The sequence below is a fragment of the Mycolicibacterium sichuanense genome, from assembly GCF_033741125.1.
Lineage (GTDB): Bacteria > Actinomycetota > Actinomycetes > Mycobacteriales > Mycobacteriaceae > Mycobacterium.
On sequence record NZ_JAWQPU010000004.1, the window covers coordinates 510,972 to 551,897 of the forward strand.

The 40,926-nt window shown below is 69.1% G+C and carries 42 protein-coding genes (1 of these 42 cut by a window edge); 28 read left to right on the forward strand and 14 right to left on the reverse strand.

Features of this window, described 5'->3' with window-relative positions:
- A protein-coding gene (gene dnaE / locus SBI80_RS15735; protein WP_318975704.1) for a DNA polymerase III subunit alpha crosses the window boundary here: on the forward strand, positions 1–205 show its 3' portion. It extends 3,338 nt beyond the left edge of the window; only the last 205 of its 3,543 coding nucleotides appear in the window; its start codon lies beyond the left edge, outside the window; it ends in the stop codon at positions 203–205.
- Position 206: 1 nt separating this feature from the next.
- Here dnaE and SBI80_RS15740 read toward each other — a convergent pair whose 3' ends face one another.
- Entirely contained in the window at positions 207–947 is a 741-nt protein-coding gene (locus tag SBI80_RS15740) for a hypothetical protein (RefSeq protein ID WP_318975705.1), read from the reverse strand.
- 29 nt (positions 948–976) lie between these two features.
- Here SBI80_RS15740 and SBI80_RS15745 point away from each other — a divergent pair, with 29 nt between their 5' ends.
- Positions 977–1,357 (forward strand): SRPBCC family protein, encoded by a 381-nt coding sequence (locus tag SBI80_RS15745; protein ID WP_318975706.1) that lies wholly within the window; start codon positions 977–979, stop codon positions 1,355–1,357.
- Here the strand turns inward: SBI80_RS15745 and SBI80_RS15750 are convergent.
- Positions 1,316–1,555, reverse strand: a complete 240-nt coding sequence (locus tag SBI80_RS15750) for a hypothetical protein (RefSeq protein ID WP_318975707.1) — start codon at positions 1,553–1,555, stop codon at positions 1,316–1,318. The genes SBI80_RS15745 and SBI80_RS15750 overlap by 42 nt on opposite strands.
- A 132-nt stretch (positions 1,556–1,687) precedes the next feature.
- Here SBI80_RS15750 and ilvA point away from each other — a divergent pair, with 132 nt between their 5' ends.
- On the forward strand, positions 1,688–2,983 hold the full coding sequence (gene ilvA, locus SBI80_RS15755) for a threonine ammonia-lyase IlvA (RefSeq protein WP_318975708.1): 1,296 nt from the start codon (positions 1,688–1,690) through the stop codon (positions 2,981–2,983).
- Here ilvA and treZ read toward each other — a convergent pair whose 3' ends face one another.
- Genes treZ through SBI80_RS15775 form a run of 4 tightly spaced genes read right to left on the reverse strand, consistent with a single transcriptional unit; the run spans position 2,984 to position 11,321 of the window.
- Positions 2,984–4,717: a malto-oligosyltrehalose trehalohydrolase gene (treZ, locus tag SBI80_RS15760; protein ID WP_318975709.1), complete on the reverse strand. Its 1,734-nt coding sequence runs from the start codon at positions 4,715–4,717 to the stop codon at positions 2,984–2,986. It lies immediately after the preceding gene.
- Positions 4,710–6,980 (reverse strand): malto-oligosyltrehalose synthase, encoded by a 2,271-nt coding sequence (gene treY / locus SBI80_RS15765; RefSeq protein WP_318975710.1) that lies wholly within the window; start codon positions 6,978–6,980, stop codon positions 4,710–4,712. Before treY ends, treZ begins: the two co-directional genes overlap by 8 nt.
- Before the next feature lie 5 nt (positions 6,981–6,985).
- Positions 6,986–9,115 carry a glycogen debranching protein GlgX gene (glgX, locus tag SBI80_RS15770; protein ID WP_318975711.1) on the reverse strand — a complete coding sequence of 710 codons (2,130 nt, stop codon included), beginning with the start codon at positions 9,113–9,115 and terminating at the stop codon, positions 6,986–6,988.
- 28 nt (positions 9,116–9,143) lie between these two features.
- Positions 9,144–11,321: an acetyltransferase SucT gene (locus SBI80_RS15775; RefSeq protein WP_413232728.1), complete on the reverse strand. Its 2,178-nt coding sequence runs from the start codon at positions 11,319–11,321 to the stop codon at positions 9,144–9,146.
- A 79-nt stretch (positions 11,322–11,400) separates the two neighbouring features.
- On the opposite strand from SBI80_RS15775, the gene SBI80_RS15780 reads away from it, so the two are divergent.
- From SBI80_RS15780 to SBI80_RS15795, 4 genes are read left to right on the forward strand one after another with little or no spacing between them, the layout of a single operon-like run.
- Positions 11,401–12,693, forward strand: coding sequence for an adenosylmethionine--8-amino-7-oxononanoate transaminase (locus SBI80_RS15780; protein ID WP_318975712.1), 1,293 nt, complete (start codon positions 11,401–11,403; stop codon positions 12,691–12,693).
- Between the two features lie 33 nt (positions 12,694–12,726).
- Positions 12,727–13,887, forward strand: a complete 1,161-nt coding sequence (locus SBI80_RS15785; protein WP_318975713.1) for an 8-amino-7-oxononanoate synthase — start codon at positions 12,727–12,729, stop codon at positions 13,885–13,887.
- Entirely contained in the window at positions 13,884–14,564 is a 681-nt protein-coding gene (gene bioD / locus SBI80_RS15790; protein ID WP_318975714.1) for a dethiobiotin synthase, read from the forward strand. Before SBI80_RS15785 ends, bioD begins: the two co-directional genes overlap by 4 nt.
- Entirely contained in the window at positions 14,561–15,079 is a 519-nt protein-coding gene (locus SBI80_RS15795) for a 2'-5' RNA ligase family protein (protein ID WP_318975715.1), read from the forward strand. The genes bioD and SBI80_RS15795 overlap by 4 nt, the downstream gene beginning before the upstream one ends.
- Here the strand turns inward: SBI80_RS15795 and SBI80_RS15800 are convergent.
- Complete coding sequence (locus tag SBI80_RS15800; protein ID WP_318975716.1) at positions 15,032–15,667, reverse strand: TetR family transcriptional regulator; 636 nt, start codon at positions 15,665–15,667, stop codon at positions 15,032–15,034. The genes SBI80_RS15795 and SBI80_RS15800 overlap by 48 nt on opposite strands.
- 71 nt (positions 15,668–15,738) lie before the next feature.
- Here SBI80_RS15800 and bioB point away from each other — a divergent pair, with 71 nt between their 5' ends.
- From bioB to SBI80_RS15815, 3 genes are read left to right on the forward strand one after another with little or no spacing between them, the layout of a single operon-like run.
- On the forward strand, positions 15,739–16,737 hold the full coding sequence (gene bioB / locus SBI80_RS15805; RefSeq protein WP_318975784.1) for a biotin synthase BioB: 999 nt from the start codon (positions 15,739–15,741) through the stop codon (positions 16,735–16,737).
- Between the two features lie 2 nt (positions 16,738–16,739).
- Positions 16,740–16,949: a biotin synthase auxiliary protein BsaP gene (bsaP, locus tag SBI80_RS15810; protein ID WP_318975717.1), complete on the forward strand. Its 210-nt coding sequence runs from the start codon at positions 16,740–16,742 to the stop codon at positions 16,947–16,949.
- Between the two features lie 28 nt (positions 16,950–16,977).
- Positions 16,978–17,643 carry a DUF2567 domain-containing protein gene (locus SBI80_RS15815; protein WP_318975718.1) on the forward strand — a complete coding sequence of 222 codons (666 nt, stop codon included), beginning with the start codon at positions 16,978–16,980 and terminating at the stop codon, positions 17,641–17,643.
- On the opposite strand, the gene SBI80_RS15820 is transcribed toward SBI80_RS15815, so the two are convergent.
- The gene (locus SBI80_RS15820) at positions 17,579–18,931 is read right to left on the reverse strand and encodes a lipase family protein (protein WP_318975719.1); all 1,353 of its coding nucleotides are present in this window, start codon (positions 18,929–18,931) and stop codon (positions 17,579–17,581) included. The two genes, SBI80_RS15815 and SBI80_RS15820, sit on opposite strands and share 65 nt — an antisense overlap.
- Positions 18,932–18,991: 60 nt before the next feature.
- Positions 18,992–19,684, reverse strand: coding sequence for an NUDIX hydrolase (locus SBI80_RS15825; RefSeq protein ID WP_318975720.1), 693 nt, complete (start codon positions 19,682–19,684; stop codon positions 18,992–18,994).
- Positions 19,685–19,732: 48 nt separating this feature from the next.
- Between SBI80_RS15825 and nadA the strand changes: the two genes are divergently transcribed.
- The 4 genes from nadA to SBI80_RS15845 are packed head-to-tail and all read left to right on the forward strand — an operon-like array spanning position 19,733 to position 23,801.
- A complete protein-coding gene (gene nadA, locus SBI80_RS15830; protein WP_318975721.1) occupies positions 19,733–20,782 on the forward strand; it encodes a quinolinate synthase NadA in 1,050 nt (349 codons plus the stop codon).
- Positions 20,779–22,374 carry an L-aspartate oxidase gene (locus SBI80_RS15835; protein ID WP_318975722.1) on the forward strand — a complete coding sequence of 532 codons (1,596 nt, stop codon included), beginning with the start codon at positions 20,779–20,781 and terminating at the stop codon, positions 22,372–22,374. The genes nadA and SBI80_RS15835 overlap by 4 nt, the downstream gene beginning before the upstream one ends.
- Entirely contained in the window at positions 22,374–23,240 is an 867-nt protein-coding gene (gene nadC / locus SBI80_RS15840; protein WP_318975723.1) for a carboxylating nicotinate-nucleotide diphosphorylase, read from the forward strand. The genes SBI80_RS15835 and nadC overlap by 1 nt, the downstream gene beginning before the upstream one ends.
- A gap of 39 nt (positions 23,241–23,279) precedes the next feature.
- Complete coding sequence (locus SBI80_RS15845; RefSeq protein WP_318975724.1) at positions 23,280–23,801, forward strand: hypothetical protein; 522 nt, start codon at positions 23,280–23,282, stop codon at positions 23,799–23,801.
- A 3-nt stretch (positions 23,802–23,804) separates the two neighbouring features.
- On the opposite strand, the gene SBI80_RS15850 is transcribed toward SBI80_RS15845, so the two are convergent.
- Both SBI80_RS15850 and SBI80_RS15855 read right to left on the reverse strand, forming a co-directional pair.
- Positions 23,805–24,983, reverse strand: coding sequence for a hypothetical protein (locus SBI80_RS15850; protein WP_318975725.1), 1,179 nt, complete (start codon positions 24,981–24,983; stop codon positions 23,805–23,807).
- Positions 24,984–25,213: 230 nt separating this feature from the next.
- On the reverse strand, positions 25,214–25,636 hold the full coding sequence (locus SBI80_RS15855; protein ID WP_318975726.1) for a nitroreductase family deazaflavin-dependent oxidoreductase: 423 nt from the start codon (positions 25,634–25,636) through the stop codon (positions 25,214–25,216).
- 68 nt (positions 25,637–25,704) lie between these two features.
- Here SBI80_RS15855 and hisD point away from each other — a divergent pair, with 68 nt between their 5' ends.
- Genes hisD through hisI form a run of 8 tightly spaced genes read left to right on the forward strand, consistent with a single transcriptional unit; the run spans position 25,705 to position 32,069 of the window.
- Positions 25,705–27,018 carry a histidinol dehydrogenase gene (gene hisD, locus SBI80_RS15860; protein ID WP_318975785.1) on the forward strand — a complete coding sequence of 438 codons (1,314 nt, stop codon included), beginning with the start codon at positions 25,705–25,707 and terminating at the stop codon, positions 27,016–27,018.
- Positions 27,015–28,151, forward strand: coding sequence for a histidinol-phosphate transaminase (locus SBI80_RS15865; protein WP_318975727.1), 1,137 nt, complete (start codon positions 27,015–27,017; stop codon positions 28,149–28,151). Before hisD ends, SBI80_RS15865 begins: the two co-directional genes overlap by 4 nt.
- A complete protein-coding gene (gene hisB / locus SBI80_RS15870) occupies positions 28,148–28,768 on the forward strand; it encodes an imidazoleglycerol-phosphate dehydratase HisB (RefSeq protein ID WP_318975728.1) in 621 nt (206 codons plus the stop codon). The genes SBI80_RS15865 and hisB overlap by 4 nt, the downstream gene beginning before the upstream one ends.
- Positions 28,765–29,385: an imidazole glycerol phosphate synthase subunit HisH gene (gene hisH, locus SBI80_RS15875; RefSeq protein ID WP_318975729.1), complete on the forward strand. Its 621-nt coding sequence runs from the start codon at positions 28,765–28,767 to the stop codon at positions 29,383–29,385. The genes hisB and hisH overlap by 4 nt, the downstream gene beginning before the upstream one ends.
- A 14-nt stretch (positions 29,386–29,399) precedes the next feature.
- Positions 29,400–30,128: a bifunctional 1-(5-phosphoribosyl)-5-((5-phosphoribosylamino)methylideneamino)imidazole-4-carboxamide isomerase/phosphoribosylanthranilate isomerase PriA gene (priA, locus tag SBI80_RS15880; RefSeq protein ID WP_318975786.1), complete on the forward strand. Its 729-nt coding sequence runs from the start codon at positions 29,400–29,402 to the stop codon at positions 30,126–30,128.
- Positions 30,129–30,134: 6 nt separating this feature from the next.
- Positions 30,135–30,950 carry an inositol monophosphatase family protein gene (locus SBI80_RS15885; protein ID WP_318975730.1) on the forward strand — a complete coding sequence of 272 codons (816 nt, stop codon included), beginning with the start codon at positions 30,135–30,137 and terminating at the stop codon, positions 30,948–30,950.
- A 1-nt stretch (position 30,951) separates the two neighbouring features.
- Complete coding sequence (gene hisF, locus SBI80_RS15890) at positions 30,952–31,725, forward strand: imidazole glycerol phosphate synthase subunit HisF (RefSeq protein ID WP_318975731.1); 774 nt, start codon at positions 30,952–30,954, stop codon at positions 31,723–31,725.
- The gene (gene hisI, locus SBI80_RS15895) at positions 31,722–32,069 is read left to right on the forward strand and encodes a phosphoribosyl-AMP cyclohydrolase (protein ID WP_318975732.1); all 348 of its coding nucleotides are present in this window, start codon (positions 31,722–31,724) and stop codon (positions 32,067–32,069) included. Before hisF ends, hisI begins: the two co-directional genes overlap by 4 nt.
- Here the strand turns inward: hisI and SBI80_RS15900 are convergent.
- The 3 genes from SBI80_RS15900 to SBI80_RS15910 are packed head-to-tail and all read right to left on the reverse strand — an operon-like array spanning position 32,066 to position 33,950.
- Positions 32,066–32,740, reverse strand: coding sequence for a flavin reductase family protein (locus SBI80_RS15900; RefSeq protein ID WP_413232729.1), 675 nt, complete (start codon positions 32,738–32,740; stop codon positions 32,066–32,068). The genes hisI and SBI80_RS15900 overlap by 4 nt on opposite strands.
- Positions 32,701–33,498, reverse strand: coding sequence for an ABC transporter ATP-binding protein (locus SBI80_RS15905; protein ID WP_318975733.1), 798 nt, complete (start codon positions 33,496–33,498; stop codon positions 32,701–32,703). The genes SBI80_RS15900 and SBI80_RS15905 overlap by 40 nt, the downstream gene beginning before the upstream one ends.
- A complete protein-coding gene (locus SBI80_RS15910) occupies positions 33,495–33,950 on the reverse strand; it encodes a peroxiredoxin (RefSeq protein ID WP_318975734.1) in 456 nt (151 codons plus the stop codon). The genes SBI80_RS15905 and SBI80_RS15910 overlap by 4 nt, the downstream gene beginning before the upstream one ends.
- A 62-nt stretch (positions 33,951–34,012) precedes the next feature.
- Between SBI80_RS15910 and SBI80_RS15915 the strand changes: the two genes are divergently transcribed.
- The 6 genes from SBI80_RS15915 to lgt form a co-directional block, all read left to right on the forward strand.
- Positions 34,013–35,572: an anthranilate synthase component I gene (locus SBI80_RS15915; protein WP_318975735.1), complete on the forward strand. Its 1,560-nt coding sequence runs from the start codon at positions 34,013–34,015 to the stop codon at positions 35,570–35,572.
- Positions 35,569–36,171, forward strand: coding sequence for a TIGR02234 family membrane protein (locus tag SBI80_RS15920; protein WP_318975736.1), 603 nt, complete (start codon positions 35,569–35,571; stop codon positions 36,169–36,171). Before SBI80_RS15915 ends, SBI80_RS15920 begins: the two co-directional genes overlap by 4 nt.
- A gap of 83 nt (positions 36,172–36,254) precedes the next feature.
- Positions 36,255–37,073 (forward strand): indole-3-glycerol phosphate synthase TrpC, encoded by an 819-nt coding sequence (trpC, locus tag SBI80_RS15925; RefSeq protein WP_318975737.1) that lies wholly within the window; start codon positions 36,255–36,257, stop codon positions 37,071–37,073.
- 4 nt (positions 37,074–37,077) lie between these two features.
- Positions 37,078–38,346, forward strand: coding sequence for a tryptophan synthase subunit beta (gene trpB / locus SBI80_RS15930; RefSeq protein ID WP_318975738.1), 1,269 nt, complete (start codon positions 37,078–37,080; stop codon positions 38,344–38,346).
- Positions 38,343–39,137 carry a tryptophan synthase subunit alpha gene (gene trpA / locus SBI80_RS15935; protein WP_318975739.1) on the forward strand — a complete coding sequence of 265 codons (795 nt, stop codon included), beginning with the start codon at positions 38,343–38,345 and terminating at the stop codon, positions 39,135–39,137. The genes trpB and trpA overlap by 4 nt, the downstream gene beginning before the upstream one ends.
- The coding region (lgt, locus tag SBI80_RS15940) for a prolipoprotein diacylglyceryl transferase (protein WP_318975740.1) at positions 39,134–40,926 on the forward strand (1,793 nt) is incomplete at its 3' end. The genes trpA and lgt, both read left to right, overlap by 4 nt.

Below are 40,926 nucleotides of genomic sequence, written 5' to 3' on the forward strand. Positions count from 1 at the left end.
GACGCGGCAGTGCACCGTGGAGAAGGTGGGCGCGCTCAAACAGGTGCTGGCCAATCATCCCGGCACGTCGCAGGTGCGATTGCGGTTGATCAGCGGCGACCGGATCACGACCCTCGAGCTCGACCAGGCGCTGCGGGTGACCCCGTCCTCGGCGTTGATGGGCGATCTGAAGGCCTTGCTCGGCCCGGGCTGTCTCGGCGGCTAGCTCAGCCCAGCACGTTGACCGCTCTGGCGATGACGAGCGCGATCGTCGTCGTCGACACCAGGGACTGGACGGTCATCATCGCCTTGGCCCAGTGGGCCAGCGGCATCGTGTCGGTGGGGGAGAACGCCACCACGTTGGTGAAGCTGACGTAGAGGTAGTCGACGAACGTGGGTCGCCAGTCGGGTTTCGCCTTGTCCGGAGCGGTCATCTGAGGAAACAGGAAGTCCGGGTAGGGCTGTCGTCCCTCCCGGCGAGCGAACGGGCCGCCGCGGTCCAACTCCCAGTACCAGATGCCGAATGCGATCACATTGGTGACGAAGATGGCAGCCCCGCCGCCGAGCAGGACCGCGGCGTCGTTGCTCACCTCTCCGGAGAGGATGCGTTTGGCGAGCACCACGGCCGATGCCGTGTTGTCGATGGTGATCGCCGCGGTCAGCCCCAGGCTGGCCCAGCGTCCGAAGGTGGTCTGACGTGACAGCCGGACCGGGTTGATCATCAACAGCACCACCAGCAGCAGGAGCTCCATGATGATCAGCGGCCACCGCGGCAGCACGGTGTACTGCAGGGGAATCGCGCGCTGGATGACGACGACCGCCAAGATCGCGATAAGCACGGGCCACCGGTTCTCGGGATCGCCCGGCTTCAGCCAGGAGGGCACGCGGTGACCGGCGCCGGAGGCCAGGTGTTCGGCCCGCTGCACGAAGGCCGCGACCTCCTTCGGGGGTTCGGGACTCTCGCTCATGGACCCAGTGTGTCGGGCACCATGAGGGAATGAACGACGACACGACCGGCAGATCCCGACACGTCAGTCGATGGGTCGACGCGGACGCCACGACGGTGTACGCGTTCGCGAGCGATCCCGCCAATCTGTCACGCTGGGCGGCGGGCCTGGCCGACCCGGCACTGGGCGCCGTCGGGGTCGAATTCGCCCCAGCCAACGCCTTCGGCGTGCTGGACCACGTGGTTCAGCTACCGTCCGGGGAGCGGGTCTACAACCCCATGCGCGTGACGGCGGCCGGGATGGACGAGCCCGGCTGCGAGGTGGTGTTCACCCTGCGGCGACAGCCGGGCGTGACGGACGAGGCATTTCAGGCCGACGTCGCGGCGGTATCAGCCGACCTGGATGCGCTGCGACGACTGATCGAGGGCTGACGTGCCCTCGGCCGAGGCGAAGGTACCGAGCGCGAGCCAAATGAGGGCCGCGGTGGCGCTGGCACTGAGGACTGCGGTCGCCGCGCTGGCCGTGGCGACGCCGACGACCACCAGGACGAGCGCGCCGATCGCCAGGGCGACCAGCTTGTACGTCGGCCAGGGAACGCCGGCAATGTGAACTTCCGTCGACGTGGTCATGTCTTGACGATAGCGCGTAAACAATGTTTCGGCTATCCGAAACTCCGTTTCAGGGGCAACGTCTCCGGCGCTCCTGGCACGGGTGTGCAATCTCGTTTTCGCAGCCGGAGGGGTGAGTGGCACCATTGACCGGTGTCCGCCGAACTGAGTCAGACTTCTCGCCGTCCCGCGCCCCTGGGCGCCTCGGACATCGACGAGGCCGCTCAGCGAATTTCGAAGGTGGTCTCCCTCACCCCGCTCCAGTTCAGTGACCGGCTCTCGGCGATCACGGGCCTGCAGGTGTTCCTCAAGCGCGAGGATCTGCAGCCGGTACGCAGCTACAAGCTGCGTGGTGCCTACAACCTCCTCATGCAGCTGACGCCCGCCGAGCTGGCCGCCGGAGTCGTCTGCTCATCGGCAGGCAATCACGCTCAGGGGTTCGCGCTGGCCTGCCGCTCGATGGGGGTGCACGGCCGGGTCTACGTACCGGCGAAGACGCCGAAGCAGAAGCGAGACCGAATCCGCTACCACGGCGGCGAGTTCATCGAGCTGATCGTCGGTGGCGCCACCTACGACATCGCCGCGGCCGCCGCGCTCGCCGACGTCGCCAGGACCGGTGCCACCCTGGTGCCGCCTTACGACGATCTGCGCACCATGGCGGGTCAGGGCACCATCGCGGTCGAGATCCTCCAGCAGCTCGAGGCGGAGCCCGATCTCGTCATCGTCCCGGTCGGCGGTGGCGGGTGCATCAGCGGCATCACCACCTACCTCGCCGAGCGCACCACCAAGACCTCGGTGCTCGGGGTCGAGCCGTCCGGTGCCGCGGCCATGGTCGCCGCCCTGGCGACCGGCGAGCCCGTCACCCTCGAGCACGTCGACCAGTTCGTCGACGGTGCGGCCGTTGCCCGCGCCGGCGCGCTGCCCTATGCGGTGCTGTCGGCCGCCGGCGACATGGTCGCGATCACCGCGGTCGACGAAGGCGCCGTCTGCACCGCGATGCTGGACCTCTATCAGAACGAGGGCATCATCGCCGAGCCCGCCGGAGCGCTGTCGGTGGCCGGTCTGCTGGAGGCGGTCTCCGAGGGGACGGTCGAACCCGGTGCGACGGTGGTCTGCCTGATCTCCGGCGGCAACAACGACGTCTCGCGCTACAACGAGGTGCTCGAGCGTTCGCTGGTACACCTCGGCCTCAAGCACTACTTCCTGGTGGACTTCCCCCAGGAGCCGGGTGCGTTGCGACGGTTCCTCGACGAAGTTCTCGGGCCCGGTGACGACGTCACGCTGTTCGAGTACGTCAAGCGCAACAACCGCGAGACCGGTGAGGCCCTGGTCGGCATCGAGCTGGGCTCGGCCAAGGACTACGACGGCCTGATGGAGCGCATGCGCGCCTCCGACATGCACGTCGAGGCCCTCGAACCCGGCTCGCCGGCCTACCGCTACCTCACCTGATCAGCGTTCGGCGGTCCGCAGGATCGCAAACGAATGGCCTTGCAGGGTGGTCGATTCGGCGACCGTCGGCTCGTCGGAGGCCAAGACCACCGCGCCGCTGACCGGTACCGTGGCCGCGCCCTCGCCGAGGTTGCACACGATGGCGAACGCACCGCGGTGCATGACGATCCAGCGCTGGCCCTCGTCGTACTCGACGTGCAGGTGGTCCAGCCACGGATCCCGGAGGTCGGGTTCGTCGTGACGCAGCTTGATCAGGCCCTGGTAGAGCCTGCGAAGCCGGTCGTGGTCGTCGGTGCCGACCTCGTCCCACTTCAGCTTGGACCGTTGGAAGGTCGCCGGGTCCTGCGGATCGGGGATCTCGTCGGCGTCCCATCCGTGCTGGGCGAACTCGGCCTTGCGCCCCTCGGCGGTGGCCCTCGCCAGTTCGGGTTCGGGATGGGAGCTGAAGAACTGGAACGGGCTCGACGAGCCCCATTCCTCACCCATGAACAGCATTGCCGTGTAGGGAGATCCGAGCGCCAGCGCCGCCTTGATCGCCTGCTGGCCGAAGTCGAGGTTCTGCGAGGGCCGGTCGCCGACGGCCCGATTGCCGACTTGGTCGTGGGTCACGGTGTAGGCCAGCAACCGGGTGGCCGGGATGGTGGCGGTGTCGAGCGGACGGCCGTGCCTGCGGTGCCGGAACGACGAGTACGTGCCGGCGTGGAAGTAACCGTGCTTCAGCGTCGTGGCCAGCGTCTCCATGGTGCCGAAATCGCCGTAGTAGCCGGCGCTCTCACCCGACACGGCCGTGTGAATGGCGTGGTGGATGTCGTCGTCCCACTGAGCTGTCAGTCCGTAACCACCGCGATCGCGCGGGGTGATCAGCCTTGGGTCGTTGAGATCGCTCTCGGCGATCAGCGACAGGGGACGGCCCAATCGGTCTGCCAGAGCGTCGGTCTCGGCCGACATCTCCTCCAGGATGTGCACTGCCGTGGTGTCGAACAGCGCGTGCACGGCGTCCAGTCGCAGTCCGTCGGCGTGGAAGTCCCGCATCCATCGCAGTGCGCACTCGATGATGTACCGGCGCACCTCGTCGGAGTCGGCATCGGCGATGTTGATCGACTCGCCCCACGGGGTGCTGCCCTTGGACATGTACGGCCCGAAGCGGGGCAGGTAGTTGCCCGACGGCCCGAGGTGGTTGAACACCGCGTCGATCAACACGCCCAGGTTGCGCTGGTGGCACGCGTCGACGAATCGGGTCAGAGCGTCCGGGCCGCCGTAGGGCTCGTGCACGGCGTACCAGAGCACTCCGTCGTAACCCCAGCCGTAGGTGCCGCCGAAGGCGTTGACGGGCATCAGTTCGACGAAGTCCACGCCCAGATCGACGAGATAGTCCAATTTATCGATGGCGGAGTCCAGCGTGCCCGTCGGGGTGAACGTGCCGGTGTGCAGCTCGTAGATCACCGCGCCCTCGATGGAGCGCCCCTGCCAGCCGGCATCGGACCACGTGACCGCCGCCGGATCCCATAGTTGCGAACGGTCGTGCACGCCGCCGGGTTGCCGCGGCGAGCGAGGGTCGGGCAGCACGGTCGGGTCTTCGTCGAGCACGAAGCCGTAGCGACTGTCGGCCTCGGCGTCGACGGTCGCCCGCCACCACCCATCGTCACTTCGCGTCATGGGGTGCAGCGTGCCGTCGAGGTCGAGGCGCACCACCTCGGGCTTCGGGGCCCAGACGGCGAATTCGTGATCAGTCAAGGGTGCGCTCCAACAGTGTCGCGGGAAGGTCGGTGAACAGTTCGGCGGCCGAACTCCGGCCACTGAACGTACGGCCGCTTAGACGGTCCACCCAGACACCGTCCGGCAGGGGAAGAATCGTGTCACCCCAACCGGTTTCGTCGAGGCCGACGGTCCAGCGCCGGACGGCGACGAGGACGTCGTCTCCGCGGCGGAAGGAGATCAGGTGACGCGCGGCGTCCCCCTCGGCGAGTACCGGAGTGTACCCACCGCGCAGGTACGACCCGGGCCGATCCGCCCTGGCGTGCAGCGCAGCGGTGACCAGGCGCATCTTGGCGTCGCTTCCGGAGGCCAGTGCATCGCGGCGCACCTGATAGTCGACCGGCCGGCGGTTGTCGGGATCGACGAGGCTGTCATCCCACAGCTCGGTACCCTGGTAGACGTCCGGAATCCCCGGCACGGTCAGCGACAGCAGCTTCTGAACGCAGGAGTCGTTGGTCGCATGTGTGTTCAATTGCTGGACGAGGCTGGACATCTCGACGCCGATGGGTCCGTCGATCACGGCGTCGAGCCAGGTGTGCACCGCGGTCTCGAACCCCTCGTCGGGGTCGTTCCAGCTGGTGTGCAGTGCGGCCTCCCTGATCGCCTTCTCCGCGTATGCGTGCAATCGCGACCGCAGCTCGTCGGTGACTCGCCCGTCGACCGGCCACACGCCGAACGCGTTCTGCCACAGGAACAGTCCGGTCGCCGAGTCGGGGGGAGGGGTGAGCAGGGTCCACTTGCCCACCAACTCGGTCCACAACGCGCCGACCTGGGACAGCACGCCGATCCGGGCGCGGACGTCCTCGCTGCGCTTGGTGTCGTGCGTGGACAGCGTCACCATCGCCGACGGCCAGTAGCGGGCCCGCAGTGCCGCGCCGTGGTGGAACTCGGCGATCGAAACGCCGTAGCGGTCGGGTTCACCGCCCACCTCGTTGAGTGACACCAGACGCGCCTCGCGGTAGAACAGGCAGTCCTCGACCGACTTGGCGGTCACCGCGCCGCACAGCTGCTGGATCCGGGTTGCAGGCTCCACGTGGTTCAACGCAGCGCTGACCAGAACCAGCGCGTCACTCAATTCGGGATGCGCACTTGCCGTTTCGGCCAGTGCGGTCGGCATCACCGCGGCCAGCCCGCGGTAATCCGACCGGTACACCCCGAGATGCGACAGCAGGGCGGCGACCGCCTCCGGTAGCTGGGGATGGTCGGCTCCGACCGCAGCCACGATGGTCCGGCGGACCCGGGCCAGCTCGCTGGCGAGGGTCTCGGTGGCGGTGATGACCTTCAACTCGGCGGTGGCGGCGTGCAGCGACGGGCGGTCGGCCGCTCCGGCCGGGTCGACCAGCAGGCCGCCGATCTCGCGGAGGGCGTCGTATCCGGTCGTGCCCGCGACGGGCAGCGTCGGCTCGAGAGCTTCGTCCGGGGCCAGGATCTTCTCGATGACGATCCAGGCGTCCGGACCCGTCAGTTCGCGCAGCCATTCGAGATAGCCTGCGGGATCGGACAACCCATCCGGATGGTCGATTCGAAGACCGTCGACCAGGCCCTCGGCGAACCAGCGCTTCACCTCGACGTGCGTCGCATCGAAGACGGCGCGATCCTCCTGCCGCAGGGCTGCCAGGGAGGTGATCGAGAAGAACCGACGGTAGCCGCACACGTTGTGGCGCCAGCCGATCAGCTTGTAGTGCTGGCGGTCGTAAACCTCGGCGGCCGTACCGCTGCCGGTGCCGGGCGCGATCGGCCACGTCCGGTCGCCTAGGCGGAGCAGGTCGCCGTCGACCTCTAGATCAGCCAGATCGGCGTCGTCCCCGAGGACCGGCAGGACGACCTTCTGCTCGGGATCCAGCGACCAGTCGATGTCGAAGAACGACGCGTACCGGGAGTCGCGGCCGTGCGTGAGCATGTCCCACCACCACGGGTTCTTCCGTGGGTCGTCGACGCCGACGTGGTTGGGCACGATGTCGACGATCAGCCCCATGCCCCTGGCATGCACTGCCTCCGACAGCTGGGCCAGGCCCTGCGGGCCACCGAGCTCGTCGGAGACGGTGGTGGGGTCGGTGACGTCGTAACCGTGCGTCGACCCCTCGCTGGCGGTGAGGATGGGGGACAGGTAGACGTGCGAGACGCCCAGATCGTGAAGGTAGTCAAGCTGATTCAGCGCGTCGGCGAAGGTGAAGGCCTGGCCGCTGGCCGGTCCGCGCATCTGCAGGCGGTAGGTCGAGGTGAGTGCTCTCGTCGTGGTCATGAATGTCACGCCGTCTTCCGCAGGATCAGGATGGACCGACCCTGCACCTGGAACGTCTCGCCGCTCTTGACCTTCAGATCGCTGTCGCCCGTCGAGGTGGCCGAATCCAGCTCGGCCGTCCATTCGACGGCGAAGTCATCGTCGGGAGCGACGACGTCGACCGGCTTGCTGTGAGCGTTGAAGCACAGCAGGAAGGTGTCGTCGACGACCCGCTCGCCGCGGGCGTTCGGCGCGGGAATCGCCTCACCATTGAGGAATACCGCGAGAGACTTGAAGCCCGAGTTCCAGTCCTCCGGCGTCATGGGCACGCCAGCCTTGGTCAGCCAGGCGATGTCGCGGATCTCTTCGTCCCCGCTGCGAATCAGCCTGCCATCGAAGAATCGTCGACGCCGAAACACCGGGTGCGCCTTGCGCAGTGCGGTCGCCTTGCGCGCGAACGTCATGAGGTCGGCGTTGGTCTCGCACAACGACCAATCCATCCACGCGATCTCGGAGTCCTGGCAGTAGGCGTTGTTGTTGCCCCGCTGGGTGCGGCCGATCTCGTCACCGTGGCTGATCATCGGTGTGCCCTGGCTCACCATCAACGTCGCGAGGATGTTGCGCATCTGCTTGGCGCGCAGCGCGAGGATCTCCGGATCGTCGGTGGGCCCCTCCACGCCACAGTTCCACGAACGGTTGTGGTTCTCCCCGTCGCGGTTGTCCTCGCCGTTGGCCTCGTTGTGCTTCTCGTTGTAGGACACCAGGTCCGCGAGGGTGAAGCCGTCGTGCGCAGTCACGAAGTTGATGCTGGCGCTGGGTCTGCGACCCGTCGCCTCGTAGAGATCGGAGGAACCGGTCAGTCGCGAGGCGAACTCGCTCAGTGTTGCGGGCTCGCCCCGCCAGAAGTCACGCACAGTATCGCGATATTGCCCATTCCATTCCGTCCACAAACCAGGGAAGTTCCCGACTTGGTAGCCACCCTCGCCGATGTCCCACGGTTCGGCGATCAGCTTGACCTGACTGATCACCGGATCCTGTTGGACCAGGTCGAAGAATGCCGACAGCCGGTCTACGTCGTAGAACTCGCGAGCCAGCGTCGAAGCCAGGTCGAAGCGGAAGCCGTCGACGTGCATGTCGATCACCCAGTACCGCAGCGAGTCCATGATCAGCTGCAACGAGTGCGGATGCCGCACGTTGAGGCTGTTCCCCGTTCCGGTGAAGTCCTTGTAGAGCCTGAGGTCCCCGTCGAGCAGCCGGTAGTAGCCGGCGTTGTCGATGCCGCGGAAGTTGATGGTCGGACCGAGATGGTTGCCTTCGGCGGTGTGGTTGTAGACCACGTCGAGGATGACCTCGATGCCGGCCGCGTGGAAGGACCGGACCATGTTCTTGAATTCGGCGACCGCGCCCCCGGCGGTTTGATTGGCCGCGTACTGGTAGTGCGGGGCGAGGAAGCCGAAGGTGTTGTACCCCCAGTAGTTTCGCAGTCCCAGGTCGAGTAGGCGGTGGTCGTGCATGAACTGGTGCACCGGCATCAGCTCGATCGCCGTGACGTTGAGCGACTTGAGGTGCTCGATGATGACCGGATGGCACAACCCGGCGTAGGTACCGCGCTGATCCTCGGGGATGCCGGGGTGCGTCTGGGTCATGCCCTTGACGTGGGCCTCGTAGATCACCGTCTCGTGGTACGGGATGTTGGGGGCGCGGTCCGAGCCCCAGTTGAAGAACGGGTTGATCACGACGCTGGTCATCGTGTGGCCCAACGAGTCGACCATCGGCGGCGTCCCGCCGGAGGCGAGGTCCTCGGCGGTCAGGTCATAGGAGAACAGTGCCTGGGTGAAATCGAAGTCCCCGTGAAAGGACTTGCCGTACGGGTCGAGCAGCAGCTTGGATGGATCGCACCGGTGCCCGGCTTCGGGTGCCCACGGCCCGTGCACGCGGAAGCCGTAGCGCTGCCCGGGTGTGACGGTCGGCAGGTATGCGTGCCACACGTACCCGTCGACCTCGTCGAGGTTGACCCGCTCCTCGCTGCCGTCCTTGCCGATCAGACAGAGTTCGACCTTGTTGGCCACCTCGGAGAACAGTGAGAAGTTGGTGCCCGCACCGTCATACGTGGCACCGAGGGGGTACGCGCTGCCAGGCCAAATCGCCGACACCATTGCCAATTGCTCCTCATGTCGGTGAAGGTCACCACCAGCCGGTAGCGGCGGCGATCTGACGTCCGAGTTCGTTGGTCATGGTCCGCATGTAGGTGGCGGAGATGTGATGAGAGTCGTGATACACCAACACGTTCCCCTCCACTGCGCGGCAACGGTCCTGACGGCACACCGCATCACTCATGTCGAGCGGCTTCAACAGCGGAAAGCGCGCCACGAAATCCAGAGTCGGGTTGTGGTCGGACAGTACCTTGGACCGATCGATGCCGCACGAGATGGCGTCGCCGCCATCGGCGAGGCAGTCGGCCGGGAAGAAGGGTTCGCCGTCGCGCACCAGCCAGGGAGTGTCGCGCATTGCCAGGACGGGTATGTGCGCGTCGGCGAATTCCTGCCAGATGCCGATGTAGAAGCTCGGCATGACGTCGCCGTCCCTGATGTTCCACGGGCGGGTCGAGGTGGTGAAGACGTAGTCGGGGTGGTCGGCGATCAGCCGGGGCATCACCTTCTGGTTCCACTCGTGACAGTTGGGATAGGGCCGGTTGTCGCCCATCACGAGGGGGTTCTCCTCGGTGGTCAGCGGGCAGCCCATCTTCAGATAGGTGACCACCTTGAAGTGGTGCATGCGGCCCAGCAGATCCAGCGCGGTCACCCAGTGCTCGGCGTGCGAACCGCCGGCCAGCGCGATGGTGCGGGTAGCCGTGGAGTCACCGTAGGTGCAGTTGATGACGTCGACGCCGCCGAAGTCGCTGATGCAGCCCTGCGTCGTCGATATCGGCAGGTCGTCCTTGGCTTCGAGCACCGTCGGACGCATCGGCAGCTTGGGCACCCGCACGTGGTTGACCAGGGCGCGGGCCCCCGGGTAGTCGCGCGCGCTGAGCCCGGCCAGTTCCTTGCCGTTGGCGCGCTGGATCGTCATGTGTTCACGCCAGGTGAACGACGTCGCCGTCAGCGCCACCCCAAGCAGCGTCACGATCGAGCCGAGCACGATCGTGGGCCGGCGCAGCCGGGTGCGCCACGGGATCACCACGGCCGGTGGCTGCGCCGCGGACTTGCGCAGGCGCAGCGGTTCCTCGACGTACTTCGTCGTCAGCCACGCCAGCAGACCCGAAACCAGCAGCACCCCGGCGCCCTCGAGGACGTTTGCGCGGGTATGTCCCGAATAGGCCAGCCAGAAGATCAGCAGGGGCCAGTGCCAGAGATACAGCGAGTACGCCATCGACCCGAGCGAGACGAACGGCTTGGTCGCCAGCAGCCGGTTGGCCGCGGGCAGCCGACCATCCGCGCCGGACAGGTGCGGGTCGGCCATCCGGTTGGCACCGCTGAGGATGAACAGGATGGTCGCCCCGACCGGGACCAGCGCCAGCGGACCGGGGAACTCCTTGACTCCGTCGATGAAGGCGCCGCAGGACATGATGGCCGCCAGTGCGATCACGGCGATCGTCGAGCGCAGCCACATGGGCCACCTCACGTAGGGGACCACCGCACCGACGAGCGCGCCGAGGAGCAGCTCCCACGCCCTGGCGAAGCTGTCGTAGTACGCCATCGACGGATCGGCCCGGTGCGCGAAGATCGCGTAGACGAACGAGGCCACCGTCAAGATGGCGAGAAGCACGATCAGCGCGGCGCGGGTGTGCGAGCGCAGCCGGTTGCGCACCAGGTAGGCGAATCCGAACACCAGCGCGAGGAAGGCGATGTAGAACTGCCCCTGCACGGACATCGACCAGATGTGCTGCAGCGGGCTGACCGATTCGCCTGCGCGCAAGTAGTTCGACGCCGTCTCGGCCAGCTCCCAGTTCTGGTAGTAGCCGAGGCTGGCCAGACTCTGGTCGGCGAACGTCTCCCACCGGGTCTCGGGCTGAATCAGGATCGTCAGCACCGCCGACGCCGCCAGCACCACGACCAACGCGGGCAACAGCCGCCGGATCAGTCGTTTGACCTCGGGCACCGGCGAAAGCGACGAACCGGGGGTCAGCGCGGTGCGCAGAAGTCGACCGCCGAAGAAGAAGCCCGACAGTGCGAGGAACACGTCGACGCCGCCGGAGACCCTGCCGAACCAGACGTGGAACATGGCGACGAGCACGATCGCGATGCCGCGCAGCCCGTCGAGGTCGTGCCGGTAGAACCCAGACGTCCTGGTGCCCATGACGGCGCGCTGGGTGGCGCCGGATCGGTCCTCGGGGACCGTCTGGGCGGGAGTCAGGGTCAACATGGTCGTCGGACAATCTACCCAACCCGGGGCGATACGGTCGTTTCGTGATCAGCGACCGTCCCAGGAGGCCGTGGTTCCCGTGCCGCCCCTGACGCCCGACCAGATAGCCGCCATCGACGCAGCCCACGTGTGGCACCCGTACAGCCGGATCGGTTCGGACGCGCTGCCGCCCGTCGTCGCGGTCGCCGCGCACGGCACGTCGTTGACGGTGATCGACGACGGCCGACCCGTCGACGTGATCGATGCGATGAGTTCGTGGTGGACGGCCATCCACGGCCACGGCCATCCCGTGCTCGATGCCGCCGTCACGCGCCAGCTGGCAACCATGAACCACGTGATGTTCGGTGGCCTCACCCACGAACCCGCTGCGCGCCTAGCCCAGCTGCTCGTGGAGGTCACCCCCGATGGCCTCGACACCGTCTTCTTCAGCGACTCGGGGTCGGTCGCGGTCGAGGTGGCGGCCAAGATGGCGCTGCAGTACCACCACAGTCGCGGCAACCCGGCCAAGCACCGCCTGATGACCTGGCGGGGCGGTTACCACGGGGACACGTTCACGCCCATGAGCGTGTGCGATCCGGAGGGGGGCATGCACTCGCTCTGGACGGACGTCCTCACGGCCCAGGTGTTCGCCCCGCAGGTGCCGCGCGAGTACGACCCGGCCTACGGCGTCGCATTCGAGGAACAGCTCGCCGCGCACGCCCACGAGGTGGCGGCCGTCATCGTCGAACCCGTCGTCCAGGGCGCCGGCGGCATGCGGTTTCACGACCCGCGGTATCTGACGGACCTGCGGGCGGCCTGCACGCGGCACGACGTGCTGCTGATCTTCGACGAGATCGCCACGGGATTCGGCAGGACCGGCGAGCTATTCGCGGCCGACCACGCCGGTGTCGTTCCGGACGTCATGTGCGTGGGCAAGGCGCTGACCGGCGGCTACCTCACGCTGGCGGCGACACTGTGCACGTCGGAGGTGGCCACCACCATCAGCACCGGAAGCCCGGGCGCGCTGATGCACGGCCCGACCTTCATGGCGAACGCGCTGGCGTGCGCGGTGTCGGTGGCATCGGTGGAGTTGCTCCTCGATCAGGACTGGCGGGGACGGGTGCGCGCCATCGAGAGCGGGCTGGCGACGGCGCTGGCCCCGGCCGCGGAGCTGCCCGGTGTCGCCGACGTGCGGGTGCTCGGCGCGATCGGCGTGGTCGAGATGCATCAGCCGGTCGACATGGCGGTGGCCACCGAGACGGCGCTGCGGCACGGAGTCTGGCTGCGCCCCTTCCGCAATCTGGTCTACGCGATGCCGCCCTACGTCTGCACCGCCGACGAGGTGGACCGGATCGGCTCGGCGATGGTGGGCGTGGCGCGTGCGCTAACCTGAACGGCGTTCAAGTCGGGCGTCGGAAGGCAGTCAGTGACACGCGCAATGGTCTCCCCGCTGGCCTGGCTCGAGGAGATCGAGCAACAGCGGCGGGCCGCCGGTCTGCGGCGAACCCTGCGCGTGCGCCGTCCCGACGCCGGCCAGGACGCCGACTTGGACCTTGCCTCCAACGACTACCTCGGGCTGTCCCTTCATTCGCACGTCGTCGACGGTGGCGTGCGGGCGCTGCGCGCCTGGGGTGCGGGATCGACGGGTTCGCGCCTGGTCAGCGGCAACACGGCGCTGCACGAATCACTCGAGACCGCGCTGGCCGACTTCGTCGGCGCCGAGTCGGCGCTGGTGTTCTCCTCGGGGTACACCGCCAATCTCGGCGCGGTGGTGGCCCTGTCGGGACCTGGGACGCTGCTGGTGTCCGACGCCCTGACACACGCCTCGCTGGTCGACGCGTGCCGCTTGTCACGGGCGCGGGTGCTCGTCACGCCGCACCGTGACGTCGCTGCGGTCGAGGCCGCGCTCGCCGGCCGCAGCGAGGCTCGCGCGGTCGTCGTCACCGACTCCGTGTTCAGCGCGGACGGGGTGCTGGCGCCGTTGCGCGAGCTGCACGACGCGTGCCGACGGCACGGCGCGCTCCTGGTCGTCGACGAGGCCCACGGGCTCGGCGTCCGCGGTGACGGCGGCCGCGGTCTGGTCGCCGAGGTCGGCCTTGCCGGCGCGCCCGACGTCGTGGTGACGACCACGCTGTCGAAGGCGCTGGGCAGCCAGGGCGGTGTCGTCCTCGGTCCCGCCGCGGTCCGCGCGCACCTCGTCGACGCCGCCCGGCCGTTCATCTTCGACACCGGGCTCGCGCCCGCGGCCGTCGGATCGGCGTTGGCCGCGCTCGAGGTGCTGATCGACGAACCGTGGCGGCCCGCAGCCGTGCGGCGAATCGCCGCCGCTCTGGCCGAGACGTGTGGCGTGCCGGAGGTACCCGAGTCGGCCGTCGTGTCGGTGATCCTCGGTGAGCCGGAGGCAGCTCTCGCGGCGGCCACCGCGTGCCTGGACCGCGGCCTGCGGGTGGGGTGCTTCCGACCGCCGTCGGTCCCGGCGGGGACCTCGCGGCTGCGGTTGACGGCGCGCGCGTCGCTGACCGACGACGAGCTCGACCGGGCACGGGCCGTGCTCGCCGACGTCGTCGCCACGGCGCGCATCGCATGAGCGTCGTCTTCGTCACCGGCACCGACACCGGCGTCGGCAAGACCATCGCGACCGCGGCGCTGGCCTGCCACGCCCGGCTGGCCGGTATCGACGTCGCGGTGTGCAAGCCCGTGCAGACCGGAGCTGCCGACGGTGACGACGACCTCGGCGAAGTGGGCCGGCTGTCCGGCGTCGGGACGCTGTCCCCGGGATGGCGCTACCCCGAGCCGCTGGCTCCCGAGGCGGCCGCCGAACGTGCCGGCATGGCGCTGCCGACCTCCGACGAACTACTCGGGCTGATCACCGCGCTCGATCGCCCCGACCGGCTGGTCCTGGTCGAGGGGGCCGGCGGACTGCTGGTCCGCCTCGGCGCCGGCGGTGTGACGCTGCGCGACCTGGCGGTGGAGCTGGGTGGCGCGGTGCTCGTCGTCGCCAGGGCCGGCCTGGGCACCCTCAACCACGCCGAGCTGACGGTGGAGGCCATCGCAGCCCGCGCCCTGTCGTGCGCCGGGCTCGTCGTGGGGGCCTGGCCGGCACAGCCGGGGGTCGCCGAGACGACGAACCTCGAAGCGCTCGGCCGCATCGCCGAGGTCCGCGCGACGCTGCCAGACGGTGCCGGCACCTCGTCGGCAGAGGCCTTCGCCGAGCTCAGCGCGCCGGCCTTCGACACCGACTGGGTTCGTAGTCTGTACCGGTGACCCACTCCGTCGAGTTGCTGTTCGACCAGGACTCGGACGCGGCCATCCGCCGGGAGTGGAACGCCCTGGCCGATGTGGGGCTGCCGAGCCAGGCCAGGCACCGCTCGCCGAGCAACCGTCCGCACGTCACCCTTCTCGCGGCGGGCCGGGTCGACCCGGCCGCCGACGCGGCCCTCTGGGAACCGGCCCGGCAGTTGCCGCTGGAGTGCGTCGTCGGCGCGCCGCTGGTGTTCGGACGGTCCGCACTGACGCTGGTACGGCTGATCGTGCCCGCGGCCGGCTTGCTGACGCTGCACGAGTCGGTCGGTTCCCTCTGTGCGCCGTACGTGTCCGACGGCCCCTTCCCGCATCTGCGCCCGGGACATTGGACACCGCACGTCACCCTGTGCCGCAGGCTCGCCCCCGCCGACTTGCCCGCGGCGCTGGCTCTGCTTGGCGCCGACGACCTGCCTGCGACGTTCGCGGCGCTACGCCGGTGGGATGGCGATGCCAAGGTCGACACCGTGATCGCGTGACGATCCGGTGCGCGGTGAGGCGATCCCGTCGACCAGGAGGCGGACGCCGAAGGTGAACCGGGCGTTGGGGTTCGTCGTCATCACCGACTGGTCGTCGGACAGGGCGCCGGCGGCGTCCCACTGCAGCCGGGACTGCTCGTCGGCGGTGAAGCCCAGCACGTAGTACAGGACGGTCCTGGCGGCGAGGTCGGCATTGGGCGAGTCGATGCCCGCGTCGCCGGCTGCGATCACCAGTCGCTCCAGGATGTCGGCCATCCGCTCCGACTTTCCCGCCGCGAAGCTGGCCGAGACCAGCTCGGCACCGTCGGTGGCCGACAGCAGCGCGTTGCGCAGCCCGGCGCAGATGGCATGTATGCGAACCGCCCAGCCGGCGGGCGGAACGTCGGCCAGCGCGGGTTCGAGGATGCGGTCCGCGACCGCGCCGAGGAGCGCCTGCTTGTCGGCGAAGTGCCAGTAGAGCGCGCCTGGGGTGACGCCCAGCTCGCGCGCGAGCCGGCGCATGGTGAGGTCGGCGATTCCGTAGTCGTCGAGGAGCTGGGTGGCCTTGTCGACCACATCGGACCGGGCGTGGCGTCGACCCTGTTGCACCCCTGTAGCCTAAACACCGTTCAAGTTCTGATGTGCAGAAGGAGTGCGTAGTGACGCAGGCGGCTTCGGAGATCGGCGCAGACGTGTTGGGTCTGGCCAGGGAGCAGGTGCTCGAGCGGGGCGAGGGCCTGACGCAGGCCCAGATCCTGGAAGTGCTGCAGCTGCCCGACGACCGTCTCGAGGAACTCCTCGCGCTGGCCCACGACGTCCGCATGAAGTGGTGCGGACCCGAGGTCGAGGTCGAGGGCATCATCAGCCTCAAGACCGGCGGCTGCCCCGAGGACTGCCACTTCTGCTCGCAGTCCGGGCTCTTCGCGTCGCCGGTGCGCAGCGCCTGGCTCGACGTACCGAGCCTGGTGGAGGCCGCCAAGCAGACCGCCAAGTCGGGGGCGACCGAGTTCTGCATCGTCGCAGCCGTCCGCGGGCCCGACGAGCGACTGCTGGCCCAGGTGGCCGCGGGCATCGAGGCGATCCGCAACGAGGTCGACATCCAGATCGCGTGCTCGCTGGGGATGCTGACCCAGGAGCAGGTGGACCGGCTCGCCGCGATGGGCGTGCACCGCTACAACCACAACCTCGAGACCGCGCGTTCGTTCTTCACCAACGTCGTCACCACCCACACGTGGGAGGAGCGCTGGGCCACCCTCGAGATGGTGCGCGAGGCGGGCATGGAGGTCTGCTGCGGCGGCATCCTCGGTATGGGTGAATCCCTCGAGCAGCGCGCGGAGTTCGCGGCCAACCTCGCCGCGCTGAACCCGCACGAGGTCCCGCTGAACTTCCTCAACCCGCGTCCCGGCACGCCATTCGGCGACCTGGAGGTGCTGCCCGCGTCCGAGGCGTTGAAGGCGGTCGCGGCCTTCCGGCTGGCGCTGCCCCGCACGATGCTGCGCTTCGCCGGTGGTCGTGAGATCACCCTCGGTGACCTGGGCGCCAAAAAGGGCATCCTCGGCGGCATCAACGCCGTCATCGTCGGCAACTACCTGACGACCCTCGGCCGGCCCGCGGAGTCCGATCTGGAACTGCTCGACGACCTGCAGATGCCCATCAAGGCGCTGAACGCCAGCATCTAGCCATGACGCCGAAGTACAACGTCTACACCGGCATCGAGATCGGCGGGGCCGACGGAGCGGCGATTCCCACGGCCGCTCAGCTGGGGCTCGAGCCGCCGCGGTTCTGCTCCGACTGCGGGCGGAGGATGATCGTGCAGGTGCGTCCGGACGGCTGGACGGCCAAGTGCTCCCGCCACGGCGAGCAGGACTCCAAGGATCTCGACAGGCGCTGAGCGTCTGCGTGACGAGCAGAAGGTATCGATGACGCTTCCCGACGTTTCGGTGGCGCCGGCCCAGCCGGTCGCGCCGCCCCGCTTCACGCACCGACAGGCGGCGGTCCGCGTCGTCGGCACCCTGGTCGTCCTCGGCGTCGTGGTCGGCGCGGTGTGGGCCTGGCTGGCACCCCCGATCCAGATCGTCATCGCACTGACCAAGAGCGGCGACCGGGTCCGCGGCTACCTCGGTGACGAGTCGGACTTCGTTTTCCTCGGTGCGTTTCTGATGACGGGGTTGCTCGTCGTGCTCGCGGTGACGACGGCGGTCGCGGCTTGGCAGTGGCGGCCGCACCGCGGACCGGTCATGGTCGCCGCGGTCTCTATTGGCACGTTGGCCGCCGCGGGTGTCGCCGCCGGCGTCGGTGCGGCGTTGGCGCGGTGGCGCTGGGGTGCGATCGACGTGGCGTCGGCACCCGTCTCACCGGAACATCGGGTGTTCTACACCCACGAGGCACCCGCGGTGTTCTACGGACACACCCCGTGGCAGATCGCCGCGTCGGTGATCGTGCCGGCGGGGATCGTCGCCCTTATCTACGCGATCTGTGCGCTCTCCACCAAGCGCGATGACCTGGGCGCGTGGCCGCCGATCAGCGATCCAGCTCCGACAGCGGTAGTCGATCGACCCGTCGACCCGTCATCACCTTCGCCGTGATCACGCCAAGCCGCAGCATGCCGCGGTAGGTCGAGGGGTTCAGCAGCGTCGGCCACTTGGTGCGGGCCCGATTGCTCGATACCGGCTGTCCGGCGAACCGCTCGCGCAGCCACCGCAGCGTCATCGGCGCGGACATGGGGTGCAGCAGCATGTGCTCGCTGAGCATGTCGCGGTGGTAGGTGACGTTCGTGCCGCCGCGGGCGTACGTATGGGTCAGCACGTCGATGTCCTCGACGGAGACGATGCGGTCGTGCACGGCCTGGACGACGAGCACCGGGACGCTCGGCGCGGCGGTCCCCAGCTTGATGCTGTCGAACACGTGCTGGACCTCGGGCGTACGCAGGATGTTCTCCAGCGGCTCGTCGACCATGTTGCCCATGTCCTTGCGGATCAGCTTGAGCACGGCTTCGGCGGTCGTCATGCGCTGGATGTCGGTCAGCATCGTCTTGCCCTCGGGGGTGACGTGCTCGTTGATCACGCGGTCCAGGTCCGGGTAGACGTGCGACAGCGCGGCCACGACCATCGCGGGCAGGCCCGAGAAGAAGCTTCCATTGAGCCGGCGGAACGTGTGGCCCAGGTCGCCGACCGGCGACCCGAGCACCGCGCCGACCAGGTTGAGCTCTGGGGCGTAGTCCGCGTACACCTCGGTGGCCCAGGCAGTGGCCAGGCCGCCACCGGAGTACCCCCACAGCCCCATCGGGGCTTCCGCCGACAGGTTCAGCGACTCGGTGTTCAGTGCGGCACGCAGACCGTCCAGCACGTGGTAGCCAGGCTCGTGGGGAGCCCCCCAGATGCCTTGGGTCCCCTCGTGGTCGGGGATGGACACCGCCCATCCCTCGGCCAGTGCCGCCGAGATCAGCAGGAACTCGAGCTGTGCCAGCGCGCCCACGGCCTTCGCCCCGCGCCGCAGCGCGTAGGAGGGAAAGCAGCTCGAGGCGACGGCGTCGATCGCGCACTGGTAGGACAGGATCGGGCCCTTGCTGCCGGCGGGCCGGTCGGCAGGCACCACGATCGTCGTCACGGCGGCCTGCGGGAGATCGTTGAGGTCGGTGGAGCGGTACAGCAGCTGGGTCGCGGTCAGCTTCTGGGGCACCAGGCCGAGGAAGGCGAGCTCGACGTCACGCGATCGCAGCACCGCGCCGGGCCTGGCATGTTCGAAGCCAGCCGGGGGGACGTAGAACGGATCGAGGTCGGGCAGCTCGGGGTGCACCCCGCGGCCCAGCTCCTCGTGAGGCGGCCGTCCGATCCATTCCGCACCGGTCGAGAGGGCTGCGCTGCCAGAGTCCATCCGGACATTGTCTCTTACCGATTCCTTAAAACCAATCGCGGGCCGCCATCGGTGTCGGTTTCACGTCGGGGGACGCAGCGCCGCGAACTCGTCGGTCACCCGATATTGGGCCTCGGTGAACCGGTAGAGGGCGGCGGGTCGGCCACCGCTGCGGCCCGACTTCGCAGTGGTTCCCGTCGGGGTGATGACGCCGCGACGGGTGAGCACACGCTGCAGGTTGGTGGCGTCGACCTGGTAGCCGAGTGCCGCGTCGTAGACGTCCTTGAGGGTGGAGACGGCGAATTCCCTTGGCGCCAAGGCGAATCCGATGTTGGTGTACGAAAGCTTGGCGACCAGCCTGGCATGGGCGTTGGTGATCATCGGCCGATGGTCGAAGGCCATCGGCGGTAGCGCGTTCACTGGATGCCAGCGGGTGTCGGGTGGCAGCTCGGGGGTTGCGGGGGAGGGCACCAGGCCGAGGAACGTCGAGGCGATGGTGCGCGGGCCCGGTACCCGGTTGGGGTCGGAGAACACGGCGAGCTGCTCCAGGTGGGTCAATTCGCGAAGGTCGACCTTCTCGGCTAGTTGACGTCGAACCGAACTCGTCATGTCCTCGTCGTGACGGAGCCGGCCACCGGGGAGTGACCACGCACCGCGCTGCGGATCCATGGCCCGCTCCCATAGCAGCACGCTGAGCTGCGGGTTTCGTGTCGAGAGTTGGCGAACCTGAAACACGACGGCGAGCACCTCGTGCGCAGTGCTAGTATCAGGCATGTTTTCGATCATAAGTCGAAAACCCCGTCTGGACCAAAGGAGACGACCATGACGGTAGCGGATCTCACCACCGAGACCCGTGGCGGCTGGGCCGCCCAGATCACCAACGGTCCCGAGGGTTACGCCGGCGTGATCGCCGACGAGGAGTGGGCCGCGGAGGTGCGGCGCCTCGCCGACCTGCGCAACGCCACATTGTTGGCGCACAACTATCAGCTGCCGGCCATTCAGGACGTCGCCGATCACGTGGGTGATTCGCTGGCGCTGTCGCGTATCGCCGCCGAGGCCGCAGAGGACACCATCGTGTTTTGCGGGGTGCACTTCATGGCCGAGACCGCCAAGATCCTCAGCCCCGAGAAGACGGTCCTCATCCCGGACCAGCGCGCTGGTTGCTCGCTGGCCGACTCCATCACCGCCGACGAGTTGCGCGCGTGGAAGGACGAGTACCCCGACGCCGTCGTGGTGTCCTACGTCAACACCACCGCCGCCGTGAAGGCGCTCACCGACGTCTGCTGCACGTCGTCGAATGCCGTCGAGGTGGTCGCCTCCATTCCCGCGGACCGCGAGGTGTTGTTCTGCCCCGATCAGTTCCTCGGCGCGCACGTCCGCCGCGTCACCGGACGCGAGAACCTCCACGTCTGGGCCGGCGAATGCCACGTCCACGCCGGCATCAACGGTGACGAGCTGGCCGCCCAGGCCAGGTCGCATCCCGACGCCGAACTGTTCGTGCACCCCGAATGCGGGTGCGCCACCTCGGCGCTGTACCTCGCCGGCGAGGGCGCGTTCCCCGACGACCGCGTCAAGATCCTCTCCACCGGCGGCATGCTCGACGCGGCGCGGACCACCGGGGCCCGCCAGGTCCTGGTCGCCACCGAGATCGGGATGCTGCACCAGTTGCGCCGGGCCGCGCCGGAAGTCGACTTCCGCGCCGTCAACGACCGGGCGTCCTGCCGATACATGAAGATGATCACGCCGGCCGCGCTGCTGCGTTGCCTCGTCGAGGGCGCCGACGAGGTGCACGTCGACCACGAGACCGCCCGCCTGGCGCGGGCCAGCGTCCAGCGCATGATCGAGATCGGGCAACCCGGCGGCGGGGAATGACGGCCTGCGGCGGCGCGGGTCCGCTGGCCGGCCACTGGCAGCAGCGGGCCGACGTCGTCGTCGTCGGTACCGGGGTCGCCGGATTGGCCGCCGCACTGGCCGCACATCGTCGCGGTCGCCGGGTGGTGGTGCTGAGCAAGTCCTCGCGGACCGAGGGGTCCACGGCGACGTTCTACGCCCAGGGCGGCATCGCGGTCGTGGTGCCACGCACCGAGGACACCATCGAGGCCCACGTCGCCGACACCGTGGCCGCCGGCGGCGGGCTGTGTGACGTCGACGCGGTGACCTCGATCGTGGCCGACGGTTTCTCCGCCGTCGCCGAGCTGGTCGACTTCGGTGCGCGCTTCGACGAGGCCGCACCGGGGCAGTGGTCCCTGACCCGCGAGGGCGGGCACTCACGCCGTCGCATCGTGCACGCGGGCGGTGACGCCACCGGCGCCGAGGTACAGCGCGCACTCGACCACACCGCGGCGATCCTGGACATCAGGCGCGATCACGTTGCGCTGCAGGTGCTCCGCGACGCCGACGGGGTCACCGGTGTCCTCGTCCGCAACCAGGATGGACCGGGCGTCATCCACACCCCGTCGGTGATCCTGGCCACCGGCGGCCTCGGCCATCTGTACTCCGCGACCACGAATCCGACGGGTTCGACGGGCGACGGCATCGCGCTGGCGCTGTGGGCGGGGTTAGCGGTCGGCGACGTCGAGTTCGTCCAGTTCCATCCCACGATGCTGTTCGACGGCAACGCAGGCGGGCGCCGTCCGTTGATCACCGAGGCGCTGCGTGGCGAGGGCGCGATCCTCGTCGACGCTCGCGGCGACTCGGTGACCGCCGGTGTCCATCCGATGGGCGACCTGGCTCCGCGCGACGTCGTCGCCGCCGCCATCGACGCCCGGCTGACGCAGACCGGCGACGCGTGCGTCTACCTCGACGCCCGCGGAGTCGAGGACTTCGCGGCGCGCTTCCCGACCGTGAACGCCGCCTGCCTGGCGGCCGGTGTCGACGCCACCCGCGCGCTGATCCCGGTGGTCCCCGGTGCCCACTACAGCTGCGGCGGGGTGCTCACGGACGTGTCCGGACGTACCGAACTTCCCGGCCTGTTCGCGGCGGGCGAGGTCGCCCGCACCGGGATGCACGGCGCGAACCGGCTGGCGTCCAACAGCCTGCTCGAAGGTCTGGTCGTCGGGCGACGCGCCGGTGCCGCCGCCGCCGACCACGCCGCGAGCGCGCCAGCACCCCGGGCGGCCGTGGAGCTCGTCCGCCGGGCGACCCTCGTCAAGGACACCCTGCAACGCGCCATGACAAGGCATGCGTCGGTGGTGCGTGACGGCGCCGGGCTGACCGACGTGGCAGAGCTGATCGGCACGGCCCGCGCGCGCAACCTCACCGGACGGGCCGACTTCGAGGCCGCCGCATTGACCACCACCGCGGCGGCCGTCGTGGCGGCGGCGCTGGCACGGGCGGAGTCGCGGGGTTGTCACCACCGAGCCGACCATCCCGACACTGATCCCACCCAGTCGGCCAGTTCGAGCGTCCGCCTCGACGCCGCGGGCACGGCGGCTGTGGTCCACGAGACGAAGGTGTGCTGCTGATGGCGCTCGGTGAAGACGAACGCAACGAGGCCCTGGCGACGATCGCACGCGGTCTCGCCGAGGATCTGCGCTACGGGCCAGACGTCACCTCGCTGGCGACGGTCCCCGCCGACGCCGTCACCAAGGCGGCCATGGTCAGTCGGCAATCAGGGGTCGCCGCAGGCGTCGACATCGCGCTGCTCGTCCTCGACGAGGTCGTGGGTGCGGGGGAGTACGGCGTCCTCGACCGGGTGCAGGACGGCACCCCGCTCGAACCAGGTGACCCGCTGCTGGTGCTCGAGGCCCCCACCCGCAGCTTGCTGACCGCCGAACGCACCATGCTCAACCTGGTCTGTCATCTGTCGGGCATCGCCAGCACCACCGCGGCCTGGGTGCGCGCGGTCGAAGGGACGAACGCCCAGATTCGCGACACCCGCAAGACGCTGCCGGGGCTGCGCGTACTGCAGAAGTACGCGGTCAGGGTGGGCGGCGGAGTCAACCACCGAATGGGCCTTGGCGACGCGGCGCTGATCAAGGACAACCACGTGGCCGCGGCGGGATCGGTGGTCGCCGCACTGCACGCCGTTCGGGAGATGGCTCCAGACGTGCCCGTCGAGGTCGAGGTCGACTCGCTGGAACAGCTCGATGCGATCCTCGACGAGGACCTCGGCAGCACGCCGCTGATCCTGCTGGACAACTTCCCCATCTGGATGACGCAGATGGCCGTGCAACGCCGGGCGGCCCGCGCGCCGCAGGTGAAGCTGGAGGCGTCGGGCAATCTGTCGCTGGCCAACGCGGCGGCCTACGCGGGGACGGGTGTCGACTACCTCGCGGTGGGCGCACTCACCCATTCGGTCCGGGTCCTCGACGTCGGCCTCGATCTGTAACCGGCCGGTCGCGGTAGGAGTAGCGGCTACGATCACGGCGTGTCCTCCAGCCAAGCGCCCTTGCCGCCCCATTCCGCGCCGCCGACTCGGCAGCGCGGTCAGACGCTGCCGGTGGTCGCGGTCGTGCTCGCCCTCGTAGCACTGGGACTCTCGGCGTGGGCCGCGTTCCGGCCCACGTCCACGTCGTCCACACCGACGTACTCCGCAACCGAACAGGCCGATGCGAAGAAGAAGATCTGTGGCGCAGCCGATTTGGTGCGCAAGGGGGTCTCGCTCAACACCAATCTGCAGCCCCCCGGCGGCCCCGAGGACGTCACCGGCTCGCTAGCGGTGGCCGCCAACGCGCGGCTGTCGCTCTCCGACGGCGGGCAGTACCTGGTCTCGCGCCTGGACCCCGCCACGCCGGCCGACGTCAGCGACGCCGTCCGCAAGTTCGCCGGGACCCTGATGGACATCGGCGCCGCCGCCACCGCCGGCATGCAGAACACCGAGCCGGATCAAGCCGCCCGACTCCGTGACGCCGACGCGCAGAACGCCAGGGTCACCGAGGTGTGCAAGTAGCGGTCAGCTGTCGCCGCCGCCCGTCGAACCCTTGTCGGACGCCGTGTCCTTCTTCTCGGTCTTGGCACTGGTGTCGCTGGTCCCGGCCTTGACCTGCGCCGTCGTCACGGCCTTCTTGCTGCTGGTGGCAGAACCGTCGGCGCCGGGCTTGCCCGTGGTGCCGCCCGTTCCCGGCTGACCACCCGAACCGCCCTTGGCATCGGTCGTTCCGGTTGCCGAGCCACCGTCACCGCCGTCGCCTCCGGTGCCGTTCGGGCCAGCCGAACCGCCCGTGCCTCCAGCGCCACCGGTAGCGACGCCGCTGGTCGTCACGGCGTCGCCGCCATCACCGCCCTTGCCGCCGTCGCCCGAGAGCATCCCGCCCTTGCCGCCGGTGCCGCCTGCGCCACCGTTGGCCGCGCCGCCCTGGTTGTAGGCCTCGCCACCGGCGCCGCCGGCGCCGCCGTTGCCCGCCAGCATGCCGCCGTTGCCGCCCTTGCCGCCGTTGCCACCGGTCGCGGTGCCGAAGCCGACCACGCTGGGCGACCCGGTTCCACCGTTGCCGCCGTTGCCGAACAGCCCGGCGTTGCCACCGTCACCGCCGTATCCGCCGCGGGCACCACCGTTGCTCGCCCCGTTGCCGCCGTTGCCCAACAGCAGGCCGCCGTTGCCGCCGGCCTGGCCGGGCAGGAATCCGTCCCCACCATTGCCAATCAACAGACCGGCGTTCTCACCGGGACCGCCGTCGTGGATGAAGACGTAGACGAAGGACCCGATCAGGCTTCCGAGATCGGGAGACGTGGTCGGTATTGCGGCGAGCGTGGCGCGCGCAGTCGGCGCCGCACCGCCGCCGATCGTGGGGGACGGCGAGATCGCGACGAGCGTGGGCGCGAAGAAGTTCGGCGCGGCCGGGCCGGCCGACTGGCGCGCACTGGTCGCCGGCACGGCGAAGAGCGGCGCCGTGGCGGGATCGGTGGACGCCGGGTCGGATGTCTGAGGTGTGTCGACGCTGCCGGCGCTCACCGGTGACGCCGTCGCCTCCAAGGGCGTCCACGTGGTGATGGCGGCGAGCGACAGGGCGTCTGCCTTCGCCGCGGCCGACGGCTCCTCCTGCTGCGACCCGGGCGCCGTGCTCCCGGCCGCGGCCAGGACTCCCACTGCGAGGGCAGCCGTCAACACGGTCTTTCGCTGAACAGTCGTCATCGGTGAGCATCCCCCAAAGTGGTCAGCAAGTTGGCTAGACATCCATACCTCGGTGAGAAGATACAGCAATGAGCTGGCCAATGACACCGCGATTGCATTTGCCAGAATTTCACCTCGACGTCGCGCAGCTCGCGCGATGAGGGCAGCGTCAGGTCGACTCAGTGCGATGTAACTGCGGCGACGCCAGGGCCGACGTCACGAACGAGCCCGCGACGGGGCTCAACCAGACGTCACCCGACGTCGGCGACGAACGTGCCCTGGCGCTTGGCCAGCATCCGGGGAATCCGCGGCAGGGCCGGGTCGCTGGTGCCGGCGGGCAGGACGCGCGGGTTCACCAGATGCAGGTCCTGGTGCCCGACGTGGATCTCGGCCTCACCCGCGGCGAGGACGTTCTTCACCCAGTTGGTCTTGCCATGCATCAATCCGATCGCCACCAGGTCGTCCTTGCGGTAGGCAGTCACGATCGTCTCGTACTGCTTGCGCGAGGTGCGTCCGCGGTGCTTGATCACCGCGAAGGCCGGCATGCGCTTGGACAGCGGCCGCAGCAGCGGGTTGACGTACTTGATCTGGAATCGCTCGAGCCACACCGGCATGAGCATCGGCACGCCAGGGGCGTTGTTGGGATGGTCTTGCCTCGACGTGGACGGTGACATGGCGGCTCCCGGATTCTGATTTGTGCTGCTCTGGGACAATAGACGGCGTGACTGACTCGTCCGTGCTGATGTCCCGCATCGACCTGCGGGGTGAACGGCTGTCCGCGGCTCGGCTACGCGCCGTGCTGCCGCGCGGCGGAGTGGACGTCGACTCCGTGGTGCCCAAGGTCCGACCGATCGTCGACGCCGTGATCGAGCGAGGCGCCGAGGCAGCCCTCGAATACGGCCAGGCCTTCGACGGCGTCCGCCCCGCGACGGTTCGGGTGCCCCGGGCCAGGCTCGAGGAGGCGCTCGCCGAACTCGACGCCGACGTTCGCGCGGCCCTCGAGGTGGCGATCGAGCGGACGCGTGCCGTACATGCAGACCAAAGGCGCACCGACCGCAAGACGACGCTGGCGCCCGGTGCGACGGTGACCGAACGCTGGGTGCCGGTGGAACGGGTGGGCCTGTACGTTCCGGGCGGCAACGCCGTGTACCCGTCCAGCGTCGTGATGAACGTGGTTCCCGCGCAGACCGCCCTGGTGGAGGGCCTGGTGATCGCCAGCCCGCCGCAGGCCGAATTCGGTGGTCTGCCACATCCGACGATCCTGGCCGCGGCGTGCATGCTCGGCGTCGACGAGGTGTGGGCCGTCGGCGGCGCGCAGGCCGTCGCCCTGCTCGCGCACGGTGGCACCGACACCGACGGCGCCGAGCTGGCGCCCGTCGACATGATCACCGGTCCCGGCAACATCTGGGTCACCGCCGCCAAGCGCATCTGCCGCTCTCAGGTGGGCATCGACGCGGAGGCCGGACCGACCGAGATCGCCATCCTCGCAGACCACTCGGCCGATCCCGTGCACATCGCCGCCGATCTCATCAGCCAGGCCGAGCACGACGAGATGGCCGCCTCGGTTCTGGTCACCACCAGCCCCGAGCTCGCGGACGCCACCGACGCCGAGGTCGCGGCTCAGTTGCGGACCACCGTGCACCGGGAGCGGGTCACCGCGGCGTTGACCGGCCGCCAGTCGGCCATCGTGCTGGTCGACGACATCGAAGCGGGCCTGCGCACGGTCAATGCCTATGCCGCCGAACACCTCGAGATCCAGACCGTCGATGCGTCGGCGGTGGCCAACGAAGTGCGTTCTGCCGGAGCGGTATTCGTCGGTCCGTGGTCGCCGGTCAGCCTCGGCGACTACTGCGCCGGCTCCAACCACGTGCTGCCCACCGCGGGGTGCGCGCGGCATTCCAGTGGACTGTCGGTGCAAACGTTCCTGCGCGGCATCCACGTCGTCGACTACTCGGAGGCGGCCCTGAAGGACGTGTCCGGCTACGTGATCACGCTGGCGCAGGCCGAGAACCTGCCGGCCCACGGCGAGGCCGTCCGACGAAGGTTCGAGAAATGAGCAGGATTTCCCTGGACGACCTTCCGCTGCGTGACAGCTTGCGGGGCAAGTCCCCCTACGGCGCTCCCCAGCTGTCGGTTCCGGTGCGGCTCAACACCAACGAGAATCCGCACCCGCCCACCGCGGCGCTCATCGACGACCTCGTCGCCACCGTGCGCGACGCGGCATCCGAGCTGCACCGCTACCCGGACCGGGATGCGACCGCGCTGCGGACGGACCTCGCGGTCTACCTCAGCGGGCAGACGGGCGTCGAGCTGACCGCCGCGAACCTGTGGGCGGCCAACGGCTCCAACGAGATCCTGCAGCAGCTGTTGCAGGCGTTCGGCGGGCCGGGCCGCACCGCCATGGGCTTCGTCCCGTCGTATTCGATGCACCCGATCATCTCCGACGGCACCCAGACCGAGTGGCTGGAGGCCGCTCGATCCGAGGACTTCGGGTTGGACGTGGACGTCGCCGTCGCCGCGATCACCGACCGGCGGCCCGACGTGGTCTTCCTCGCCAGCCCCAACAACCCGTCGGGCCAGAGCATCTCGCTCGACGATTTGCGTCGCCTGCTCGACGTCGCACCCGGCATCGTGATCGTCGACGAGGCGTACGGCGAATTCTCCTCGGAGCCAAGCGCCGTGCGACTGCTGGCCGACTACCCGGCCACGCTGATCGTCACCCGCACCATGAGCAAGGCGTTCGCGTTCGCCGGCGGCCGGCTGGGTTACTTGGCGGCCGACCCCGCGGTGGTCGACGCCCTGCTGCTGGTCCGGCTGCCGTATCACCTGTCCGCGCTGACCCAGGCCGCGGCCCGGGCGGCTTTGCGCCATGCCGACGACACCCTCGGCAGCGTCGCGCGCCTCATCGCCGAGCGTAATCGCGTGTCGGAAGCCTTGGCCGGCATGGGATTTCGCGTCATCCCCAGCGATGCCAACTTCGTCCTGTTCGGTGGGTTCGCCGATGCACCGGCGGCGTGGCAGCGTTACTTGGAGGCCGGGGTGTTGATCAGGGACGTCGGGATCCCCGGCTTCCTGCGTGCCACCACCGGATTGACCGACGAGAACGACGTCCTCCTCGACGTCAGCGCCGAGCTGGCCGAGTCCGTATTCGCCTCAGCAGAGGACAGCAGCCCCGTAGGAGCCTCATGACCACCCCGGCGAACCGCCGCGCCCGCGTCGAACGCACGACCAAGGAGTCGCGCATCGTCGTCGAATTGGACCTCGACGGTACCGGCAAGACCGACATCGCCACCGGTGTGCCGTTCTACGATCACATGCTCAATTCGCTGGGCAGCCATGCCAGTTTCGATCTGACCGTGCACGCCGAGGGTGACGTCGACATCGAGGCCCACCACACCGTCGAGGACACCGCGATCGTGCTTGGTCAGGCGCTCGGCGAAGCGCTCGGCGACAAGAAGGGGATCCGCCGGTTCGGCGATGCGTTCATCCCGATGGACGAGACGCTGGCCCACGCGTCGGTCGACGTGTCGGGCCGGCCGTACTGCGTGCACACCGGTGAGCCGGACTACATGGTGCACAGCACGATTGCGGGCAGTGCGGTTCCCTACCACACGGTCATCAACCGGCACGTCTTCGAGTCGCTTGCCATGAATGCGCGGATCGCCCTGCACGTGCGCACCCTGTACGGCCGCGATCCGCACCACGTCACCGAGGCACAGTTCAAGGCCGTGGCCCGCGCCCTGCGCCAGGCCGTGGAGCCCGATCCGCGGGTATCCGGCGTGCCGTCGACGAAGGGCAGTTTGTGACGGCGAGAGTCGTCGTCCTGGACTACGGCTCGGGCAACCTGCGCTCGGCGCAGCGGGCGCTGGAGCGGGTCGGCGCCCAGGTCGAGGTGACCGCCGACCCCGAGGCAGCGGCTGCCGCCGATGGCCTGGTGGTGCCGGGAGTCGGTGCCTACGAGGCATGCATGACGGGGCTGCGCGCGGTGGGCGGGGAGAAGATCGTCGCCGACCGGCTGGCCAAGGGGCATCCCGTACTCGGCATCTGCGTGGGCATGCAGATCCTGTTCAGCCGCGGGGTGGAATTCGGCGTCGAGAGCGTCGGGTGCGGGCAGTGGCCCGGCTCCGTCGTGCGGCTGGACGCCCCGGTGATCCCGCACATGGGTTGGAACGTGGTCGACGCCGCCGCCGACAGCACGCTGTTCAAGGGCCTGGACGCCGCCACCCGCTTCTACTTCGTGCACTCCTATGCCGCGCAGCGGTGGGAGGGTGCCGACGACGCGCTGCTGACCTGGGCGACGCACCACGTACCGTTCCTGGCAGCGGTCGAGGATGGCGCCTTGAGCGCCACGCAATTTCATCCGGAGAAGAGTGGCGACGCCGGTGCGACGCTGCTCGAGAATTGGGTCGAGGGGCTTTCGTAGTGAGTGGCAAGCGTTTGATTCTTCTGCCGGCGGTCGACGTGGTCGATGGCAAGGCGGTGCGCCTGGTGCAGGGCGTCGCCGGCAGCGAGACCGACTACGGATCGGCACTCGACGCAGCGCTGGGGTGGCAGACCGACGGTGCCGAGTGGATCCACCTCGTCGACCTCGACGCCGCCTTCGGCCGCGGATCCAATCGGGAACTGCTCGCCGAGGTGATCGGCAAGCTCGACGTCGCGGTGGAACTCTCCGGCGGCATCCGTGACGACGCGTCCTTGACCGCCGCACTCGAGGCCGGTTGCGCCAGAGTCAATCTCGGAACCGCGGCGCTCGAGGACCCGCAGTGGTGCGCCCGGGCCATCGCCGAGCACGGGGACAAGATCGCGGTGGGTCTGGACGTCAAGCTCGAAGACGGCCAGTACCGGCTGCGCGGGCGGGGCTGGGAGACCGACGGCGGAGATCTGTGGCCGGTGCTCGAGCGCCTCGACGGCGAGGGCTGCTCACGGTTCGTCGTCACCGACGTCACCAAGGACGGCACCCTGAACGGACCGAACCTCGAGCTGCTGGCCGGTGTCGCCGAACGCACCGACGCGCCCGTCATCGCCTCCGGTGGCGTGTCGAGCCTCGATGATTTGCGCGCCATCGCCACCCTCACCGGTGTCGGCGTCGAGGGAGCGATCGTCGGCAAGGCGCTCTACGCGGGACGCTTCACCCTTCCCGAGGCGCTCGCCGCGGTGAGTCGGTAGTCCGGAATGGCGCTGGACGACGCAGATCTGCACGGGCTGGTCGCCGAGGCGACGGTGATCCTCGACGCCGCTGCCAAGCCCTTCGTTGCCGGACACCGCGCCCAGTCCGCGGTCGCCAAGAAGGGCAACGACTTCGCCACCGAGGTCGACCTGGCCATCGAGCGCCAGGTCGTGCAGGCCCTGCAGGACGCGACCGGGATCGGGGTGCACGGCGAGGAGTTCGGCGGCGCACCCGTCGACTCGCACCTGGTGTGGATCCTGGACCCCATCGACGGCACCTTCAACTACGCGGCGGGCTTGCCGACGGCGGCCATCCTGCTCGGACTGCTGCGCGACGGCGTGCCGGTCGCCGGATTGACCTGGCTGCCGTTCACCGACGTGCGGTACACGGCGGTCGAGGGGGGACCGTTGTACGCCAATGGAATTGCCCAGCCCACGCTGAAGCCCGCCGCGCTGCGCGACTCGATCGTCGGCATCGGCACCTTCAACGTCGACTCCCACGGCGAGTTCCCCGGCCGCTACCGGATGGCCACGCTGGAGCAGCTCAGCCGTCGCTGCTCGCGGGTCCGCATGCACGGTTCGACCGGTATCGACCTCGCCTACACCGGTGCGGGTGTGCTCGGTGGCGCGATCAGCTTCGGCCACCACGTCTGGGATCACGCCGCCGGTGTGGCGCTGGTACGGGCCGCCGGCGGCGTCGTCACCGATCTGGCGGGTGCGGACTGGACGCCTGCGTCGCGCTCGGCCCTCGCCGGCGAACCCAGTGTGCACGCGCAGATCCTGGAGGTCGCGATGGCCGTCGGCACGCCGGGGGAGTACTGAGATGGACGTCGCGGTCCGCGTGATCCCTTGCCTCGACGTCGACGCCGGCCGCGTCGTCAAGGGGGTCAACTTCGAAAACCTGAGGGACGCAGGTGATCCCGTCGAGCTAGCTGCGGCCTACGACGCCGAGGGCGCCGACGAGCTGACCTTCCTCGACGTGACCGCGTCGTCGGCAGGTCGATCGACCATGCTCGAGGTGGTCCGTCGCACGGCCGAGCAGGTCTTCATCCCGCTCACCGTCGGTGGCGGAGTGCGCTCGGTCGCCGACGTCGACGTGTTGCTGCGCGCGGGTGCCGACAAGGTCTCGGTCAACACTGCGGCCATCGCGCGACCGGAGCTGCTCGACGAATTGTCCCGCCAGTTCGGCTCGCAGTGCATCGTGTTGTCCGTCGACGCCAGGACCGTCCCGGAGGATTCGAAGCCGACGCCGTCGGGGTGGGAGGTGACCACCCACGGTGGCCGTCGCGGTACCGGCATCGACGCCGTGGAATGGGCACGCCGGGGAGCTGAACTCGGCGTCGGTGAGATCCTGCTGAACTCCATGGACGCCGACGGCACCAAGGCGGGTTTCGATCTGGCGATGCTGCGGGCCGTCCGCGCGGCCGTGACCGTTCCGGTGATCGCAAGCGGGGGCGCCGGTGCCGTCGAGCACTTCGCTCCGGCCGTCTCGGCGGGTGCCGATGCGGTGTTGGCCGCCAGCGTCTTTCACTTCGGCGAGTTGACCATCGGGCAGGTCAAGGCAGCGATGGCCGAGGAAGGGATCGTGGTCAGGTGACCCTCGACGAATCGATCGCGGCCAAGCTCAAGCGCGACGCGAACGGGCTGTTCGCCGCCGTCGCTCAGGAACGCGGGACGGGCCAGGTGCTCATGGTGGCGTGGATGAACGACGACGCCCTGGCGCACACCCTCGCGACCCGCCGAGCCACGTATTACTCACGGTCCCGCGGCGAGCAGTGGGTCAAGGGCGAGACCTCCGGTCACACCCAGTACGTGCACTCCGTGCGGCTGGACTGCGATGGCGACACCGTCCTGCTGGAGGTCGACCAGGTGGGCGCGGCGTGCCACACCGGTGAGCACTCCTGCTTCGACGCCGACGAGATCCTGGCGCCCGAGCGCTAATTGCGGTCGTCGGGCCGCGTCATGGCGAACATCGCCTCCGGTGCGATCTCGGCGTAGTCGGCAGGCCCGCCGGCGCGCAGGATTGGATGCGCCTTGGCGGTGTCGTAGACCCCGTCGACGAGTAGCTCCCTATCGATGTGCACGGCGACGACCTGGCCAAGCACCAGCCAGGCGGGGATGGTCTCGTCGTCGAGGTTACGCAGCTGAATTAGTTGCGTCAGTTGGCATTCGAAGTTGACCGGGCTCTCCAAGACGCGCGGCGGCTTGACGAGGGAGGAGGCCACCGGCGTCAGTCCGCTGCGCACGAACTCATCCTCGTCCGACGGAAGGGACGCCGAGGTCTCGTTCATCGCCCCGGCCACCGACCGAGTGGCCAGGTTCCAGACGAACTCACCGGTGGCGTCGACGTTGGCGACGGTGTCCTTCCAGCCGATCGACGAGAAGCCGACCAGCGGCGGCCGGTAGTTGAACGCGTTGAAGAAGCTGTAGGGGGCCAGGTTCGCGACGCCGTCGGTGCTCAGTGAGGAGATCCATCCGATCGGCCGCGGCCCGACGATGGCGTTGAGCGGGTCGTGCGGCAGCCCGGTGCCGTCGGCGACCCGGTAGTGGTGTGCGTCGTCCCTTGCGATGATCAGACCTCCATCCGTGTTGCCTTGGCCCGCGCGGTCCACCGGCCGTCGTGATGGCCCACCTCCACGGGGTGCGAGAACGCCGCGGTGACGTTCTCGGTGGTGACCGTCTCCCGCGCCGCGCCGCTGGCGACCGTGCGGCCCTCGGCGATCAGCAGAGCGTGGGTGGTGGTGCTCGGAAGCTCCTCCAAATGGTGCGTCACCAGGATGGACGCGACGTCGGGGTGTGCCTCGCCCAGTGAATCGATGGTCTCCAGGAGTTGTTCGCGGGCCGCGACGTCGAGGCCGGTCGACGGCTCGTCGAGCAGCAGCAGGCGAGGTCCGGAGATGAGTGCGCGCGCAATGAGGGTCCGCCCGCGCTCGCCCTGTGACAGCGTCGGCCAGAGGCTGTCGGCGATGCGGCTGAGCCCGACGGTGTCGATCATCGCGTCGGCTCTCGCGGCGTCGTCGTCGGTAGGCGTCCAGCGAAGCGGCAGGTCGTTGGTGCCGGTGATACCCGTCAGCACCACCTCCCGGACGGTGCGCGGGTGCTGCAGCCGGTGGCGCGGGTTGACGTGTCCGATCGAGCGCCGCAGCGCCGCGAGGTCGGTGCGGCCCATCTGCTCGCCGAGCACTCGGACGCTGCCGGAGCTGGGAAAGGTGACCGCACCGCAGAAGCCGAGCAGCGTGCTCTTGCCAGCCCCGTTCGGGCCGAGCAGAGCCCAGTGTTCACCCTCGCAGACGGTGAGCGAGATGCCATCGATGATGTGCTTGCCGTCGCGGCGGAACGTCACGTCGTCAAGCTGCAGAACGGGTTTCACTTGGCGCGCAGCACCTCGAGGGCCTTGTCGGCATGAGAGTCGAAGTTGAACTCGCTGCCGATCACCTCGAGCACCCTGCGGTCGGTGCCGATGACGAACGTCACGCGCTTCACCGGCGCCAGCTTGCCGAGCAGGCCCCGCTTCACGCCGAACTGCGTGGCGACCTCGCCGTCGGCGTCGGACAGCAGCGGGTAGTCGAACTGCTGGCTGCTGGCGAACTGGGCCTGCTTGTCCACCGCGTCGGTCGAGATGCCGACGCGATTGGCCCCGACCGCCGCGAACTCGGCTGCGAGGTCGCGAAAGTGGCAGGCCTCCTTGGTGCAGCCCGGCGTCATGGCCGCCGGGTAGAAGAAGAGCACCACCGGGCCATCGGCGAGCAGGCTCGTCAGGCTGCGGATGGTGCCGGTCTGGTCGGGGAGTTGGAACTCGGCAACCTGGTCGCCACGCTTCATGGGTGTCACGCTACGCCTGGCTGAGTGGCCGAATCGAACTCGACGTCTGGGAGGATTGTCACGTGCAGGCACAATCTTCCGCCGTTTCGCCGGCTCCGACGCGAACGGCCAACCTCGCCGCGACGACCTCGCGGGAGGACTTCCGGGCGCTGGCCGCCGAGCATCGCGTCGTTCCCGTGACGCGAAAGGTGCTCGCCGACAGCGAGACGCCGCTGTCGGCGTATCGCAAGCTCGCCGCCAATCGACCGGGAACGTTCCTATTGGAGTCCGCCGAGAATGGCCGGTCCTGGTCACGGTGGTCCTTCATCGGAGCGGGCGCCCCGTCGGCTCTGACGGTGCGCGACGACCAGGCGGTGTGGCTCGGCGTGACCCCGCAGGGAGCTCCCAGCGGAGGCGATCCGATCGACGCCGTGCGCACCACCCTCGAACTGCTCGAGACCGCCACGCTGCCCGGCCTGCCGCCGCTATCCAGCGGGCTGGTGGGATTCTTCGCCTACGACATGGTGCGACGGCTGGAGCGTCTGCCCGCGCTCGCCGTCGATGACCTGCGACTGCCCGACATGTTGCTGCTGCTGGCCACCGACATCGCCGCCGTCGACCATCACGAGGGCACCATCACGCTGATCGCCAACGCGGTGAACTGGAACGGCACCGACGAGCGGGTCGATGAGGCCTACGACGACGCCCTGGCTCGGCTCGACGTCATGACCGCAGCGCTGGGAGCGCCGCTGCCGTCGGCGGTGGCGACGTTCAGCAGACCGGCGCCGGACTACCGCTCCCAGCGCACCGTCGAGGAGTATTCGGCCATCGTCGACAAGCTGGTCGGTGACATCGAGGCGGGTGAGGCGTTCCAGGTGGTGCCCTCCCAGCGCTTCGAGATGGTCACCGCCGCCGACCCAATCGACGTGTACCGGATGCTGCGGGTGACCAATCCCAGCCCGTACATGTACCTGCTCAATGTCCCGAACGACGATGGCGGACTGGACTTCTCGATCGTGGGTTCCAGCCCCGAGGCGCTGGTCACCGTCACCGACGGCAAGGCGACGACCCACCCGATCGCGGGCACCCGCTGGCGCGGGGCCACCGAGGAGGAGGACGTCCTGCTGGAGAAGGAACTGCTGTCCGACGAGAAGGAACGCGCCGAGCACCTGATGCTGGTCGACCTCGGTCGCAACGACCTGGGCCGGGTGTGCGTGCCGGGCACCGTGCGGGTGGAGGACTACAGCCACATCGAGCGCTACAGCCACGTCATGCACCTGGTGTCGACGGTGACCGGTCACCTGGCCGAGGGCAAGACGGCACTCGACGCGGTCACCGCGTGCTTCCCGGCAGGCACGCTCTCCGGTGCTCCGAAGGTGCGGGCGATGCAGCTCATCGAGGAGGTCGAGAAGACGCGTCGCGGCCTGTATGGCGGCGTGCTCGGATACCTGGACTTCGCGGGCAACGCAGACTTCGCCATCGCGATCCGGACGGCGTTGATGCGTGCCGGGACGGCCTACGTGCAGGCCGGCGGCGGTGTGGTCGCCGACTCCAAGGGTGAGTACGAGTACAACGAGGCGGCCAACAAGGCGCGGGCCGTCCTCAACGCGATCGCGGCCGCGGAAACGCTGGGGGAGCCGTGAGCAGGGCCGCCCAGCTGCTGCTGGTGCTCTCGGCGCTGGCGCTGTGGGCGGCCTCGCGTCTGGCGTGGGTCGACGTCACCTCCTTCGACGGGCTCGGCCAGCCGAAGTCGACCACGCTGAACGGCGCCGCCTGGTCGACGGCCCTGGTGCCGTTGGCGCTGGTCGCCTTGGCGGCCGCCATCGCCGCGCTGGCGGTGCGGGGCTGGATTCTGCGGGTGGTCGGGGTGCTGGTGGCCGTGGCCACGGCCGGAATGGGTTACCTGGGGATCGGGCTGTGGGTGATTCGCGACGTTGCGGTGCGGGCCGCCGATCTGGCGCAGGTTCCGGTGACCGCGCTGATCGGGACCCAACGCCACCACTGGGGTGCAGCACTCACTCTGGTTGGCGCAGCCTGCGCACTGGTCGGTGCCGTGCTGCTGGTGCGCACGGCGGCCAGGACGCCATCGGGCGCCGCCGCGACCGCCGACAAGTACGTGACCCCGGCGGCCAGGCGCGAGGCCGCGCGGGAGGACACGGCGGACGGAATGTCCGAACGAATGATCTGGGATGCCCTCGACGACGGGCGCGATCCGACGACGTCGGACAACGAGGGGCGGTGACGGCCCGTGTGGCAGTGGCGACTACCCTTCGTGAAGGTAATAATCTGGGTACTTCCAGAGGGCACGAAGGGGAGCGGCGGCTGATGAGTTCGGGGACCGTGCTCGACTCCATCATCGAGGGAGTTCGCGCCGACGTAGCCGCTCGTGAGGCCCAGGTCAGCTTCGCCGACGTCAAGCAGCGAGCCAAGTCCGTCCGCCCGGCGCTGGACGCCCTCGCGGCCCTGAGTGCCGACGGCATCGGCGTCATCGCCGAGGTCAAGCGGGCCAGCCCGTCGCGGGGGGAACTCGCCTCCATCTCCAACCCGGCCAAGTTGGCGCGCGCCTATCAGGACGGTGGCGCCAGGGTCATCAGCGTTCTGACCGAGGAGCGCCGGTTCAAGGGGTCTCTGGAGGATCTCGACGAAGTCCGGGCCGCGGTGACGATTCCAGTGCTGCGCAAGGACTTCATCGTCGGGCCGTACCAGATCCACGAGGCCCGGGCCCACGGCGCCGACATGCTGTTGCTCATCGTCGCCGCGCTGGAACAGTCCGCGCTGGTGTCGATGATCGACCGCACCGAGTCTCTCGGCATGACCGCGCTCGTCGAGGTCCACACCGAGGAGGAAGCCGACCGCGCACTGCAGGCCGGCGCCCGGGTGATAGGCGTCAACGCCCGCGATCTGAAGACCCTCGAGGTCGACCGCGACTGCTTCGCCCGCATCGCTCCCGGTCTGCCGTCCAACGTGATCCGCGTCGCCGAGTCCGGTGTCCGCGGCACCGCGGACCTGCTCGCGTACGCCGGTGCTGGTGCCGACGCCGTGCTGGTCGGCGAGGGACTCGTCACCAGCGGTGATCCCCGCACCGCCGTCGCCGACCTGGTCACCGCAGGCACGCACCCGTCCTGCCCGAGACCGTCGCGCTGAGATAGTGGGAGATCTCGCCGGCCAAGAGCTGCCGCGTTCCAGCGCAGCCATTGCCGAACCATCGACTCACGATCCCGACGCCAAGGGGCACTTCGGTGCCTACGGCGGGCGGTTGGTCCCCGAGGCCCTGATGGCCGTCATCGAGGAGGTCACCGCGGCCTACGAGAAGGCCAGGACCGACCAGACCTTCCTCGACGAGCTCGACCGGCTGCAGCGCCACTACACGGGTCGTCCATCTCCGCTGTACGAAGCGACCCGGCTCAGTGAGCACGCTGGCGGCGCCCGGGTGTTCCTCAAGCGGGAAGACCTCAACCACACCGGATCCCACAAGATCAACAACGCCCTGGGGCAGGGGCTGCTCGCCAAGCAGATGGGCAAGACCCGCATCATCGCCGAGACCGGTGCCGGTCAGCACGGTGTGGCGACCGCCACCGCCTGCGCACTGCTCGGCATGACCTGCGTGATCTACATGGGTTCGGTCGACGTCGCCCGCCAAGCACTCAACGTCGCCAGGATGCGGCTGCTCGGCGCCGAGGTCGTCTCCGTGGAATCCGGTTCGAAGTCGTTGAAGGACGCCATCAACGAGACCTTCCGCGACTGGGTCGCCCACGCCGACGACACGTACTACAGCTTCGGGACCGCAGCCGGCCCCCATCCGTTTCCGACCATGGTGCGCGACTTCCAACGGGTGATTGGCATGGAGGCGCGCGCACAGATCCTCGAGCAGGCGGGCCGATTGCCCGACGCGGTGACGGCATGCATCGGCGGCGGCTCGAACGCCATCGGCGTCTTCCATGCCTTCATCGACGATCCCGGAGTCCGGCTGGTCGGCTACGAGGCCGCCGGCGACGGCGTGGAGACGGGTCGTCACGCCGCCACCTTCACCGGTGGCTCGCCGGGCGCCTTCCAGGGCTCGTTCTCCTACCTGCTGCAGGACGAGGACGGCCAGACCATCGAGTCGCATTCGATCTCGGCGGGTCTGGACTATCCGGGTGTCGGACCGGAGCACGCCTTCCTCAAGGACCGGGGACGCGCCGACTACCGCCCGATCACCGACACCCAGGCCATGGATGCGTTCGCGCTTCTATCTCGGACCGAGGGCATCATTCCGGCCATCGAATCCGCCCACGCCATCGCGGGCACCCTCGAGCTCGGCCGCGAACTCGGTCCCGGTTCGATCATCGTGGTCAACCTGTCGGGCCGCGGCGACAAGGACGTCGCCACCGCGGCCAAGTGGTTCGGCCTGCTCGACGCCGAAGAGAAGCCGCTGTGACGGAGAAGGGCCTGTCCAGTCTCTTCGCCAGTTGTCGCGCCGAAGACCGGTCCGCGCTCATCGGCTATCTTCCGACCGGGTTCCCCGACGTCGAGACGTCGATCTCGGCGATGACCACCATGGTCGAATCCGGTTGCGACATCATTGAAGTCGGCGTCGCCTACTCGGATCCCGGCATGGATGGTCCGACCATCGCCGCGGCCACCGAGGTCGCCCTGCGCGGCGGCGTCCGCGTGCGTGATGCCCTGCGCGCCGTCGAGGCGATCAGCAACGCGGGCGGCAGCGCCGTCGTGATGACCTACTGGAACCCGGTGCTGCGCTGGGGAGTCGACGCGTTCGCGCGTGATCTCGCGTCGGCAGGCGGGCTCGGCCTGATCACTCCCGACCTGATTCCCGACGAGGCCGACGAGTGGATCGCCGCATCGGACGAGCACGGTCTGGACCGGATCTTCCTGGTGGCCCCGTCTTCGACGCCGGAGCGCCTGGCCACGACGGTGGGGGTGTCACGTGGATTCGTCTACGCCGCCTCCACGATGGGTGTTACCGGGGCGCGCGACGCGGTCTCCGATGCGGCTCCGGAGTTGGTGCGCCGCGTCCGGGAGGTGTCGGACATCCCGGTCGGTGTCGGACTGGGCGTGCGCTCGCGCGAGCAGGCCGCGCAGATCGGTTCGTACGCCGACGGCGTGATCGTGGGATCGGCGCTGGTGACGGCGCTCAGCGAAGGCCTGCCCGCCGTGCGGGCACTGACCGAGGAACTCGCCGAGGGCGTGCGACAGAGGATTTCAGCGTGACGACAACGGTTCTGGCCTACATCTCGAGTCCGTCGCAAGGGGTGTGGCACCTCGGCTTCGTGCCGATTCGGGCGTATGCGCTGTGCATCATCGCCGGCATCGTGGCGGCGCTGGTCATCGGGGATCGCCGGTGGGAGGCGCGCGGCGGTGAGCGCGGGGTCATCTACGACGTCGCCCTGTGGGCGGTACCGTTCGGCCTGATCGGTGGCCGGCTCTACCACGTCATGACCGACTGGCAGAAGTACTTCGGTCCCGATGGCGCGGGAGTCGTTGCGGCGCTCCGTATCTGGGACGGCGGCCTCGGCATCTGGGGTGCGGTCGCCCTCGGCGGCGTCGGAGCCTGGATCGCCTGCCGTCAGCGGGGCATCCCGCTGCCCGCCTTCGGCGATGCGATCGCGCCCGGCATCGTGCTGGCCCAGGCCATCGGACGTCTCGGCAACTACTTCAACCAGGAGCTCTACGGTCGCGAGACCGATCTGCCCTGGGGTTTGAAGATCTACGACCGGCTCGACCCCAGCGGGGTCATCAGTCCGCACTCGCTGGACGGGGTGTCGACCGGGCAGGTCTATGCGATCGTCCATCCGACGTTCCTCTACGAGTTGCTGTGGAACCTGTTCGTCTTCGCGGTGCTGCTCTGGGCCGACCGGCGGTTCAAGCTCGGCCACGGCCGGTTGTTCGCGCTGTACGTCGCGGGTTACTGCGTGGGCCGGTTCTGGGTCGAGCTGATGCGCAGCGACACCGCGACGCTGATCGCGGGCATCCGCGTCAACTCGTTCACCTCGACGTTCGTGTTCCTCGGTGCGGTCATCTACATCATGGTCACACCCAAGGGACGCGAGAACCCGGAATCACTGCGCGGCAAGGCCCGTGACGAATCGCTGATCGACGAGATCGGCGAGGAACTGGTGACCGTCGCCGCCACCTCGGGCGTGGTTGCAGCCGCCAAGGTGGCTGGTGACGAGGACGAGACAGACACGACCAGCACGGACGCGGGCGAGACCGCGTCGGGCCCGACCGAGTCGGAGGCCGCCGCCGAGGCCGAGGATCTCGCCGAGCAGGTGCAGACGGCTCCGTCGGAGGACATCGCCGAGGCGCAGGAGTTCGCGGCGGCTGGCGCTGCCGAGGACGAGCCCGAAGCCGGGCTTGGCACCGTAGAGGGCGACGACGCGCGAGAGGCCGAAGTGGCTGCGCCGGAGGCTCACGAAGCCGCGCTCGAAGCCGCGGAGGAAGCCGAGGCCGTGGCGGCCGAGGTCGCCGATGAAGCAGGTCAGGCCGAGGCTGTCGAGTCCGAGGCTGGCGGTGTGGGATCGGTCGAAGGCGAAGATGCCGAAGCGGCTGACGCGAATGCCGCCGAGGTGCATGACGCCGCCGTCGAAGCCACCGCAGAAGCCGAAGCGACTGCCGATGACGTGGCCGCTGAGCCGGAGGCGACCGAGGCTGAGGACGCCGAGGCTGGCGACGCCGGGTCCGAGGCTGGCGGTGTGGGTTCAGTCGAAGGCGAAGACGCCGAAGCGGCTGACGCGAATGCCGCCGAGGTGCATGACGCCGCCGTCGAAGCCACCGCAAAAGCCGAAGCGACTGCCGATGACGTGGCCGCTGAGCCGGAGGCCACCGAGGCTGAGGACGCCGAGGCTGGCGACGCCGAGTTCGAGGCTGGCGGTGTGGGTTCAGTCGAAGGCGAAGACGCCGAAGCGGCTGACGCGAATGCCGCCGAGGTGCATGACGCCGCCATCGAAGCCACCGCAGAAGCCGAAGCGACTGCCGATGACGTGGCCACCGAGTCCACGTC

Excerpts from the sequence above, each read along its gene's own strand:
- SBI80_RS15740 (WP_318975705.1), bottom strand. The coding sequence starts at position 947 with ATGAGCGAGAGTCCCGAACCCCCGAAGGAGGTCGCGGCCTTCGTGCAG.
- SBI80_RS15745 (WP_318975706.1), top strand. The coding sequence starts at position 977 with ATGAACGACGACACGACCGGCAGATCCCGACACGTCAGTCGATGGGTC.
- SBI80_RS15750 (WP_318975707.1), bottom strand. The coding sequence starts at position 1,555 with ATGACCACGTCGACGGAAGTTCACATTGCCGGCGTTCCCTGGCCGACG.
- treY (WP_318975710.1), bottom strand. The coding sequence starts at position 6,980 with ATGACCACGACGAGAGCACTCACCTCGACCTACCGCCTGCAGATGCGC.
- glgX (WP_318975711.1), bottom strand. The coding sequence starts at position 9,115 with ATGGTGTCGGCGATTTGGCCTGGCAGCGCGTACCCCCTCGGTGCCACG.
- SBI80_RS15775 (WP_413232728.1), bottom strand. The coding sequence starts at position 11,321 with ATGTTGACCCTGACTCCCGCCCAGACGGTCCCCGAGGACCGATCCGGC.
- bioD (WP_318975714.1), top strand. The coding sequence starts at position 13,884 with ATGAGCGTCGTCTTCGTCACCGGCACCGACACCGGCGTCGGCAAGACC.
- bsaP (WP_318975717.1), top strand. The coding sequence starts at position 16,740 with ATGACGCCGAAGTACAACGTCTACACCGGCATCGAGATCGGCGGGGCC.
- SBI80_RS15815 (WP_318975718.1), top strand. The coding sequence starts at position 16,978 with ATGACGCTTCCCGACGTTTCGGTGGCGCCGGCCCAGCCGGTCGCGCCG.
- SBI80_RS15820 (WP_318975719.1), bottom strand. The coding sequence starts at position 18,931 with ATGGACTCTGGCAGCGCAGCCCTCTCGACCGGTGCGGAATGGATCGGA.
- SBI80_RS15825 (WP_318975720.1), bottom strand. The coding sequence starts at position 19,684 with ATGCCTGATACTAGCACTGCGCACGAGGTGCTCGCCGTCGTGTTTCAG.
- nadA (WP_318975721.1), top strand. The coding sequence starts at position 19,733 with ATGACGGTAGCGGATCTCACCACCGAGACCCGTGGCGGCTGGGCCGCC.
- SBI80_RS15835 (WP_318975722.1), top strand. The coding sequence starts at position 20,779 with ATGACGGCCTGCGGCGGCGCGGGTCCGCTGGCCGGCCACTGGCAGCAG.
- nadC (WP_318975723.1), top strand. The coding sequence starts at position 22,374 with ATGGCGCTCGGTGAAGACGAACGCAACGAGGCCCTGGCGACGATCGCA.
- SBI80_RS15850 (WP_318975725.1), bottom strand. The coding sequence starts at position 24,983 with ATGACGACTGTTCAGCGAAAGACCGTGTTGACGGCTGCCCTCGCAGTG.
- SBI80_RS15855 (WP_318975726.1), bottom strand. The coding sequence starts at position 25,636 with ATGTCACCGTCCACGTCGAGGCAAGACCATCCCAACAACGCCCCTGGC.
- hisD (WP_318975785.1), top strand. The coding sequence starts at position 25,705 with ATGTCCCGCATCGACCTGCGGGGTGAACGGCTGTCCGCGGCTCGGCTA.
- SBI80_RS15865 (WP_318975727.1), top strand. The coding sequence starts at position 27,015 with ATGAGCAGGATTTCCCTGGACGACCTTCCGCTGCGTGACAGCTTGCGG.
- hisB (WP_318975728.1), top strand. The coding sequence starts at position 28,148 with ATGACCACCCCGGCGAACCGCCGCGCCCGCGTCGAACGCACGACCAAG.
- SBI80_RS15885 (WP_318975730.1), top strand. The coding sequence starts at position 30,135 with ATGGCGCTGGACGACGCAGATCTGCACGGGCTGGTCGCCGAGGCGACG.
- hisF (WP_318975731.1), top strand. The coding sequence starts at position 30,952 with ATGGACGTCGCGGTCCGCGTGATCCCTTGCCTCGACGTCGACGCCGGC.
- SBI80_RS15910 (WP_318975734.1), bottom strand. The coding sequence starts at position 33,950 with ATGAAGCGTGGCGACCAGGTTGCCGAGTTCCAACTCCCCGACCAGACC.
- trpC (WP_318975737.1), top strand. The coding sequence starts at position 36,255 with ATGAGTTCGGGGACCGTGCTCGACTCCATCATCGAGGGAGTTCGCGCC.